General features: G+C 64.4%; 50 protein-coding genes, 1 tRNA gene and 2 pseudogenes. 41 read left to right on the top strand and 12 right to left on the bottom strand.

Going from position 1 to position 56,392, the window contains the following annotated elements:
- The first annotated feature begins 15 nt into the window (after positions 1 to 15).
- Positions 16 to 1,305, top strand: coding sequence for a cytochrome P450 (locus tag AC1VNY_RS23310; RefSeq protein WP_482406930.1), 1,290 nt, complete (start codon positions 16 to 18; stop codon positions 1,303 to 1,305).
- A gap of 15 nt (positions 1,306 to 1,320) precedes the next feature.
- On the opposite strand, the gene AC1VNY_RS23305 is transcribed toward AC1VNY_RS23310, so the two are convergent.
- Both AC1VNY_RS23305 and AC1VNY_RS23300 read right to left on the bottom strand, forming a co-directional pair.
- Positions 1,321 to 2,901, bottom strand: coding sequence for an AMP-binding protein (locus AC1VNY_RS23305; protein ID WP_482406929.1), 1,581 nt, complete (start codon positions 2,899 to 2,901; stop codon positions 1,321 to 1,323).
- Between the two features lie 209 nt (positions 2,902 to 3,110).
- Positions 3,111 to 3,530 (bottom strand): VOC family protein, encoded by a 420-nt coding sequence (locus AC1VNY_RS23300; protein WP_038382552.1) that lies wholly within the window; start codon positions 3,528 to 3,530, stop codon positions 3,111 to 3,113.
- Positions 3,531 to 3,734: 204 nt separating this feature from the next.
- Here AC1VNY_RS23300 and AC1VNY_RS23295 point away from each other — a divergent pair, with 204 nt between their 5' ends.
- The 13 genes and pseudogenes from AC1VNY_RS23295 to AC1VNY_RS23235 all read left to right on the top strand — a co-directional run bounded on the left by AC1VNY_RS23295 (position 3,735) and on the right by AC1VNY_RS23235 (position 13,333).
- Positions 3,735 to 4,706 (top strand): Bug family tripartite tricarboxylate transporter substrate binding protein, encoded by a 972-nt coding sequence (locus AC1VNY_RS23295; RefSeq protein ID WP_016843619.1) that lies wholly within the window; start codon positions 3,735 to 3,737, stop codon positions 4,704 to 4,706.
- Between the two features lie 171 nt (positions 4,707 to 4,877).
- Positions 4,878 to 5,165, top strand: a complete 288-nt coding sequence (locus tag AC1VNY_RS23290) for a DUF3551 domain-containing protein (RefSeq protein WP_028341408.1) — start codon at positions 4,878 to 4,880, stop codon at positions 5,163 to 5,165.
- A 130-nt stretch (positions 5,166 to 5,295) separates the two neighbouring features.
- On the top strand, positions 5,296 to 5,751 hold the full coding sequence (locus AC1VNY_RS23285; protein ID WP_212057892.1) for an ArsR/SmtB family transcription factor: 456 nt from the start codon (positions 5,296 to 5,298) through the stop codon (positions 5,749 to 5,751).
- Positions 5,736 to 6,098: pseudogene (locus AC1VNY_RS23280) on the top strand (SRPBCC family protein); the annotation flags it as partial. The gene AC1VNY_RS23285 and the pseudogene AC1VNY_RS23280, both read left to right, overlap by 16 nt.
- Before the next feature lie 19 nt (positions 6,099 to 6,117).
- Positions 6,118 to 6,855, top strand: a complete 738-nt coding sequence (locus AC1VNY_RS23275; RefSeq protein ID WP_482406928.1) for a DUF899 domain-containing protein — start codon at positions 6,118 to 6,120, stop codon at positions 6,853 to 6,855.
- A 113-nt stretch (positions 6,856 to 6,968) separates the two neighbouring features.
- A complete protein-coding gene (locus AC1VNY_RS23270) occupies positions 6,969 to 7,325 on the top strand; it encodes a DUF1428 domain-containing protein (protein WP_028341411.1) in 357 nt (118 codons plus the stop codon).
- Between the two features lie 128 nt (positions 7,326 to 7,453).
- Entirely contained in the window at positions 7,454 to 8,071 is a 618-nt protein-coding gene (locus AC1VNY_RS23265) for a hypothetical protein (protein WP_028341412.1), read from the top strand.
- Positions 8,058 to 8,480, top strand: coding sequence for a transcriptional regulator (locus AC1VNY_RS23260; RefSeq protein WP_304497838.1), 423 nt, complete (start codon positions 8,058 to 8,060; stop codon positions 8,478 to 8,480). The genes AC1VNY_RS23265 and AC1VNY_RS23260 overlap by 14 nt, the downstream gene beginning before the upstream one ends.
- Before the next feature lie 30 nt (positions 8,481 to 8,510).
- Positions 8,511 to 9,251, top strand: coding sequence for a di-trans,poly-cis-decaprenylcistransferase (locus AC1VNY_RS23255; protein ID WP_018269238.1), 741 nt, complete (start codon positions 8,511 to 8,513; stop codon positions 9,249 to 9,251).
- A 115-nt stretch (positions 9,252 to 9,366) separates the two neighbouring features.
- Positions 9,367 to 10,893: a magnesium-protoporphyrin IX monomethyl ester anaerobic oxidative cyclase gene (gene bchE / locus AC1VNY_RS23250; protein ID WP_482406927.1), complete on the top strand. Its 1,527-nt coding sequence runs from the start codon at positions 9,367 to 9,369 to the stop codon at positions 10,891 to 10,893.
- A gap of 124 nt (positions 10,894 to 11,017) precedes the next feature.
- Complete coding sequence (locus AC1VNY_RS23245) at positions 11,018 to 11,428, top strand: aminoacyl-tRNA deacylase (RefSeq protein ID WP_482406926.1); 411 nt, start codon at positions 11,018 to 11,020, stop codon at positions 11,426 to 11,428.
- Positions 11,429 to 11,482: 54 nt separating this feature from the next.
- Entirely contained in the window at positions 11,483 to 11,638 is a 156-nt protein-coding gene (locus tag AC1VNY_RS23240) for a response regulator (RefSeq protein WP_482406925.1), read from the top strand.
- A 471-nt stretch (positions 11,639 to 12,109) separates the two neighbouring features.
- Positions 12,110 to 13,333 (top strand): threonine ammonia-lyase, encoded by a 1,224-nt coding sequence (locus AC1VNY_RS23235; RefSeq protein ID WP_482406924.1) that lies wholly within the window; start codon positions 12,110 to 12,112, stop codon positions 13,331 to 13,333.
- 136 nt (positions 13,334 to 13,469) lie between these two features.
- Here the strand turns inward: AC1VNY_RS23235 and AC1VNY_RS23230 are convergent, their stop codons facing one another.
- Positions 13,470 to 13,991 carry a DUF1697 domain-containing protein gene (locus tag AC1VNY_RS23230; RefSeq protein WP_482406923.1) on the bottom strand — a complete coding sequence of 174 codons (522 nt, stop codon included), beginning with the start codon at positions 13,989 to 13,991 and terminating at the stop codon, positions 13,470 to 13,472.
- 3 nt (positions 13,992 to 13,994) lie between these two features.
- Entirely contained in the window at positions 13,995 to 14,300 is a 306-nt protein-coding gene (locus AC1VNY_RS23225) for a hypothetical protein (RefSeq protein ID WP_482406922.1), read from the bottom strand.
- Between the two features lie 249 nt (positions 14,301 to 14,549).
- On the opposite strand from AC1VNY_RS23225, the gene AC1VNY_RS23220 reads away from it, so the two are divergent.
- A complete protein-coding gene (locus AC1VNY_RS23220) occupies positions 14,550 to 15,317 on the top strand; it encodes a dienelactone hydrolase family protein (RefSeq protein WP_482406921.1) in 768 nt (255 codons plus the stop codon).
- A gap of 25 nt (positions 15,318 to 15,342) precedes the next feature.
- Here AC1VNY_RS23220 and AC1VNY_RS23215 read toward each other — a convergent pair whose 3' ends face one another.
- The gene (locus tag AC1VNY_RS23215) at positions 15,343 to 16,455 is read right to left on the bottom strand and encodes a helix-turn-helix transcriptional regulator (protein ID WP_038382539.1); all 1,113 of its coding nucleotides are present in this window, start codon (positions 16,453 to 16,455) and stop codon (positions 15,343 to 15,345) included.
- A gap of 657 nt (positions 16,456 to 17,112) precedes the next feature.
- On the opposite strand from AC1VNY_RS23215, the gene AC1VNY_RS23210 reads away from it, so the two are divergent.
- The 4 genes from AC1VNY_RS23210 to greA all read left to right on the top strand — a co-directional run bounded on the left by AC1VNY_RS23210 (position 17,113) and on the right by greA (position 23,505).
- The gene (locus AC1VNY_RS23210) at positions 17,113 to 18,249 is read left to right on the top strand and encodes a hypothetical protein (RefSeq protein WP_482406920.1); all 1,137 of its coding nucleotides are present in this window, start codon (positions 17,113 to 17,115) and stop codon (positions 18,247 to 18,249) included.
- A gap of 315 nt (positions 18,250 to 18,564) precedes the next feature.
- Entirely contained in the window at positions 18,565 to 19,800 is a 1,236-nt protein-coding gene (locus tag AC1VNY_RS23205; RefSeq protein ID WP_482406919.1) for an efflux RND transporter periplasmic adaptor subunit, read from the top strand.
- On the top strand, positions 19,797 to 22,943 hold the full coding sequence (locus AC1VNY_RS23200; protein WP_482406918.1) for an efflux RND transporter permease subunit: 3,147 nt from the start codon (positions 19,797 to 19,799) through the stop codon (positions 22,941 to 22,943). The genes AC1VNY_RS23205 and AC1VNY_RS23200 overlap by 4 nt, the downstream gene beginning before the upstream one ends.
- A 79-nt stretch (positions 22,944 to 23,022) precedes the next feature.
- Complete coding sequence (gene greA / locus AC1VNY_RS23195; RefSeq protein WP_028341424.1) at positions 23,023 to 23,505, top strand: transcription elongation factor GreA; 483 nt, start codon at positions 23,023 to 23,025, stop codon at positions 23,503 to 23,505.
- 260 nt (positions 23,506 to 23,765) lie between these two features.
- On the opposite strand, the gene AC1VNY_RS23190 is transcribed toward greA, so the two are convergent.
- Positions 23,766 to 24,404, bottom strand: coding sequence for a GntR family transcriptional regulator (locus tag AC1VNY_RS23190; RefSeq protein WP_028341425.1), 639 nt, complete (start codon positions 24,402 to 24,404; stop codon positions 23,766 to 23,768).
- 124 nt (positions 24,405 to 24,528) lie between these two features.
- On the opposite strand from AC1VNY_RS23190, the gene bioB reads away from it, so the two are divergent.
- The 4 genes from bioB (at position 24,529) to AC1VNY_RS23170 (ending at position 28,632) form a co-directional block, all read left to right on the top strand.
- A complete protein-coding gene (gene bioB / locus AC1VNY_RS23185; RefSeq protein WP_482406917.1) occupies positions 24,529 to 25,524 on the top strand; it encodes a biotin synthase BioB in 996 nt (331 codons plus the stop codon).
- 65 nt (positions 25,525 to 25,589) lie between these two features.
- On the top strand, positions 25,590 to 26,744 hold the full coding sequence (locus AC1VNY_RS23180; RefSeq protein ID WP_482406916.1) for an 8-amino-7-oxononanoate synthase: 1,155 nt from the start codon (positions 25,590 to 25,592) through the stop codon (positions 26,742 to 26,744).
- Positions 26,741 to 27,373 (top strand): dethiobiotin synthase, encoded by a 633-nt coding sequence (gene bioD / locus AC1VNY_RS23175; protein ID WP_482406915.1) that lies wholly within the window; start codon positions 26,741 to 26,743, stop codon positions 27,371 to 27,373. The genes AC1VNY_RS23180 and bioD overlap by 4 nt, the downstream gene beginning before the upstream one ends.
- Complete coding sequence (locus tag AC1VNY_RS23170) at positions 27,370 to 28,632, top strand: adenosylmethionine--8-amino-7-oxononanoate transaminase (RefSeq protein ID WP_482406914.1); 1,263 nt, start codon at positions 27,370 to 27,372, stop codon at positions 28,630 to 28,632. Before bioD ends, AC1VNY_RS23170 begins: the two co-directional genes overlap by 4 nt.
- Positions 28,633 to 28,750: 118 nt before the next feature.
- Here the strand turns inward: AC1VNY_RS23170 and AC1VNY_RS23165 are convergent, their stop codons facing one another.
- On the bottom strand, positions 28,751 to 30,001 hold the full coding sequence (locus AC1VNY_RS23165; RefSeq protein WP_482406913.1) for a hypothetical protein: 1,251 nt from the start codon (positions 29,999 to 30,001) through the stop codon (positions 28,751 to 28,753).
- A gap of 298 nt (positions 30,002 to 30,299) precedes the next feature.
- Here AC1VNY_RS23165 and AC1VNY_RS23160 point away from each other — a divergent pair, with 298 nt between their 5' ends.
- Positions 30,300 to 31,709 (top strand): MFS transporter, encoded by a 1,410-nt coding sequence (locus AC1VNY_RS23160; protein WP_482406912.1) that lies wholly within the window; start codon positions 30,300 to 30,302, stop codon positions 31,707 to 31,709.
- On the opposite strand, the gene AC1VNY_RS23155 is transcribed toward AC1VNY_RS23160, so the two are convergent.
- Entirely contained in the window at positions 31,706 to 32,608 is a 903-nt protein-coding gene (locus AC1VNY_RS23155; protein WP_482406911.1) for a LysR family transcriptional regulator, read from the bottom strand. The two genes, AC1VNY_RS23160 and AC1VNY_RS23155, sit on opposite strands and share 4 nt — an antisense overlap.
- Positions 32,609 to 32,701: 93 nt before the next feature.
- On the opposite strand from AC1VNY_RS23155, the gene AC1VNY_RS23150 reads away from it, so the two are divergent.
- The 5 genes from AC1VNY_RS23150 to AC1VNY_RS23130 all read left to right on the top strand — a co-directional run bounded on the left by AC1VNY_RS23150 (position 32,702) and on the right by AC1VNY_RS23130 (position 37,031).
- Positions 32,702 to 33,403 carry a haloacid dehalogenase type II gene (locus tag AC1VNY_RS23150; protein ID WP_482406910.1) on the top strand — a complete coding sequence of 234 codons (702 nt, stop codon included), beginning with the start codon at positions 32,702 to 32,704 and terminating at the stop codon, positions 33,401 to 33,403.
- On the top strand, positions 33,390 to 34,628 hold the full coding sequence (locus tag AC1VNY_RS23145; RefSeq protein ID WP_482406909.1) for a CaiB/BaiF CoA transferase family protein: 1,239 nt from the start codon (positions 33,390 to 33,392) through the stop codon (positions 34,626 to 34,628). The genes AC1VNY_RS23150 and AC1VNY_RS23145 overlap by 14 nt, the downstream gene beginning before the upstream one ends.
- A 325-nt stretch (positions 34,629 to 34,953) precedes the next feature.
- Positions 34,954 to 35,766 (top strand): pentapeptide repeat-containing protein, encoded by an 813-nt coding sequence (locus AC1VNY_RS23140; RefSeq protein ID WP_482406908.1) that lies wholly within the window; start codon positions 34,954 to 34,956, stop codon positions 35,764 to 35,766.
- Positions 35,767 to 35,886: 120 nt separating this feature from the next.
- A complete protein-coding gene (locus tag AC1VNY_RS23135; RefSeq protein ID WP_482406907.1) occupies positions 35,887 to 36,357 on the top strand; it encodes an aminoacyl-tRNA deacylase in 471 nt (156 codons plus the stop codon).
- Between the two features lie 254 nt (positions 36,358 to 36,611).
- Positions 36,612 to 37,031: a CBS domain-containing protein gene (locus tag AC1VNY_RS23130; RefSeq protein WP_304497816.1), complete on the top strand. Its 420-nt coding sequence runs from the start codon at positions 36,612 to 36,614 to the stop codon at positions 37,029 to 37,031.
- Positions 37,032 to 37,223: 192 nt separating this feature from the next.
- Here the strand turns inward: AC1VNY_RS23130 and AC1VNY_RS23125 are convergent, their stop codons facing one another.
- Positions 37,224 to 39,032, bottom strand: coding sequence for an NAD(P)/FAD-dependent oxidoreductase (locus AC1VNY_RS23125; protein ID WP_482406906.1), 1,809 nt, complete (start codon positions 39,030 to 39,032; stop codon positions 37,224 to 37,226).
- 283 nt (positions 39,033 to 39,315) lie between these two features.
- Here AC1VNY_RS23125 and AC1VNY_RS23120 point away from each other — a divergent pair, with 283 nt between their 5' ends.
- From AC1VNY_RS23120 to AC1VNY_RS23105, 4 genes and pseudogenes are all read left to right on the top strand, one after another.
- Positions 39,316 to 41,259 (top strand): sigma-54-dependent Fis family transcriptional regulator, encoded by a 1,944-nt coding sequence (locus AC1VNY_RS23120; protein WP_482406905.1) that lies wholly within the window; start codon positions 39,316 to 39,318, stop codon positions 41,257 to 41,259.
- Between the two features lie 374 nt (positions 41,260 to 41,633).
- On the top strand, positions 41,634 to 46,457 hold the full coding sequence (locus tag AC1VNY_RS23115; RefSeq protein WP_482406904.1) for an NAD-glutamate dehydrogenase: 4,824 nt from the start codon (positions 41,634 to 41,636) through the stop codon (positions 46,455 to 46,457).
- 71 nt (positions 46,458 to 46,528) lie between these two features.
- Positions 46,529 to 46,849 (top strand): hypothetical protein, encoded by a 321-nt coding sequence (locus AC1VNY_RS23110; RefSeq protein WP_411784192.1) that lies wholly within the window; start codon positions 46,529 to 46,531, stop codon positions 46,847 to 46,849.
- 126 nt (positions 46,850 to 46,975) lie between these two features.
- A pseudogene (locus AC1VNY_RS23105) lies at positions 46,976 to 47,245 on the top strand (integrase); the annotation flags it as partial.
- A gap of 29 nt (positions 47,246 to 47,274) precedes the next feature.
- On the opposite strand, the gene AC1VNY_RS23100 reads toward AC1VNY_RS23105, so the two are convergent.
- Positions 47,275 to 47,796, bottom strand: coding sequence for an ArsR/SmtB family transcription factor (locus AC1VNY_RS23100; RefSeq protein ID WP_482406953.1), 522 nt, complete (start codon positions 47,794 to 47,796; stop codon positions 47,275 to 47,277).
- Positions 47,797 to 47,928: 132 nt separating this feature from the next.
- Between AC1VNY_RS23100 and AC1VNY_RS23095 the strand changes: the two genes are divergently transcribed.
- Genes AC1VNY_RS23095 through AC1VNY_RS23080 form a run of 4 tightly spaced genes read left to right on the top strand, consistent with a single transcriptional unit; the run spans position 47,929 to position 52,039 of the window.
- Entirely contained in the window at positions 47,929 to 48,246 is a 318-nt protein-coding gene (locus tag AC1VNY_RS23095; RefSeq protein WP_028341441.1) for an ArsR/SmtB family transcription factor, read from the top strand.
- Positions 48,247 to 48,296: 50 nt separating this feature from the next.
- Positions 48,297 to 49,658, top strand: a complete 1,362-nt coding sequence (locus tag AC1VNY_RS23090) for an NAD(P)-binding domain-containing protein (RefSeq protein ID WP_482406903.1) — start codon at positions 48,297 to 48,299, stop codon at positions 49,656 to 49,658.
- A 51-nt stretch (positions 49,659 to 49,709) separates the two neighbouring features.
- Positions 49,710 to 50,879, top strand: coding sequence for an MFS transporter (locus AC1VNY_RS23085; RefSeq protein WP_482406952.1), 1,170 nt, complete (start codon positions 49,710 to 49,712; stop codon positions 50,877 to 50,879).
- Positions 50,876 to 52,039: an MFS transporter gene (locus AC1VNY_RS23080; protein WP_482406902.1), complete on the top strand. Its 1,164-nt coding sequence runs from the start codon at positions 50,876 to 50,878 to the stop codon at positions 52,037 to 52,039. Before AC1VNY_RS23085 ends, AC1VNY_RS23080 begins: the two co-directional genes overlap by 4 nt.
- Positions 52,040 to 52,203: 164 nt before the next feature.
- On the opposite strand, the gene AC1VNY_RS23075 is transcribed toward AC1VNY_RS23080, so the two are convergent.
- Positions 52,204 to 52,280, bottom strand: a tRNA-Arg gene (locus AC1VNY_RS23075).
- A gap of 130 nt (positions 52,281 to 52,410) precedes the next feature.
- Between AC1VNY_RS23075 and AC1VNY_RS23070 the strand changes: the two genes are divergently transcribed.
- The 3 genes from AC1VNY_RS23070 to AC1VNY_RS23060 all read left to right on the top strand — a co-directional run bounded on the left by AC1VNY_RS23070 (position 52,411) and on the right by AC1VNY_RS23060 (position 54,993).
- Entirely contained in the window at positions 52,411 to 53,490 is a 1,080-nt protein-coding gene (locus AC1VNY_RS23070) for an LLM class flavin-dependent oxidoreductase (protein WP_482406901.1), read from the top strand.
- A 94-nt stretch (positions 53,491 to 53,584) separates the two neighbouring features.
- Complete coding sequence (locus tag AC1VNY_RS23065; protein ID WP_482406900.1) at positions 53,585 to 54,625, top strand: alpha/beta hydrolase; 1,041 nt, start codon at positions 53,585 to 53,587, stop codon at positions 54,623 to 54,625.
- 110 nt (positions 54,626 to 54,735) lie between these two features.
- A complete protein-coding gene (locus AC1VNY_RS23060) occupies positions 54,736 to 54,993 on the top strand; it encodes a GCG_CRPN prefix-to-repeats domain-containing protein (RefSeq protein WP_304497808.1) in 258 nt (85 codons plus the stop codon).
- Between the two features lie 21 nt (positions 54,994 to 55,014).
- On the opposite strand, the gene AC1VNY_RS23055 is transcribed toward AC1VNY_RS23060, so the two are convergent.
- Positions 55,015 to 55,419 carry a YccF domain-containing protein gene (locus tag AC1VNY_RS23055; protein WP_304497807.1) on the bottom strand — a complete coding sequence of 135 codons (405 nt, stop codon included), beginning with the start codon at positions 55,417 to 55,419 and terminating at the stop codon, positions 55,015 to 55,017.
- 218 nt (positions 55,420 to 55,637) lie between these two features.
- On the opposite strand from AC1VNY_RS23055, the gene AC1VNY_RS23050 reads away from it, so the two are divergent.
- Positions 55,638 to 56,276, top strand: coding sequence for a carboxymuconolactone decarboxylase family protein (locus AC1VNY_RS23050; RefSeq protein ID WP_482406899.1), 639 nt, complete (start codon positions 55,638 to 55,640; stop codon positions 56,274 to 56,276).
- Positions 56,277 to 56,392 lie beyond the last annotated feature (116 nt).

Raw genomic sequence — 56,392 nt, 5'->3', positions numbered from 1 at the left:
CGGGTGAGGACGATCATGGATACGGCAACGACCGGGGATTTCGACATCCCCGCCGACATCGCGGCAACCCTTGTCGATCCCGTCGCTTATGCGGATGACCGCATCCACGACAGCTATCGTTGGCTGCGCGCCAACAACCCGCTCGGCATCGCGCGACCCGAGAAGTTCGATCCGTTCTGGGTGGTGACCAAGCACGCCCATATCCAGGCGATCAGCCGGCAGAACGAGCTGTTCCACAACGCCGACCGGCCGACCACGCTGACGACGCAGGCGCTCGAGGAGCGCGTTCGCAAGATCACCGGCGGGCCCAATCTGGTGCGCTCGCTGGTGCAGATGGACGCGCCCGATCACCCGAAATATCGCGCGCTGACGCAAGGCTGGTTCATGCCGGCCAATCTCGGCAAGTTCGAGGCCCGCGTCCGCGAGATCGCGCGCGCCACGGTGCAGCGCATGCTCGCGAGGGGCGGCGCCTGCGACTTCGTCGAGGACGTCGCGCTCGGCTATCCCCTGCACGTCATCATGGAGATCCTTGGCGTGCCCGAGGCGGACGAGCCGCGCATGCTCAAGCTGACGCAGGAACTGTTCGGCCCGCAGGATCCCGACACCGCGCGCGTCCGCGACGCGCTGAGCGCGGAGCAGGTCTCCGCGATGCTGCAGGCGATCATCGCCGACTTCTCCGCCTACTTCCGCAAGATCACCGAGGATCGCCGTCAGCACCCGCGCGACGATCTCGCCACCGTCATCGCCAATGCGAAGATCGGCGGCGACTACATGCCGGAGCACGATCAGACCAGCTACTACATGATCGTCGCGACCGCGGGCCACGACACCACCTCATCATCGACCGCCGGCGCGATCTGGGCGCTGGCCAGGGACCCCGCGGAATTCGCCAAGGTGAAGGCCAACCCGGAACTGATCCCGGGCCTGGTCGACGAGTCGATCCGCTGGATGACGCCGGTCAAGCATTTCATGCGCTCGGCCACCGCGGATACCGAGCTCGGCGGCCGCAAGATCGCCAAGGGCGACTGGCTGATGCTGTGCTACGCCTCGGGCAATCGCGACGAGGAGGTGTTCGAGGACCCCGATCGCTTCCGCAGCGATCGCAAGCCCAATCGCCATGTCGCGTTCGGCTATGGCGCGCATCTCTGTCTCGGTCAGTACCTCGCCAAGCTCGAGATGCGCATCCTGTTCGAGGAGCTGCTGCCGCGCCTGAAGTCGCTGTCGCTCGATGGCGAGGTGAAGATGACGCAGGCCTATTTTGTCAACGGCCCGAAGAAGCTGCCGATCCGCTTCGAGGTGAATTGACGCGGCCAGGCCACGTCACTCCAGCATCTTCCTGAGCTCCGCCTTCGCGACCTTCTCCAGCGTCGAGCGCGGCATGTCGTCGACGAAGCGGATCTCGCGGGGCACCTTGAAGTCCGCGAGCCCGGAGCGGCAGGCGGTCATGACGTTGTCGTGCAAATCGGCCGGCAGGGCGGCGACGCCGGTTTGCGGGATGATGAAGACGACCGGCACTTCGTCCAGCATCGGATGCTTCTTCGCCACGACAGCGGCCTCGCGCACGCCCGGCACCACCGCGATCACCTGCTCGATCTCGGATGCTGCGACATTCTCGCCGCCGACCTTCAGCATGTCCTTGGAGCGATCGCCGAACTTGATGTAGCCGCGCTCCAGCATCGTGACGCGGTCGCCGGTGATGAAATAGCCGTGCTCGTCGAAGCTCTCGCGCGTGGCCGTCTCGTTGTGCAGATATTCGGCGAACAGCGACAGGCCTGGAATGCCCTTGATCAGGAGGTTGCCGGTCTCGCCGACGCCGGTCGGCGTGCCGTCGTCATTGGTGATGCGGATTTCGTATTCGGGCGCGGCACGGCCGATCGACATCGGCGTGTTGGGTTGATCGACCTCGCCGATGATGCCGTGGGTGATGGTCTCGGTCATGCCCCACCAGCCGATGATCTTGATGCCGAACACGTTGAACGCCGGCGGCTCGTTCACGGCGGTGCCCCAGAGCCGGAACTTGTGATTCTTCGGCACCTCGTGCTCCAGCAGCGCCTTCATGCAGAACGGGATCGTCGAGGTCCAGGTCGAGCCGTGCTCGAGCGCCACCGGCCAGAAGCGGCTCGCCGAGAAGCGCGGCTGGATCACACAGGTCGCCCCGACCCACAGGCTCGCCAGCATCGAATAGGCCAGCGCGTTGGTGTGGAACAGCGGCAGATAGGTCTGGTGCACGTCAAAGGCGTGCAGATCCTGATGCGCGGCGTTGACCTTGGCTCCCCACAGCGCGTTGGTGTGGGTCCACAGCACCGCCTTCGGCCGCGACGTGGTGCCGGAGGTATATTGCACGCTGCAGGGCGCAAGCGGATCGGTCGGGCGACGCGGCCGGTCGGCGCTGTCGGCAAACAGCACGTCGAAACTGTCGCCGCGCGCGGGCGGCTGTGCCGGCGCTTGCCCGGCGTCGTGCGCGGTTACCGCGATCCAGCGCAGGCCCTTGCAGTTGGCTGATATCAGCTCGGCATAGGCCGGCTGGGTGATCGCGGCGACCGCGCCGCAATGGCCCGCAAAATATTCGATCTCGGCGGCGGCGGAACGGGTGTTGGTGGTGACGGCGATGGCACCGAGCTCGACGCAGGCGAACCACGACATGATCGCCTCGATGCAATTGTCGAGATGGATCAGGACATAGTCACCCCGCCGGATTCCGCGCTTCGCAAGACCCGCAGCGAGCGCGCCGACGCGCTCATGGAATTCGCCGTAGCTCCAGCGCCGTGCCGGCGCGTCGAACGGCGCCCAGATCAGGAACGGATGATCGCGGCGCACCTCGGCGCGCATCCGCAGCAGCCATGGCACGTCGAGCCCCGCAAACGGTCCGACGACGCCCGGCACTGCTTTTGAATTGCTCATATGTCCTCCCGCGTGGCCTTGCCGGCCGCCATTGGTCTTGGTTGGGAGCAGTTCTGCCATCGGTGTGCGCCGAGAGCAAATCGGGATTTGCAAAGCGGTTTTGCGTTGAAGCAATCTGTTCCGCCGCGCGGAAGAGATCGATATATTCGCGGCATCCGTCATCGGGCGCGCACTCGCACGCCACGCCGGCTCGCAATGACGAGCGAAAGCTAGGTCGCGCCCTTCTCGTACGACGAGATCTCGATCAGGCTGCCGTCGGGGTCGCGGCAATAGACCGAGCGCAGCGTGCCGCGCGCGCCTTGCTTGGCCACCGGGCCTTCCTCGATCCTGACGCCATTGGCTTTCAGATGCGCGACCACTTCCTCGGGCGTGCTCGAAGTGAGGAAGCAGAGATCGTCGCTGCCGGCCGCCTCGTGATCGGCGGTGAACCAGTCCACCTTGTCGGCATCGCGCGGCCGCACATTGATCTTCTGGTTGCCGAACACCAGCGAGGTGCGCGGTGTCTTGCCCTTGCCGGGGTCGAACACCTTCACCTCCATGCCGAGGATCCTGCTGTACCAGGCAACCGAGCGCACGACATCGGTGACGTTGATCACGAGATGGTCGAGCCCATTCACCTTGACGGACATGATCGATCCTCTTCGGTCCAGAGTGCTTTCGAGCGATGTGGTCGCCGGTTCTGGTGCGATCAGAGCCGAAGCTTAGTCTTTCGTCGCGGTCGGCGGCGCACGTGTCGCACTGGCCGCTTCAGGCATTGTTTGTTAAAACCGCGCCGCACGCAACGCAACAGAAACGGGCAGGGCGCCAAACCCTGCTGAATTGGGAGAAACTTCATGATTTCACGCCGTACCGCGCTGGGCCTGATCGGGTCGGGGATTTCGACATTCGCGATCGGCCGCGCTTCCGCTGCCGACTATCCGGCGCGGCCGGTGCGCTGGATCGTGGGTTATCCGCCGGGCGGCGCCACCGACATCATCGCGCGCCTGGTCGGGCAGCGGCTGTCGGAGAGGCTCGGGCAGCAATTCGTGATCGAGAACAAGCCGGGCGCCGGCAACAATATCGGCACCGAGGCGGCGATCAACGCCGAGCCGGACGGCTACACCGTGCTGCTGGTCAATCCGGCCAACTACATCAACGCCTCGCTTTACGCCAATCTGAAGTTCAACTTCGTGCGCGACGTCGCGCCGGTTGCTTCCTTCAATCGCGTGCCGAACGTGATGACCGTCAACAAGGACGTGCCGGCCAAGACCGTTGCCGAGTTCATCGAATATGTGAAGGCCAATCCCGGCAAGGTGAACATGGCCTCTTCCGGCAACGGCACCTCGGTGCATCTCTCCGGCGAGATGTTCATGGCGATGACCGGCTGCAAGATGCAGCACGTGCCGTATCGCGGCGCCGCGCCCGCGATCACCGACATGCTCGGCGGCCAGGTGCAGGTGATCTTCGACAACATGCCTTCGATCATCCAGCACATCCGCTCCGGCGCGTTGCGCGCGCTGGCGGTGACGTCAACGGAGCGATCCTCGCAGCTGCCCGATGTTCCGTCGGTCGCCGAAACCGTGAAAGGCTACGAGGCGAGCGCGCTGTTCGGCATGGGCGCGCCGAAGAATATGCCGAAGGAAGTTATCGCCAAGCTCAACACCGAGATCAACGCCGTGCTCGCCGAACCCGACATGAAGAAGCGCCTGGTCGAGCTCGGCGGCGATCCGCTGATCCAGACGCCGGAAGCCTTCGGCAACGACATCAAGGCCGAGACCGACAAGTGGAAGAAGGTGGTCGAGTTCGCCGGCCTCAAGGTCGAGTAGGCCTCGCAAGAGGTGCGATGCTGGATCGCGCGAGACCAATGTGGCCCGCGCGGTACGGCCGGTCCCTGGCCGAAGCCAAATTCGTCGGCCTTGACGCGGAATAAAATGACGTTCAGGAACCTTACAAAGGATGCCGTATCTTGCTAACTGCGGCATCCGAGGAGCCGGATCATGCGCGCATCGGGATTGGCAATGCTTGTTCTGGGAACGGTGACGCTCGCAGGCGCGGCGAGTATCACGCCCGCTTCCGCCGATCCTTATGACTACCCATGGTGTGCGCAGGGCCCGAGCCTGGGCTATCCCGGCGAATGCGCCTATCGAACCTACGAGCAATGTCTCGCGAGCGTGTCCGGCCGCTATCTCTATTGCGGCGAGAATCCGCGCTTCCTGTTCAGCGAACCGCCGCCGCCACCACCGGGCCGCTATCAGCGCCGGCACCGGACCGTTTATCCCGACTAGCGTTGCGGCATCGCCGCAAGGCAGTCTGTCGCCACCGTTCCTGACGTTCGTCCCCGCGCCGGGCCACATCCTGACGCGATCGTGAAGTCGCGCGCTTGACGTCGCGCCGTTTGCGCCTATACTAAACCACATGGTTAAGTATCAGGACGAGACGCTGGACCGCACCTTTGCCGCGCTTTCCGATCCCACCCGCCGCGCGCTGCTGGCGCGGCTCGGCGACCAGGAAAGCCTGTCGGTGAGCGAGCTGGCGCAGCCGTTCGCGATGTCGTTGCCCGCGATCATGAAGCATCTCGACGTGCTCACCGATGCGGGTCTCGTCGCGCGCGAAAAGACCGGACGCACGGTGGCGTGCCGGCTCACCGCGCGGCCGATGGAGCAGGCGATGAACTGGCTCAATCGCTATGCGCAATTCTGGTCCGACAACCTCGACCGCCTTGCCGCTTTTGTGGAGGAAGATCCATGGCAAACAAATCCGCAGTCGCCGCCGACGCCGGCCTCGCCGCGCGCCCAAGCCTCACCCTCACGCGGCGGCTCCGCGCGCGGCCGGAAAAAGTCTACGCCGCGTGGACCGAACCGGAAAATCTAGCGCAGTGGTTCGGACCGGGTGGGGTCAAGCCGGCCACGACGCGCGCGGAGCTCGATGTCCGCGTCGGCGGACGCTATCGCATCGGATTCATCGGCACCAACGGCGAGTATCACGAGGTCGGCGGCGTCTATCGTGAGGTGGTGCCGAACGAGAAGCTGGTGTTCAGCTGGGCCTGGCATTCGACGCCCGAACGCGAATCCGAGGTGACGATATCGATCAAGCCCGATGCCGGCGGTACGCTGCTCACCTTCCATCACGCGCAGTTCGTCGATGAGACCGCCCGCGACAACCACCAGCGCGGCTGGACCGCATTCCTCGGCAATCTGGAAAGCTTTGTCGACGCCTGATCTGCAAAGGAGCATCCCCATGCAACAGCACAAGATCGTCTCGCGCGAGGAATGGATCGCAGCCCGCAAGGCGCTGATGGTCGGTGAGAAGGAGTTGACCCAAGCCCGCGAAGCGCTGAGCCGGCAGCGCCGCGAACTGCCCTGGGTCAAGGTCGACAAGGACTATGTGTTCGACGGGTCGGGCGGCAAAATGACGCTCGGCGATCTCTTCAGGGGCAGGCCGCAACTCGTGGTGCAGCACGTGATGTTCGCGCCGGAATGGGACGCAGCGTGCAAGAGCTGCTCGTTCTGGGCCGACGGCTTCGAGCGCATGGTCCCGCATCTGGCCGCGCGCGACACCACGATGCTCGCGATCTCGCGGGCGCCGCTCGCCAAGCTCGACGCATTCAAGGCACGGATGGGCTGGACCTTCGACTGGGTCTCCTCGGGAGGGAACGACTTCAACTACGATTACGGCGTCTCGTTCACGCAAGCGCAGATCGATGCGGGGACCGCGAAGTACAATTATGGAACGACCCCGCTCTACGGTCCCGAACTGCCCGGCATCAGCGTGTTCTGTCGCGACGAGCAGGGAAGCGTGTTCCACACCTACTCGACCTTCGCGCGCGGCCTCGACATGATGAATGCCGCCTACCACTATCTCGACCTGACGCCGCTCGGCCGCCACGAGGAAGGATTGCCCTATCCGATGGATTGGGTGCGGCTACGTGACCAGTACCAACCGGCGCCGGTTCAGGCATCCTGCTGTCACTCCTGATCGTCATTACGAGCGCAGCGAAGCAATCCATCGCGCCGCAAGTGTCGAGATGGATTGCTTCATAGCTTCGCTCCTCGCAATGACGGGGAACCAAACAGCAGGAAGTCATCCGCATGCCTTACGTCGATGGATTCATCGTCGCCGTGCCGAAGAAGAAACTCAAAGCCTATGCGCAGCTCTCGAAGAAGGCCGGCAAGGTCTGGCGCGAGTATGGCGCGCTGGATTATCGCGAATGGGTCGCCGACGACGTCAAGCCGGGCAAGCTGACGTCGTTTCCGCAGAGCGTGAAACTGAAGGCCGGCGAAACCGTCGTGTTCGCCTGGATCACCTACAAGTCGCGCGCCCAGCGCGACAGGATCAACGCCAAGGTGATGGCCGATCCGCGCCTGGCGTCGATGGGCACGGGCGACGTTCCGTTCGACGCCAAACGGATGATCTATGGCGGCTTTGCCAGCCTCGTGAAGGTCTGACGCGGCACGGTTTCGCCGCAATCCGCGCAGTAACCGGCTGTTAAACATCACGCTCAGCGAGCCGCGCGATGCCGCTTGCGTTTACTTGGTGATCCCGTATACTTTGCAATACAAAGTTCGGGCGAATCATGCGTGACCTCGACAAGGCGTTGGCCGATATCCTCGCGATCCGCAGCCAGATTGCGGCCGGAACGGCGTTTCGCGGCTATGGTCCGGCGACCGTCGCCGCCACCAGCGGCATCGCGCTCATCACGGCGCTTGCGCAATATCTCTGGCTTGCCGATCCCACCGCTCATCCGATCGCGTTCCTCGCAGGCTGGGCGGCGGCCGCGTTGGTCTCCGCCGTGCTGATCTGGATCGAGATGCAGGCGCGCTCGCGCCGGCATCATTCCGGCCTTGCGGACGCGATGGTCCAGCAGGCGATCGAGCAATTCGTCCCGGCTGTTATCGCCGGCGTGCTGCTCGCTGTCCTGCAATGGAAGTTCGCGCCCGAGACGCTGTGGATGCTGCCGGGCCTGTGGCAGGTGCTGGTCAGCCTCGGCGTGTTCGCCTCGGTCCGCCTGCTGCCGCGCACGATCGCGCTCGGCGGCGCCTGGTATTTCCTGTCGGGCTTCACGGTGCTCTTGATCGCAAGCCAGAGCCACGCGCTATCGCCCTGGACCATGGGACTGCCATTCGCGATCGGCCAGTTGCTGCTCGCAGCGCTGCTTTATTTCGCTTCCGGAGGCCACGATGCCGAAGACTGACCTGACCACCGCGCCGTTCGCCTATGATGGCCTCGACCGCGTCATCCACGAGAAGGCGCGGCTCGGCCTGTTGACCTCGCTGATGGCGCATCCGAAGGGGCTCGCCTTTGCCGATCTCAAGCAGCTCTGCGGCCTGACCGACGGCAACCTCAGCCGGCACCTGCAGGTGCTGCAGGAGGCCGGTCTCGTCGACGTCATCAAGGGCTATGAAGGCAATCGTCCGCATACCACCTGCCGCCTGACCAAGAGCGGCCGCCGCCGTTTCCTCGACTATCTCGCCGTGCTCGAGCAGCTGGTGCGTGACGCGGCCAAGGCCGCCGGCACGGCCGAGAGGGCCGCCGGCACGGCAGAAAAGGCCGCCGGCAAGGACGACCGCGCAGCTAGCCGCCTCGGTATCCAGCCGGTTTGAACCATCCCATTTTTGTCCGGAGACTTTGTGATGCAAAGTAACGTCGCGCTCAAGCCGGAGGCCGCCATCAGGCTCCATGTCGGCATCATCATGGATGGCAATGGCCGCTGGGCGACGCGGCGCGGCCTGTCGCGCCTGCGCGGACACGAGGCCGGCGTCGAGGCGATCCGCCGCATCGTCGAGGCCGCACCGGACCAGGGCGTCGGCACGCTGACGCTCTACGCCTTCTCGAGCGACAATTGGCGCCGTCCGAAGGCCGAGGTCGCGGCGCTGATGGGGCTGCTGCGGTTCTATCTCGCCAACGAGATCGCCGCGCTCGTGCGCAACGGCGTTCGCCTCACCGTGATCGGCCGCCGCGACCGGCTGCCCGACGGCATCGCCGCAGCGATCACGCGCGCGGAGGCCGAGACCGCCGGAGGTACCACGCTGCATCTGCGCATCGCGATCGATTATTCGGCGCGCGACGCCATCCTGAACGCCGCCGCACGCGCGGCCGGCGCCGGCGAGCTGAGCCGCGAGACTTTCGCCGATCTTATCACCGGCGAGGCCGGCCTGCGCGACGTCGACCTGATCATCCGCACCTCGGGCGAGAAACGGCTGTCGGACTTCCTGCTCTGGGAGGGCGCTTATGCCGAGCTGCATTTCACCGAGCGGATGTGGCCCGAATTCGATGCCGACGATCTCGCCGACGCGCTCGGCTCCTTCCATCGCCGCGAGCGCCGCTTCGGCGGACTGACCGCGATTGCGCCGGCGGAGGTGCCGAACCTCTAGCGCGTCAAGCCGCGCCAACTGCTCTCTTCCTAAAGCCCGGCCGGGGGGTTGGGCTCCTTCTCTCACAAGATGCGGGGACGAACGATCACGCCAATCATAGCGGGAGCGATCATCCATGCGCATTCTTCTCATCAACGTGCCGCATCCGGCGATCGGCAGCCGGATCCCCGACGACCATCTGCCGCCACTCGGCCTGCTGTCGATCGGCGGGCCGCTGATCGATGACGGCCACGACGTCGGTCTTATCGATGCCGAGTTCGGGCCGATGCCGGTCGAAGCCATCGTGGCGGAGGCATCGAGATTTGCACCGGATGCGGTGCTGTTCGGCCATTCCGGCTCGACGTCGGGCCATCCTGTCATCACCGAGGTGGCGCAGGCGATCGTCACGGCCGTGCCCGGTGTCCGGATCGTCTATGGCGGCGTGTTTCCGACCTATCACTGGCGCGACATCCTGCGCGAGGAGCGCTACGTCACCGCGATCGTGCGCGGCGAGGGCGAAGAGACCGCGCGGCGCCTGATGCGGGCGCTGGAGGCCGGCGAGGATCTCCGCATCATCAACGGCATCGCATTCCGCGACGATTATGGGCCACGCGTGACGCCGCCTGCGCCTGTTATCCGTGATCTCGATGCCTATCGCGTCGGCTGGGAATTGATCGATCACGCGCGCTACAGCTATTGGGGCGGGCTGCGCGCCGTCGTTGTGCAATTCTCGCGCGGCTGTCCGCATCTGTGCAATTACTGCGGCCAGCGCGGTTTCTGGACGCGATGGCGGCACCGCGATCCCGTGCGGTTTGCGAAGGAGCTGGCCCGGCTCCATCGCGAGCACGGCGTCAAGGTGATCAATTTCGCCGACGAGAATCCGACCGTCTCGAAGAAGGCGTGGCGGGCCTTTCTCGAGGCCTTGATCGCGGAGGATGTCGATCTGATCCTGGTCGGCTCGACCCGCGCCGACGACATCGTGCGCGATGCCGACATCCTGCATCTCTACAAGAAAGCGGGGTGGCAGCGCTTCCTGCTCGGCATGGAAAACACGGACGAGAAGACGCTGGAGTTGATCCGCAAGGGTGCGACCACCACAATCGATCGCGAGGCCATCCGTCTGATGCGCCGGCACGGCATCCTGTCGATGGCGACCTGGGTGGTCGGCTTCGAGGAGGAGACCGATCGCGATCATTGGCGCGGTCTCAGGCAGCTGTTGTCCTATGATCCCGATCAGATCCAGATGCTCTACGTCACGCCGCATCGCTGGACGCCCTATTTCCGTCTCGCGGCGGGGCGGCGCGTCATCCAGACCGATCGTAGGCTCTGGGACTACAAGCATCAGGTGCTGGCGACCCGGCACATGCCGCCGTGGCGCGTGCTGCTCTGGTTCAAGTTCACCGAGATGGTGCTGCAATGCCGCCCGAAGGCGCTGCTCCGCGTACTGCTTCACCGAGACGCCGGACTTCGTCACGCGATGCGCTGGTACACGCAGATGGGCCGCCGGGTCTGGCCGCACGAAATTCTCGGCTTCCTGCGCGACAAAAGACTGAAGCACGGACCGACGGTGCAGGAATTTTGGGGCGCGCCGCAGGATATGGAGGAGGAATCGATGTCGTCGCACCGGCCCGAGCGCCGCGTCGGCACATCACGCGCAGCGTAAGTCGATACCGTCTTGCCGTCTTCTGGATAACTGGCGCTGATGACTGGACGCCCGAGTCATCAGCGCGATAATTTCCAGATCGGCTGCGCAGAACAAAAAGAACCGTGGCGGTCGAGGCGTCGAGTTGAGCATACAGGTTGCGATCTTAAAAATATTGGCCAGTCACGTCGGCAGCAGAGCCACCCTCAATTCACTTAAGCACGACCTTGCAATCCTCTCATCGAGCGGCGACGATTGGCATGCACGGATCAAACGTCTGGCATCGCGGGTCCCCGAACTCGACATCTTTAGCCATAGCTATGTGCTCCGTGACGTCGAAGGCTGGGAGATCACATCGTCCGGTCGTGAGTTCCTGCGCGCGCTGGAAGCGGTCACGCAAGACAATCTGCCGTCCGCGCCAGCGGCCGAGGCCGCGATCCGCGCCGAGGGCAAGCTGATCGTGGTCGGTCACCGCTTCAAAAGCCGGGTGCGGCCACAGCGTGATCCCGAACAGAGCACGTTGGCGCGCCGCCGGCCGATCCGCGAGCCGCATTGAACCTCACTGCGCTGCACGCGACCTACCTTCGGGACGTGGCTCCGGAGGTCGCAGATGGCTGCTTTGGCTCAATCGATCGCACGCGCGTTTCCGGCCAATTCGCTTCGAAGCAGCATCGCCTGGCATGTCCTGCTGTTTGCCGCCGCGGCCCTGTTCGTCGCGGCGCTCAGGGCGAGCTACGGCCTCGATCTCAGCGCCGGCTTCTTCTGAAGCATGATCCGGAAAAGTGCGAAGCGGTTTTCCGAAGAGATCTTGCTCAAAAAAGACCGCGCGACAAATTCTCCTGCGGCAGGTCATACTGGGTTAACCGGACCGAGGTAGCTAGGCGCACGCTTTCCTTGCATCTCGACCCCTGGCCGGTTTTCCATGGATAAGCCGATGCGCTGCCAGTGCGGCAGGACGCGAACCATTGTGCTCGACAAGCATTTCCGCACCGCGCTGATATGCCCAAAATGCGATGAGGTTCAGCTGGCCAGCCCGGCGAGGCCAGAAGAACGGCTGTTGACCGCACGCTGAAGCGCGATGAGATCGGGTTGAATCGTCATCGCGTCTAGCTCGTTGTTTAAGCATGATCTTTCCGGAAAGCCGCTTCGCACTGTTCCGGATCATGCTCTGCGCGGTCGTTTTCGGCGCCGAAACCCGCTAGGTTCCGTCTGACGAAACGGACCGAAGCGAAACCCGATGCCGCAGCCTGCCCATACCGCCGCCATCACCCTTGCCGACATACGCCGTGCCGCGGATGTGATCCGGGATGCGGTCATGGTCACGGCCTGCAATGAGAGCCGCACGCTGGGCGAGATCTGCGGCTGCCGCCTGTTCCTCAAATTCGAAAACCTGCAATTCACGGCGACCTTCAAGGAGCGCGGTGCGCTGAATCGCCTACAGGCGCTGTCGCCCGAGGAACGCAAGCGCGGCGTGATCGCGATGTCGGCCGGCAATCACGCCCAGGGCGTGGCCTATCACGCCAAGCGGCTCGGCATCCCCGCCACCATCGTGATGCCGATCGGTACGCCAATGGTGAAGATCGAGAACACCAGGCGGCACGGCGCCGAGGTCATCATCACCGGGCAGACGCTGGAAGAATGCTTCGCGTTCGTCGGCTCGCATGCCGCGCAGAAGGGCCTGATCCTGATCCATCCCTATGACGATCCGCTGATCATCGCCGGCCAGGGCACGATCGGACTTGAAATGCTCGCGGCGGTGCCGGAGCTCGATATCCTGGTGGTGCCGATCGGCGGCGGCGGGCTGATCTCGGGCATCGCCACCGCTGCGAAGGCGCTGAAGCCGTCGATCCAGGTCGTCGGCGTGCAGGCCCAGCTCTATCCGTCAATGTACAATACGGTCAAAGGCGAGCAGCTGCCGATGCGCGGCGACACGCTCGCCGAGGGCATCGCGGTCAAGGCGCCCGGGCAGATCACCACGAAAATCGTCCGCGAGCTCGTCGACGACATCATCCTGGTCAGCGAGGACCAGATCGAGCGCGCGGTCGCGACCCTGATCTCGATCGAGAAGACGGTGGTCGAGGGTGCCGGAGCCGCCGGCCTCGCCGCCGTGCTCGCGGCACCGACGCGCTTTGCCGGCCGCAATGTCGGCCTGGTGCTGACAGGCGGCAATATCGACACCAGGCTGATCGCCTCGGTCCTGACCCGCGAGCTCGCGCGCGAGGGACGGCTGACGCAGCTGGCGCTCGACATCGTCGACCGGCCTGGACAGCTCGCGGCGGTGTCGATCCTGCTTGCCGACGCCGGCGCCAATATCATCGAGGTCTCGCATCAGCGCACCTTCTCCGACCTTCCGGCGAAGGCGACGCTGCTCGAGCTCGTGATCGAAACGCGCGACCGCGCGCATCTGGAGGAGGTGCTGGCAAGGCTCGGCGCCGCCGGATTTGCGGTGCGGGAGAGTTAGCTGTCAGACTGCTTGACCGTCATCCTGAGGCGCGAGCGGAGCGAGCCTCGAAGGATGAATCGGCCACCAGCCGGGCCGTCGATCCTTCGAGACGCGCGTTCCGCGCTCCTCAGGATGACGGATTTCAATGGGCGAACTAACCTTCGTCATCACCCGCCGCGAGCTCGGCGAGCTTCGCGATGGTGTTGATGTTGCGCGCGGTGCCCTTGGCGGCGGCGGGGATCTTCAGCTTCGAGCGGCCCATGCCGCTGCCATAGGCGACATAGATCTCGCGCTTGCCGAGCCGCACCTCTTCGTCCTGCCGGCCCTTGATGTCCTTCAAGGCGTCCTTCGGCGGTGGCTCGTCGAGGAAAATCGCGACAGTATAGTTCGGCGGCGCTTTCGGAAACGGATTGGCCTTCAGCACCGCGGCGATCTCGTCCGCGCTGCGGACGACGACGCCGACCGGCTTGCCGGCATAGGCCTGCAGCCGCCGCTCCAGCGCGGCCTTGACCTTGGCCGCGCCGAGCTTCGAGGAGAACACGACATTGCCGCTGGCGATATACGTCTGCGCGTCGGCAAATCCCTCGTCGACGCACATCGCCTTCAACTCGGTCATCGGCAGCTTGCCGGTGCCGCCGACATTGACCGCGCGCAACAGGGCGACGTAACGCGGCATCGACTAGCCGTCGGCTTTCTTCTTCGCGGGCTTCTTGGCCGGCGGCAGCTCTTCCATCGCCTTCTTCATGGCGCGGGCATAGGCGTCGGCGGCGTTCTCCGCCGAATTCTGCAACCGCTTGGCGGTCGCGGTTGCGTTCAGCATCGTGCTCTTGGCCAGGAAGCGGAAGCGCGCCTTGGCCTCCTTGTCCTTGGCCTTGGCCGCGCGCGCGACCCAGACGGCCTGACGTTTCCTGGCAGCCGCCATCACGGCCTTGGTCTGCGCTTTTGCGGTTTGCCGGATGACGGCGTCGAGGTCGGCTTCGGCCATTCAGATGCACTCATTGACTGGACATGCGCCGGAGCGGGCGCGGAGGGAGGGGAGCTACCCTAGCGTAACCGGTACCGTTTGAACATGCGATCGTTTTGCGATGTCCCCGCGGCTGCCGCCACGATCGGCGGCAGGCGTGCCGCTGGGCTGGCCGCCGGCGGCCGATGACATGCTCTACCGGGCGTGCGGTCCGGCATGATATAGCGGCGCAGCCCGGCCCAAGAGCCGCGCAGCCCGAACGAGGTTTCGATGCGAGCAATCAGCCGACGGAGCCTGCTTGGCGGCCTTGCCCTGCTGGCGGCATCGCCTTCGCTTGCGGCGGCCGCCGCGGAGACGCTGAGCGTCGATGCCGGCGAAGGCCGCGTCACGCTCAATCGTTTTGCCTGCGGGCGTACCGGCAAGCGGCCGGCGGTGCTTGTCCTGCACGGCTCGCGCGGCTTCGACCTCAGGCCGCGGGCCTATGAGCGTTATGCCAACGCGCTGACCGCAGACGGCATCGACGCCTATTTCGTTCGCTACTACACGCCGGCCGACGAGCAGGCGCTCGAGACGATGCACACCAGCGATCGCCGCGAGGCCTACGAGAGCGGGCGTTTTGACGCCTGGGCTGCGCGCGTCTCGGCTGTGCTATCAGCGGTGCTATCGGGCGCGGACAGTTCCGGCCGGATCGGACTGCTCGGCTTCTCGCTCGGCGGCTACGTTGCCGCTGCTGCGGCGGCCCGCGACGCGCGGGTGTCCGCGCTGGCCGTGCTGTATGGCGGCATGCCCGACAAGATTGCGCCTGAGGTCAAGCACCTGCCGCCGATGATCGAGCTGCACGGCGAGGCGGACCGCAACGTCCCGCTCGCCAAGGGTGAGGCGCTTGTCGGGCTCGGCAAGTCGGTCGGCGCCGAAGCGGAGATCGTCCGATATCCGGGCAAGGCGCACGGTTTCGATTTCGCGGACAATGATCCGATGACCGCTGATGCGGTCAGCCGTGTTGCCGACTTCTTCCAGGCCCGCCTGAGCGCGGCTTGAGGCCGAGGGCCGTGCGCGGGGTGCGCTAGTCTCCTGACGACCCCGGCGGAACCTTCGCGCCGGCCAGCAGTCCGGCCAGCTCCACCTGCCGGCCGAGTCCGGTCTTGGCCAGCACCGCCTTGAGCTGGTTGCGCACCGTTTCGCGGGAGATGCCGAATGCGCCGGCGATTGCCTCGACGGTGCGTCCTTCGCCAATGCCGCGCGCAACGCGCGCCTCCGCCGGCGTCAGGTCGAACAGACCCTGCAGCACTTCCGCGGTCGGCACCTCGGCCGGTACCACCGGCGTCACGATCACGATCGCCGCCGCGCGGTCGAACAGGTCACGCGCCGCGCCGTGGATCGGGACCAGATGCACGATCAGCGGCGGCCGATCCTCCTGCGCCGCGATCGGCACCGAGCGCACCTCCACGCCGATCAGTCCCTGATCAAGCGCGGCCAGGGCCTGGGCGAACAGCGTGTCGGCAGTGGTCGCCGCCAGCGTCAGGCGCTCGCCGCGATCCTGCATCACGTCGGGCACGAGGCGGTCGAACAGCGTGTTGGCCGCCATCAGGCGGCCGCCGCGCCGCAGCACTGCCGCGGGCAGGCCGAGCATCGCCAGCGATTCGGTTGCCGCCCTGGCGCGCTCCATCCCGAGCCGCGCCGACAGCAGCGCGGCACGCGCCAGATGCGGCCGCAGCGCGTCGAGCTGCTCGATTGCTTCCCGCTCGATCGGTCCGTGCTGGTATTCGCGCTCGACGCTGTAGATCAGCACGTCGCCGCTCGGCACCGGGATCGCCGTACCGGCGCCCCATCCGAGCCCGCGCGGGCGGAAGAATTCGCGGATCTGGAAATCCTGCTGCACCTCCTCGGGCGTATCGAATACGTCGATGTCGCGCAGGAAGCCGGCATGGTTGGCCGCGAGCAGGCGCGGCAATCGCCCGTTGCGCTCGTGCCAGCCGCCTTCGACATAGGCCACCGTGTCGTCGTGCATGTCGGGGGACGCGACCCAGCGGACGTCGTGTGGGGCCGCCGTCAGCAGCACGATACCGCGCGCACGCGCGATCGCACCGACCTGATGCAGGACATTCGGCCACAATTCGGGGACGACCGCGGCCTCATAGGCCAGTTCAATCAGATGCTCGTGCAGGTCGTTCGCCATCGGTCATCCCAAAAACCGTTGTTGCCCAATAGATAAACCCGGCGACCCCGGAAATATTGCGTAAAGCAATTCAGCCCGAGCCACGAGTCCGGATTATTCCGGTGCGCGTTCACGCGCATCAGGGCAAAATACGACGTTTCCGCCGCTCTTCTTCTCGATTTTCGGGCGGGCGCGTGGGGCCTCGCTCCGTCGGCTGCGCCCCGGCGCACGGCCGCCGGCGCCCGGACGACGAATTCGAAGGCCGATGCCAGGTCGGCGGGTCAAGCCCAAGGCTTGATAGAGGCTTGATGAAGACTCGATAATCAAGGCCTGACGATCATCGCCGTGTGTGGCGAAATCGAAGCTGCGTGACAGGCGGAAATATTCCGAAGCATCCCGAAACCTGATTGGCGTGGATCGACGCTGCGCCAGGCCTGCCGGCGTCACACATTTGCAACGCTGCACACGATCGTTCGAGCATGAACATCCTTTAATTTGTATCCGCGCAATCCGTAGCGCCAGCTACGGCATGATCCGGAAAGTGCGAAGCGGTTTTCCGGAAAAGATCATGCCTAGGGAGCGGCCTCAAGCGTGATGACGATTCAAACCTGGTCTCATCGCGCTTTGGGCAACCACCTCTGACATTCATGCGAGCCATCGTCGGCTCGGGGAGAGCCGATGATCAGCCGCAGGGCGCTTTCCGGATTGTTGATGACGCTGGTCGGCCCCTCGTCGCGGGCCGGCAACGACGGGCTGGCGCTGGGCCATTGCCGGGGATCATGCGCGAATGTCGACTTGTCGACCCTTGGCTACGATCAGTTCTGCCGGTCGTTGTTCGAGATCGCGGCAAGCGGCAGGCTGCATGCGGTCGCAACCGGTTCGGAGATTCGCGGAGAGATGCGATCTCTGTTCCGGGCGCGGCGGCTTTATCGGCCGTCGCGTGACGAGATCCGGGTTCTCTGGCGCGCGCCCGCGGATGGATTCTCGGTCGTGAAGGTCGAGTTCGATCTGGAATGCGGCGTGCCGGTGCGCGGATGTCTTGGAATTCCCGACGGAGAATTCAAGGGATTGATCCTGCTCGGCCACGGCATGGCGAGCACGCCGGAGCGCTGCTTCGACGATGCCGATAAGGACTACATGAACGCGCTCGGCAAACGGCTATGTCGGGACGGCTATGTCGTCTGGTGTCCTTACATCGTCCAGATCGGAAATCAGGAGAGCCAGAACAACATCGCCGCGATGCTGGCATCCCACGGTGTCTCCGCTCACAACGTGTCATGCGCATCGCTCGATGCCGGCGAAATCGTCTGCCGAAAGCTCACCGGCGCGTCGGGTTTGAACGTCGGCGTATACGGGGTGTCCTGGGGCGCCTTTCTCGCGCTCCATCTGGAAGCCGCTACGGGGCGGATGCGGCCGACCGTCGTCTCCGGATATATGCGCGACGAGAAGAGGTTTCTGACGTCGCCCGTGATCAGCAAGAATCTCGGCGTCGAACTTGCGGCTTACATTCATTTCAGCAACGGCCGCGCCAAGTACACCGGCGCGGAGCTGGCGTGCCTGCTCTGCCCGTGCCCGCTGTTCGTCGAGATCGGGAGCCGCGACGGTGCAAACGCCGTGGAACTTGGGCGGGATGAGAAGTTTACGCAAATGCAATCTGTCTACGCATCGTCAGGTCATCCACACTTGATCGACATGGACGTCTTCGATGGCGCGCACGAGGTCAGCGGCAAGCGCGCGCGGCCATGGCTATCCGAACATCTGGCGTCGCCAGCCTATCAAGACACCGCTCGCTTGAAGAACGCCATCGCGCTGTGAGCGCAGCCTGACCTCGACCGTACCGAGGGTGCGCTCGCGTGGATCACATTGACGGGAGCTTTCGGCGCCGGCGGCATGCACTGAGCCGGTCCGCGCGGCCGCAATGGCTGTGTCATGGTGGCATTGCAGCGCACCTCAAAGCTGGCTGTAGTCGGGATCGGCGCGCAACTATCGCGGTCGAGTTGCAGGATTGTCGGATTGGCCGCGTTATGATCTGCTGCAACGCACCTGCCCATCCTGACCTTCGGGTCTGAGGGAACTCGACGTCATATATCCGTCTCGTAGCGTCTGTTGGTAGCCGAAGGGTTGGACTGCATGAGTGATACGGAACGCATGCGCGGTCGTTTGGCAGGGCTTCTCGTATCGGCGGGATTGGTGGCGGCGGGAGTATCAGCGGCCCATGCCCAGGCGGGGCCGCCCGGGCCTCCTGCCGTGGGCGTGTTCGAGGCGGTGAAGCGGCCGATCACCGAAACCAATGAATTTCTCGGACGCATCGAGGCGCCCAACCGCGTCAACGTGGTGGCGCGCGTCACGGCGTTCCTGGACAAGCGGAACTTCGTCGAAGGCTCCGAGGTCAAGGCCGGCGACCTGCTGTACCAACTCGAGCGCGGCCCGTTCGAGGCCGATCTTGCATCGAAGAGAGCGCAGGTCGCCCAATTGCAGGCGACGCTGGTCAACGCCAAGCTGACCACCGATCGCGCCAAGGCCCTGATGGGCGGGCCGGCCGGCCAGCAGTCGAACGTCGACGCCGCAGTCGCCAACCAGCAGAGCCTCGAGGCACAGGTGCAGGCCGCCCAGGCGCAGGTCGACCTGTCCCAGATCAATCTCGACTACACCATGATCCACTCGCCGATCGACGGCAGGATCGGACGCACGGCGGTCACCGAAGGCAACGTCGTGACGCCGAGCTCGGGAACCTTGACGACCATCGTCAGCCAGGACCCGATGTATGTCACTTTCCCGGTGCCGGTGCGCGAGGCGCTCGATCTGCGCGACCGTTATGCGACGCGCGGCGGCTTCAAGGCCGTCATCATCCGTTTGCGCCTGACGGACGGCCGGCTCTACGAGAAGACCGGTGAGCTGAATTTCGTCAACAACACGATCGCGCAGAATACCGACACCATCTCCCTGCGCGGCGTCATCCCCAACCCGGCGACGTACACATCCGTCGCGGCCGGCGGCGCGATCCGCGAACTGACCGACAATGAGTTCGTGACCGTTCTCCTCGAAGGCGTGCAGCCGGTCGAGGTGCTGGCGATCCCGCGTTCGGCGGTGCTGTCGGACCAGCAGGGTGAATATGTCTATGTCGTCGGCGCGGACAACAAGGCCGAGCAACGGCGGATCCAGCTTGGGCAATCGACCGCAACGATTGCGGCGGTGACGAGCGGCATCGCGCTCGGCGACAAGGTGGTCGTCGAGGGATTGCAGAAGGTCAAGCCGGGCGAGGTGGTGGCGCCGGGGCCTGTTAGCGCGCTGATCCAGTCGAGCATGAAGGTTTCGGCGGACGGCGGCGCCAGCAGCACGCCGAAATCGACGGGCAATAACCCATGATTTCCGCTGTCTTCGTCGATCGTCCGCGGCTTGCGATCGTCATCGCGTTCGTGATCACGATCGCGGGCGCACTGGCGCTGATGCAGATTCCGGTCGCCCAGTTCCCGGACATCGTGCCGCCGCAGGTCACGGTCTCCGCCGTGTTCCCCGGCGCATCGGCTGAAGTGGTGGAATCGAGCGTCGCCCAGCCGCTGGAAGCGCAGGTCGTGGGCGTCGACAAGATGCTCTACATGAAGTCGACCAGCGGCAATGACGGCAGCTACACACTGACGGTTTCCTTCGCGCTCGGCACCGATCCCGATATCAACACCGTCAACGTCAACAACCGCGTGCAGAGCGCGCTTGCGCAATTGCCGACCGAGGTGCAGGCGCAGGGCCTGACCGTGCAGAAGAAATCTTCGGCGGTGCTGCAATTCATCGTACTGTACAGCAAGAGCGGCGAGCAGGACCCGCTGTTCATTACCAACTACGCCATCATCAACGTGCTGGACGCGATCTCGCGCACGCCGGGTGTCGGACAGGCCTCGCTGTTCGCGAAGCTGAACTACTCGATGCGGATCTGGTTCGACACCCAGCGCCTGACCAGCCTCAATCTGGCGCCGTCGGACGTGATCGCCGCGATCCGGGCCCAAAGCGTGCAGGCGCCGGTCGGCCGCATCGGCGCACGTCCGATCAGCAATGACCAGCAGTTCCAGTTCAATGTGCAGACGCAGGGCCGCCTGACGACATCCAAGCAGTTCGGCGACATCGTGTTGCGGGCCAATCCGGATGGATCGGTGCTGCGGATCAGGGACGTTGCTCGCGTCGAGATCGGCGCGCAGAACATGGATTCGGAGTCGCGGATCGACGGCAATCCCGGCGTGCCGATGGGCATCTATCTCGCGCCCGGCGCCAATGCCGTGACCACGGCCAAGGCGGTGCAGGCCGCGCTTGCGCGGCTGTCGGAGCGGTTTCCGCCGGGGCTGACCTATCTCGTGCAGTACGACTCCACCACCTTCGTGTCCGATACGATCAAGGAAGTGATGAAGACGCTCGGCGAGGCCTTCGTGCTCGTCGTGATCGTGGTGTTCCTGTTCCTCGGCAATCTGCGCGCCACGGTGATCCCGGCGGTCGCGGTTCCGGTCAGCCTGATCGGCGCCTTCGCGGTGCTGCTGGCGCTCGGCTATTCCGCCAACACGGTCTCGCTGCTGGCGATGGTGCTTGCGATCGGCATCGTGGTCGACGACGCCATCGTCGTGGTCGAGAACGTCGAGCGCGTCATGGAGGAGGAGCCGGAGCTGTCGCCGGCCGACGCCACCAAGAAGGCGATGGCGCAGATCACCGCGCCGATCATCGCGATCTCGCTGGTGCTGCTCTCGGTGTTCGTGCCGATCGCGTTCATCCCGGGCATTTCCGGCACGCTGTTTCGCCAGTTCGCGGTGACGATCAGCGCCGCGATGGTGATCTCGGCATTGAATGCGCTGACCTTGTCGCCGGCACTGTGCGCCGTGTTCCTGCGCCATGGCGGACCGCGCCGCGGCATCATGGGGCGGGTGCTCGGCAGCATCGACTGGGTACGCGACCGCTACGCCGGCGTGGTGCAACGGCTGGTTCGTGTGGCGGTGCTGTCGCTGGTCGCGGTGCTGGTGTTTGCCGGCGCGGTGTTCGGCGTGTCGAAGATCACACCGACCGGCTTCCTGCCGGAGGAGGATCAGGGCGCCTTCTTCATCGCGGTGCAATTGCCCGACGGCGCGTCGGTGGCGCGCACCAGCGAGGTCACCAAGCAGGTCGAGGCGCTGTTGAAGAAGAATCCGGCGATCGACCATGTGCTGTCGATCATCGGCTTCTCGCTGCTCGACGGCGCCAGCGAGCCGAATTCGGCCTTCATGGTGGCGCGCATGAAGGCGTTCGCCGATCGCAAGGCCGTCACCGACTCGGTGCAGGCCGCGATCGGGCAGACCTTCGTCGGGGGATCGCAGATCCGTCAGGCCTCGGTGCTGCCGTTCAACCTGCCGCCGATCATCGGGCTTTCGACCTCCGGCGGCTTCGAATATCAGCTCGAGGCGCTGGAAGGGCAGGATCCGGCTTCGCTCAGCAGCGTGATGGGCGGGCTGATCGGCGCGGCGAACCGAAATCCAAATCTGGCCCGCGTGTTCTCGACCTTCACCGCGACCAACCCGTCGGTTTTTCTCGATATCGATCGCGCCAAGGCGCAGGCGCTCGGCCTCAACATGGCCGACGTCTTCACCGCGCTCCAGGCCACGCTCGGCGGCATCTACGTCAACAACTTCAACCTGTTTGGCCGCACCTGGCAGGTCAATGTGCAGGGCGACGCGGCCAACCGCCGCGACATCCCCGACATCTGGCAGATCTATGTGCGCAACAGCGGCGGCGAGATGGTGCCGATCCGCTCGATCGCGTCCTTGCGGATCGTGACCGGTCCGCAGGTGATCACCCGCTACAACAATTATCGTTCGGTCACCGTGAACGGCAGCCCGGCGGCAGGCGTGTCCTCGGGCACCGCGATCGCGACGATGGCCGATCTCTCCAAGTCGACGCTGCCTTCGGGCTACTCCTATGAATGGACCGGCACCGCCTATCAGGAGCAGGCCGCCTCCGGCCAGACCGGCATCATCCTTGGGCTCGCGGTGCTGTTCGCCTATCTGTTCCTGGTGGCGCTGTATGAGAGCTGGACGATCCCGATTCCCGTGCTGCTGTCGGTCACGGTCGGCGTGTTCGGTTCCTATCTTGCGATCAAGCTCGCGGGTCTGAATCTCGATCTCTACGGCCAGATCGGCCTCGTGGTGCTGATCGCGCTCGCCGCCAAGAACGGCATCCTGATCGTCGAGTTCGCCAAGGAGCAGCGCGAGGCCGGCAGGCCGATCGTGGAAGCCGCGACGATGGGCGCGCAAATGCGTTTCCGCGCGGTCATGATGACCTCGATCGCCTTCATCCTCGGTTTGGTGCCGCTGGTGGTCGCGACGGGCGCTGCGGAAATCAGCCGCCGCGCGGTCGGCACCGCGGTGTTCGGCGGCATGCTCGCCGCAAGCTCGATCGGCATCTTCCTGGTGCCGATGCTGTTCGTCACCTTCCAGGGCTGGCGCGAGGGTGTAAAGAACCGCTTTGGCAGACGGAGCAAAGCCGAGCAGCCTGCCTCGCATTAGATTCCGCCTAATCCCTTCGCGCATTAGCGGGGCGCGTGGGGCGGGGCTATGCTGCTGGCCTCATCGATGGAGTTCCGGATTGAGCGTTGCCTTCACCAAGGAAGAAAGTGCCGAGACGGCGGCCGAAACGCTGTTGCCGGACCGTCCCATTTCGCCGCATCCCAACCTGGTGACCGAAGCCGGACGCAAGGCGCTGGAGCGTGAGCTCCAGGCGGCGCGCGAGGCCTTTGAGGCCGCGCAACAGCTGGACGACGTCAACGAACGGCGGCGGCAGTCGGCGGTTCCGCTACGCGACGTGCGCTATCTCACGGAGCGGCTCCGCACCGCGCAGGTCGTGCCTGACCCTGCTTCCACCGAAACCGTCGCCTTCGGCAGCACGGTGACGTTCAGCCGCGCCGATGGGCGGGTGCAGACCTATCGCATCGTCGGCGAGGACGAAGCCGATCCCAAGGCAGGCTCGATTTCCTTTGTCTCGCCGGTGGCGAGGTCGCTGATGGGCAAGGCCGTGGGCGACGTCGCAGGCGCCGGCGATCAGGAACTGGAGATCGTCGCGATCGCTTAGCGAGTGATGGGATTAGATTGAATGGCGGTCGCAAAGGCGGCCTGCTCCCTCTCCCGCTTGCGGGGGAGGGCCGGGGTGGGGGTTCTCTCCACGAGTCACATTGTGGAAAGAGCCCCCACCCGCATCGCATTTTCAATGCGATGCGACCTCCCCCGCAAGCGGGAGAGGTGCAGGCAGTCTGCGGCATCATCGATTCAACCTGACTCCGTCGCGCTCGCGCAAATGCGACGTGAGTGGATACGGCTGCCTGCGAAGTCCGATCACGCCGCCGGCAGGGCAAGCCGCTCGATGGTTTGAATATGCCGCGCCAGCAGGCTGCAGGCCTGTTCGATGTTGCGCGCGCGCAGCGCCTGCAGGATCACGCGGTGATCCTGGCTCGGCCGCGGCCGCCAGCCGGCATTGCGCGCCATCGCGAACACCAGTCGTGAATTCGCAAGCTGCAGGCCGTCGAGGCTGGCAAGCAGTCGCGGCATCGCGCACGGCGCCACCAGTGCGTGATGAAAGGCGCGATTGGCCATCTCGAAATCCTGCACCGTCTCGGCATTGTCGCCTTCGATCATGGCGAGTTCGATCCGTGCCAGATGGGCCGATGTGAGCCTGGGGGCGGCATTGCGCAACGCGACCACTTCGAGCGCGGCGCGCATCTCGGCGATCTCCTTCACCGATCTGGTGTCGAGCGGCGCGACCCGCACCCCGCGACGGGGCACCGCAACGACGAGGTGCTGCGCCTCCAATTGCCTGAAGGCCTCGCGCACCGGGACGTGGCTCGAGTGGAATTCGCGCGCGACATGGTCCTGCCGCAGCGGCGCGTCCGGCAGCAACTCGCCGCTGATGATGCGCTCGCCGATCGCCTCGGCGATGCGCCCCGCGGTGGTCGTGTTCTCACCTTCGTTCGTCATAGATTATCTATCGTAAAAACGGGTGCGCGTTCGTCCGAGCTCGGCTAGCATCGTTCTAAGTCCAAATATCATAGATAATATACCATATTATCTATGATCTATAGCAAACGAGAAGGCAAGCTCTATGGTTGATGTCGTGGAGATCGAACGGACCGACAGCCGCAGCAGTGCAGCGCCCCGCAAGACCTGGGAGCGTGCCGAGGCTGAAGCACTCTATAACCTGCCGTTCGCGGACCTGATGTTTCAGGCGCAAGGCGTGCATCGCGCCAACTTCAATCCGAACCACGTCGAAACCGCGAGCCTGCTCAGCATCAAGACCGGCGGCTGCCCGGAAGACTGCGGCTACTGCTCACAGAGCGCGCATTACGACACCGGCCTGAAGGCCACTCGCCTGATGCCTCGGGAGGAAGTGGTCGCGGTCGCGCAGCGCGCCAAGGACGCCGGCGCAACCCGCTTCTGCATGGCCGCGGCCTGGCGCAGCCCGAAGGACCGCGATCTTGACCAGGTCTGCGACATGGTCAGCGCGGTGAAGGGCCTCGGCATGGAAACCTGCGTCACGCTCGGCATGCTGACGCCAAACCAGGCCGAGCGTCTCTCCGACGCCGGGCTCGATTTCTACAACCACAACGTCGACACCTCGCCCGAGTTCTACGACAAGATCATCACCACCCGCACCCTGCAGGACCGCATCGACACGCTCGCGCATGTGCGCGACGCCGGCATCAAGGTCTGCTGCGGCGGCATCATCGGCATGGGCGAACAGGTCGATGATCGGCTCGGCATGCTGATGCTACTTGCCAATCTCCCCAGCCATCCGGAGAGCGTGCCGATCAATCTGTGGAACGAGGTCAAGGGCGTGCCGGTCAACGACACCGCGGAACGGCCCGATCCGATCGCGCTGGTGCGTCTGGTCGCCACCGCGCGGATCATGATGCCGAAGAGCGTGGTGCGGCTGTCGGCCGGACGACAATACATGACCGACGAGCTGCAGGCGATGTGCTTCCTTGCCGGCGCGAATTCGATCTTCATCGGGGATGTGCTGCTGACCACCAGGAACCCGCAGCGCGATCGCGACGCCAATCTGCTGGACCGGCTCGGCATCAACTCCGCCCTCGACTGAGCGTACTTCCGGCACGCGTGCGGCGGGATTCGCCGCGCGACCAACGACAAATCTCAGAGAGAAGCATGAGCGCAATCCATGCGGCCAAGGTCGCTGATTACGCCGCGGCCTTGCACGCCCTGAGCAAGGACGATCGGCTGCGCGGTCTCAAGCCGCGCGCGGGCACCGATTTCGTCTCGAACGACTATCTGGCGCTCGCGAGCGCGCCGCGCATCAAGCAGGCGGTCGCGGCCGCGCTCGAGGCCGGCACACCGATCGGCGCCGGTGGGTCGCGGCTGCTGCGCGGCAATTGCGAGGAGCACGAACGGCTGGAGGCCGAAGCCGCTGCGTTCTTTGGAGCCGAGACGGCGCTGTTCTTTGGCGGCGGCTACGTCGCCAATTTCGCCGTGCTGACGACGCTGCCGCAGCGCGGCGACCTCCTGGTGCTCGATTCTCTCGTGCACGCCAGCATCCATGAAGGCGCGCGGGCCGGCCGGGCCGAATTCCGGATCAGCGCGCACAATGATCCCGGGTCGGTCGAAGCCACCATTCGCGGCTGGCGCGCCGAGGGTGGCACGGGCCGCGTCTGGATCGTGGTCGAAAGCGTCTACAGCATGGATGGCGACGTCGCGCCGCTCGACGACCTGGTCGCCATCGCCGACCGGCACGACGCGTTCCTGATGGTGGACGAGGCGCATGGCACCGGCGTCTATGGCGAGCAGGGGCGCGGGCTGACGGCGACCTATGAGGGGCGCGAGAACCTCGTGATCGTTCATACCTGCGGCAAGGCGCTGGGCGCCGCCGGCGCGCTGGTCACGGCCTCGACGGTGCTGCGCGACTTCATGGTCAATCGCTGCCGCCCGTTCATCTTCGCTACCGCGCCGTCGCCGCTTGTGGCCGTTGCCGTGCGTGAGGCACTGCTGATCCTGCAGCAGGAGCCCGAGCATCAGCAGCGCCTGGCAAAACTGGTCGCGTTCACGCATCGCGAGCTCGACCTGCGCGGCTGGCGCAGCCCGTCGCGCTCGCAGATCGTGCCCTACATCGTCGGCGACAATGCGCGCGCGATGCAGCTGGCATCAGCGCTGCAGGCGCGCGGCTTCGACATTCGCGGCATCAGGCCGCCGACCGTGCCGGCGGGCACTGCGCGGTTGCGGATTGCGCTGACGCTCAATGTCGGCGAGGACGACGTGCGCGCGCTGCTCGATGCGCTGGTCGAGGAGACGAAGGGCTGGTCGCGATGAACTGCCCAATCGTGGTGACCGGCACCGATACCGGGATCGGGAAGACGGTTTTCTCAGCGGGCCTCGCCAGTTTCCTCGGCGCGCGCTACTGGAAGCCGGTTCAGGCCGGCATCGAGGAGGAAACCGATGCGCAACTGGTCGCACGGCTTGGCGGGCTCCCGGCGGATCGCATCGTACCGGAGCGTTATCGGCTTCGAACGCCTGCTTCGCCGCATCAGTCCGCCGCACTCGACGGCGTGCGCATCGATCCTGCCGCGCTCGACGTGCCCGATGTCGGGGACCGGCCGCTGGTGATCGAGGGCGCCGGCGGGCTGATGGTGCCGCTCGACGGCAGCACGCTCTATATCGACGTCTTCGCGCGATGGCACCTTCCGGTCGTGCTCTGCGCCCGCACAGCGCTCGGCACCATCAATCACTCACTGTTGTCGGTCGAGGCATTGCGCAAGCGCGGGATCGACATTCTCGGGATCGCATTCATCGGCGAGAGCAATCCCGAGAGCGAGCGCGCGATTTGCGAGATCGGGCAGGTGCGCCGGCTGGGCCGGTTGCCCTGGCTTGCTCCGCTTGCGGCAGACACGCTGCAGGCAGCGTTCAAGGCGTCGTTCCGGCGGGAAGATTTCAATCCATGACATCCGCTCGGAAGTCGCCGATCTGGCACCCGTTCACCCAGCACGCGCTACACGGCGAGATGACGAGAATCGTGCGTGGCGAGGGAGCCTATCTCTACACCGCGGATGATCGCCGCATCATCGATGCGATCGCATCCTGGTGGGTCGTGACCCACGGTCATTGCCATCCGCACATCGTGCGCGCGATCCAGGACCAGGCGGAGCAGCTCAACCAGATCATCTTCGCGGGCCATACCCACGATCCGGCCGAACAGGTCGCCGCGCAACTCCTGAAGCTGGCGCCTGATGGGCTCGATTACGTGTTCTTCTCCGACTCTGGCTCGACCAGCGTGGAAGTGGCGCTGAAGATGGCGCTCGGCTACTGGCACAATATCGGCGCGACGCGCACGCAGATCATCGTCATGGAGCATTCCTACCATGGCGACACGATCGGGACGATGTCGGTCGGCGCGCGCGGCGTCTTCAACAGGGCTTACGAGCCGCTGCTGTTCGACGTCGCGTCGATCCCGTTTCCGGCGCCCGGCCGTGAACAGGCGACGCTCGACGCGCTCGAAGCCGCATGCAGGACGGAATCCGCGGCAGCGTTCATTGTCGAACCGCTGATCCTGGGCGCCGGCGGGATGCTGATGTATCCGCCCTGGGTGCTGAAGGAAATGAGACGCATCTGCGCAGCCTCAAACGTGCTCTTCATCGCCGACGAGGTCATGACCGGCTGGGGCCGCACCGGCACATTGTTCGCGTGCGAGCAGGCCGACATCGCGCCGGATATCGCCTGCTACTCTAAGGGCCTCACCGGCGGTTCGCTGCCGCTCGCGGTGACGCTCTGCCGGGCCGAGATCTACGATGCGCATTATTCCAGCGATCGTTCCCACACCTTCTTCCATTCCAGTTCCTACACGGCGAATCCGATCGCCTGCGCCGCCGCAAAAGCAAACCTCGAACTCTGGCAACACGGCGCGGGCGCGCGCGTCGCTGCGGTGGCTGCGATGCAGGAGCGCCTGATCGCACCGTTCCGCGCCGACGCGCGCTTCGAGAACGTCCGTCGCACCGGGACCATCACCGCGCTTGATCTGAATGCAGTAGATGCGGGCTATCTCGCCGGCATCGGCCCAAAGCTTCAGGCCTTCTTCGCGCGCCGCAACCTGCTGCTGCGGCCGCTCGGCAACACGATCTACGTCATGCCGCCGTACTGTGTCACCGAGGCGGACCTCGTGGAGATTTATGCCGCGATCGCGGATGCAGCCCACGAGCTGGCCTGACAGGGCGCTTTGCGCGCCTGAAATCCCGTGACTGACGATTTGCATCGCGTGCCGTTCTGCACGCGATTGGTTCTCATACCTAATCGGCGTGCCGTTGCAGGCACGCCGATAGGCTGGATCACGCGTGCCTGTGCGGCGCTGGCCTCGCAGCGGGATGCTGCGGTCGTGGCGCAGGATGGGGCCGCGGTGCCGGCCGTGACACATGCGGTGGCGGCGGACGCCGGGGCGGCGGCGGAGCACGATGCACAGCCGCTTGCGCGACGCGCGGCGCCGGTGGATGCGCGGCCGGGCGTGGCGCAGGCGGCGCGCGCTGTGCGATCTGCGGTCTCGGCGCATGCACGGCTGGCGCCGCGACGTGCGGCGCCGGAGCGGGATGGTTGACGGCGACAGGCGGAGCGTGTCCCGTCGGCGGTGCATGTGCAGCCGGCAAAGCGTTGCCTGCAGGCAAGGCGTGCCCCGTTGTCGTTGTCTGTGCTTGCGGCAGCGCGTTTCCGGAAGGCAGGGCATGCCCAGTCGGCGACGCATGTGTTGGCGGCAGAGCGTTTCCGCTCGGCAGAGCGTGTCCTGGCGGCACGGCACTTCCTGTCGGCAGAGCATGCCCGGCCGTGGGTTGCGCATGTCGGGGCGGCGGCGCCGCGATCGGCTTGCCTGGGCGCGCGGCCACCACGCCGGCGCCGCTGAACCGTGCTGCGTGCGCGGTCGCGGCGACCGCCGGATGACCATGGTTGTTGGCGAGCGTCAGCGCCGGATTCTTCATCGCCGCCTCCGCGTGTCGCGTCTGCTCGCCGGTCGCAGACACGTGGTGCTCGCCCTGGGCAGCAAGCTGCTGCGGCGTCGGCTTCACCGCGGTGCCGCCGGTGCCGCCGTTGTAGCTGACGTTGGTCGTGTTGTTGACGACTGTCCTGTTGTAGACGTTGGTGACCGAGACATTCGAGATGTTGTTGACAGAGCTGTTGTAGAAGAAGCTGCCGCCGCGCCAGTAGCCACCCTCATAGCCGACGCCGGTGTAGCCGAAGCCATAAGAGATGCCGCCGTAGAAGCCGACCGTCGCGCCCCAATATCCGGCGTGGAAGGCGTAGGCGCCGTCGGTCCAGCCCCAATAGCCGGGTGTCCACAGCAATTGAGGCGCCGGCGGAAGCACCCATGTGCCGGGCACCCAGTAGTAACCGGTGTCGTCGTTCCATGCCCAATAGCCCGGAGTCCAGATGTAGCCGGGCGCGGGGATCGGCGGCTGAACATAGACCGGCAATGGCGGCGGCGCCGCATTGACGGTGATGCCGATGGCAAGCTGCGCGCGCGCTGGCGCGGGCGGTGAGAGACAGCAGAGGCTGAGAGCCAAGGCGAAAGGCAGTCCGGCGATGCGGCGCATGGCACATACTCCAATCTTCTTCCCCCAGCGTTGGAGTCGAATAGTGGCGGCGACATGAACCCGTTGTGAATGTTTGTGCTGACACCGTGATTTCGAGATCGCGCGACGGCGGGATCGTTAACGACGGCGAATGCAAGTCAGCTCGGTGTCAGGATGGAACGCGACGGTGCGGTCGCGTCAGCTTCATCACTGCGCCAAATAGTCGAATTTTCGATTTGAATTGGACGACGACCCCCTGCGCGTCATCAATCGGTGCCCGGAGCATCCGGCTGCCAAAGGCCGGGCAGGGAGGTTTGGCATGGCGCGATCCGCCGACATCGACATCAACGCGGGCGCGCGCCTCGACAGGCTGCCGATCTGCGGATTCCACTGGCGCATCCTGGCCCTGATCGGCGCCGGCATGTTCCTCGATGCGTTCGATATCTATCTGGCCGGCGGCGTGCTGGGTGCCGTGCTCAAGGAAGGCTGGTCGACGCTCGAACTCAACGCCGCGTTCGTCTCAGCGACCTTCGTCGGGATGACGATCGGCGCGTGGTGCTCCGGCATCCTTGGCGACCGCTTCGGTCGTCGCTTCTCCTACCAGATGAACCTCGCGATCTTTGGCCTCGCGTCGATCGCCGCGGCCTTTGCGCCGAACATGATCGTCCTGATCGGCCTGCGTTTCATCATCGGCATTGGCCTCGGCGCGGAGATCGTGGTCGGCTATGCGACCTTGACGGAATTCGTGCCGGCTTCCTCGCGTGGGCGCTGGATCGGGCTGCTCGCCGTGATCACCAATTTCTCGCTGTTCGTATCCTCCATGGTCGGCCTGTGGGTGATCCCGACGCTTGGATGGCGCTACATGTTCGGCCTTGTCGGTTGCCTTGCGATAGTCGTCTGGTTTCTGCGCAAGTCGATGCCGGAATCGCCGCGCTGGCTCGCCGCCAACGGACGTGCCGATGAGGCCGAGAAGATCCTGTCGACGATCGAAGCCGAGGCCGCGCGCAAGGCGGTACTTCCTGCCGTCGCTGCCCGCGCGCCGGCGCAGGAGTCTCCCGGCGCGGTCTGGCGTCTGTTCCAGCCTCCGTATCTCGCGCGCACGCTGCTCGGCAGCCTGTTGCACATCGTCGTCGGCTTCAGCCTCTACGGGTTCATCGGCTGGCTGCCGACCTTCATGGTCAAGGGCGGCCACAGCGTGGTTTCCTCACTTGGCTACACCACGGTGATGGCGCTGGGCGGCCCGGTCGGATCGCTGATCGGGCTCGTGCTGGCGGACCGGCTCGGACGCAGGCTCTCGATCGTCTGGTCGTCGATTGCAGCAGCGGTGCTCGGTATCGCCTATCCATACATGCCGGATGGTGTTGCGCTCGCAGCCGTGGGCTTCCTGCTGATCACGGCGATCTACGTGATGCTGGCGACCGGGTTCGCGATGCACGTCCCCGAATTGTTTCCGACGCGGTATCGGCTTCGCGGCACGGCGATCTGCGCCACGTCCGGACGCATCGCGACCGCGCTGGTCCAGTACGTCGTGGTCGCGATCTTTGCCTGGCAGGGGCTGACCGGTGTGCTGACGGCCCTGGCCGGCATCCTCGTCTTCCAGGCCGTGGTCTTCCTCGTGTTCGGTTTCGAGACCAAGGGACGATCTCTGGAGGACGCGTCGGCGGTCACGGACGCCGAGGCGGGAGAGCGGTCGTCGATGGCGCGGAGGCCGGCCGACCTCGGCGCCTAGTTCAGGTCGGAGCACGCCGCCCTGATCCGGTCGCGGAGCCAGCCATTGGCATTGCTCTGATCGTATCGGCGGTGCCAGTACAACATCCAGTCGAATGGCGCGGACTCGAACGGTAGTTCCTCCATCCTCAGATCGTCGTCCATCAGCACGGTTGCGAGGTGTCCCGGCATCACCGCGAGCAGATCGGTCTTCTTCAAGACATGGGGCACGACCAGCCAATGCGGCACGTTCAGGGCGATGCGTCTTCGATGGCCGCGTTCGGCGAGCACGTCGTCGACGAAGCGAAGATCGGTCGGGCTCATCGAGACCTTCATGTGTTCCTGCGCGATGAAGCGCTCGAAGGTCAGCCGGGCGCGCCTGATCTGGTGCCCGCGTCGCATCAGGCAGACCATGCGGTCGCGGAGCAGCGTCTCGGAACGGATCGATGCGGAGTGCTCGAGCCCCATGCTCACCGCGACGTCGATCTCGTCCCGCTCCAGCGCATCGATCGTCAGGGCCGGCGGCAGATGGATCGTGTTGTAGGAGATCCGCCCCTCCGGCGGCCGTGCTGCAGCGAGTCGCGGCAGCAGCAGGCACGCGAGAATGTCCGACATCCTGATGGTGAAGGTGCGTTCCGTCCGGTCTGGATCGAAGCCGGCGTCGCTCGCCATCACGCGCTCGACCTGGCGCAGGACCTGGCGCAGCGGCTCCGCCAGTTCGGTGGCGCGGGGCGTCGGCTGCATCCCGGTCGTGGTCCGCACCAGGAGTTCGTCCTTGAACATCCCGCGCAACCGGTTGAGCGCATTGCTCATCGCCGGTTGACTGAGGCCGACGCGATCCGCCGCCTTGGTGACGTGACGCTCGGTCAGCAGTGCGTCCAGCGCGACGAGCAGATTGAGGTCGATGGATCGAAGGTTCATCCATCATTCATATCGTGAATGACGAAAGATGACAAATCCATTTCATCCATGATGATGCAAGGCGTATCAATCGATCCGACCAAGGAGGCATCAATGAGCTTTGAGACGATCAAGCACGACGTGAAGATCTGCATGTTCGACCAGTACGGCACGGTCGTCGACATGCAGGGCGGCCTGGCCAGGATCGCCGCGCCGTTCCTCGAGAAGAAGGGCTGGAAGGGCGACCCGAATTCCTTCGTCACGTGGTGGCGTCGCACACATTTCGAGAACTCGATGATCGATGCGCTGCTGCATCGCGAGCACACGCCCTATCGCGAGATCGGGCACCGCGCGGTTGCTCACGTCATGGACCGCGCGAAGATCGACTACACAATGGACGATGTGCGCACCCTCGTGGGCGAGATCGAAAAGCTGGTGCCGTTTCCGGAGGTGCCGGACGCACTGGCGCGGCTGCAACGCAAGTATAAGCTCGTCGTGCTCTCGAACGGCGATCCGGACATGCTCGAGACCGCGAAGCAGTACCACAAGGTCCCGTTCGATCGCGTGATCTCGGTGGCCGAGGCCAATTCGTTCAAGCCGCATGTCGCGACCTATACGAAAGCGGCCGAGATCATGGGCGTGAAGCCCGAGCAGGTGCTTTTCGTGGCCAATCATGCCTTCGACTGCATCGGCGCCAAGTCCGCCGGCATGCGGACGGCCTTCATCGATCGGCGCAGCCGCCCGTTCGGCATCACGCCGCATCAGCCCGACATCCTGGTGCCGTCGATGAAGGACCTCGCCGATGCGATCGTCTGATCGCGAGCCGCTGTCGGGCATCAGGGTCCTCGACCTCTGCCGGGTGGTCTCCGGTCCGTTTGCCACGATGCAGCTCGGTGATCTCGGCGCCGACATCGTCAAGATCGAGGATCCCAGGCACGGCGACGAAAGCCGCCGCTACGGCCCGCCCTTCATCGGCGGCGAGAGTGCGTATTTCCTGTCGGTGAACCGCAACAAGCGAAGCTGCGCCATCGATCTGAAGTCGCCGGCGGGGCGCGACGCGGCGCTCGATCTTGCATCCGTCGCAGATGTCGTAATCGAGAACTTCCGTCCCGGTACCCTGGACAAATGGGGGCTCGGCTTCGACGCGCTGCGCGCCCGCAAGGCCGACATCATCCTGTGCAGCATCTCAGGATTCGGTCGCACCGGCGCCGACGCCGCGCGCCCCGGCTACGATTTGATCCTACAGGGCGAATCCGGCGTGATGGATATCACCGGCGATCCGGATGGACCGCCGACCAAGGTCGGCACGTCGATCGCCGACCTCGTCACGGGCCTCTATGCGTCGCATTCGGTGCTGGCTGCCCTGATGCGGAAGAGCCGCACCGGCGTGGGCGGCCGGGTCGACGTCTCCATGCTCGACGCCATGGCATCGCTGCTGACGTTCAACGCCGGCATGTACTTCGCCTCGGGAGAAAGCCCGAAGCGCCGCGGCAATGTCCATCCGACCATCAGCCCGTATGAACCGTTCGAAACCAGCGATGGCTGGATCAATGTCGGGGTCGCGAACGACAAGTTCTGGGCGGCCTTCTGCGACGTCATCGGCCGTCCGGAGCTGCGCGAGGACATCCGCTTCGTAACCGCTCCGAAGCGCGCGGCGAGCCGCAACGAACTCGTCGCGATCCTTTCGCCGATCTTCGCCCGGCGAAGCCGCGCCGACTGGCTGCAGGCGCTCGGCGCGGCTGGCATTCCGTGCGGCGCGATCAAGTCGGTCGGCGAGGTCTGCGAAACGCCGCAGCTCACGCAGCGGGGAATGGTCCAGACCATCAGCCATCCGGCCGCGGGAGATGTGAAGTTCATCGCGAGGCCGACGCGATTCGGCGATGTCCCGCCGCCGCCTTCCACGCCGCCGCCGATGCTCGGCGAGCACACGAGCGAGGTGTTTGCGGAATGGCTCGGCTGGAGCGACGATCGGCTCGGGAGAATTGCCGACGAGGGCGCGTTCGGCGACCTCGGACGGACGTTCGTGCGATCGTCCGTGTGAGTATCGTTATGCAGACATCGTCATGAGAGCTATCGCCGGGCAGATGCCGCGTCGCGCCATCGGCGACGAGCGGCAGGCGTCCGGATCGTTCTTCCTGTCTCTTCGGGCTTGAGATCGCCTACCGGGACGAGACGTGCATCGGGCCGCAATCTGGCACTTTGCGCTTGCTGCCAGCGTTCCCTCGGACGGGTCACTGGCATTGCCAGGATCGATCTCCGGTTTCATACTCTGGCATAGGCCGGAGCCGGCCAGCTAACCTGACGGCGCGGCCGACCCGGAGAATGCAAGAGACGATACCGGGTAACTGAGCGGCGGAGAGACGGCGATGTCGTTTCGTCTCGCATTTGCCTTTGTGTCGATAGCGGCGCTGCTGGCTGATCCGACTGACGCCGTGTCGCTGGACATGCTGCGGAGTGTCGACCTCAACAGTCCGGAGATGACGACGTCGGAGATGACGCGCGCCGAGGTCGACGCGCTCCTCAAGTCGGTCCCTCAAGGGGACGGACGCACTGCGGATTTGGATGGAAAGCGACTGTCGCACCTCGATCTCTCGGGCCTCGACTTCACCGGCGGCAACCTTCATCTCGTAAAGCTCAACCGGGCCAATCTGAAAGGCGCCCGCTTCGATCGGGCCATCTTGAACCAGGGCTGGCTGATCGACGCGGACTTGACGGGGGCGTCCCTCGTCAAGGCATCGCTGCTCGGCACGCAGATGCAACGCGCCAGGCTTGGCGGCGCCGATTTGAGCGGCGCCCGGATAACCGCCGATCTCTCCGGCGCCAGCCTGATCGGGGCCAGGCTTGCGGGCGCCGATCTGAGCGCTGATATGCGCAACCAATCGATGGGTCTGATGCGCGGCGTGCTCAAATCCGCCGACCTGCGGAATGCGGATCTCAGCGGCGCCAACCTCGCGCGCGCCGATCTCGAATTCGCGCAACTGCAGAACGCCAATCTGGCGAACTGCAGCCTCTACAGAGCTGACCTTGCGGGAGCCGACCTGTCCGACGCCAATGTCGCCGGCGCAGATTTCACCGAGACTGACCTTGCGTCGGCCCTCTTGCCGGGCGCGGCCGCGCTGGCCGAGGCCCGCAATCTGGACAAGGCCCGGAACTTGAACCTGGCGCGGCGCTCCCGTTAGGAGTCGAATTGCAGTGTGCAGCGACAAGACCTATGTTCTGTCTTGAGAACCACGCAGCCGCTCATCGTGCGGCGGGGAGGACCACGGTGGATGGTTGCATGTCGCACCGGAGGTGACGCCATGACCATTTCTCCCAAACTGCACAACTATCTCGCCGCAGAAAACATCGAGTACGACGAAATCCCGCACGTACTGACGATGTCGTCCGCCCTTACCGCCCAGGCTTGTCACGTCTCGGGCGATCGCTTGGCCAAGGCCATTGTGCTGCGCCGCAACGACGGGTACCTGCTCGCCGTGCTGCCGGCATCGCATCACCTCAGGCTGGCGGATCTCAAGGCGAGATTCGGTGACGATATCGCTATGGCCGCCGAAAGCGAGATCGATCGGCTGTTCGCGGACTGTGCGCACGGGGCGGTTCCCGCCGCCGGCAGCTGCTACGGGCTCGACGTTATCGTTGATGACAGCATCCGGATGCAGCCCGAGATCTATATCGAAGCCGGCGATCACGAGACGTTGCTTCATCTCGGTCGCGCGCAATTCGCACGCCTGACCGCCGGTTCCCTGCATGGCTGCTTCAGTACGCACGACTGAGGCGGCATGACAGCGGACCATCCATCGGTGCGCCCGGACCAAAGCATGATCCGGAAGGGTGCGAAGCGGCTCTCTCGCGCGGCAAAGGCGGAACGCGCTTGCGCGGAGATCATCCTCGAGCGAGGGGCTCATGCGCTTTGACGATTCGACCCGGTTTCATCATTGCGCCTCAAGGCGCGGCACGCATGCAGTCGCGCCAGCTCTGTTGTATAATTGCGAGCGAGGGGGCTGCTGCCTTGGACGGGAGGTCCTCCATGAAAGTCAAGGACGTGATGCACAAGGGCGTCGATTGGGTAAGCCCCGACACTCCAATCACCGAAATCGCGAAATTGATGCAAGGCCACGACATCGGCTGCATTCCGATCGGGCAAGACGATCGTCTGATCGGGATGGTGACGGATCGCGACCTCGTCTGCAAAGGTCTTGCGAGCAAGGACTTCAACTCTGCGCGTACCACGGCGCGGGATGTGATGACCGAAGGCATCCACTGCTGCCGGGAAGACGACGATCTGACGAAAGCGGTGCACCACATGGAAACGCTGAAGATCCGCAGGCTGCCTGTGATCAACAAGAGCAAACGGATGGTCGGCATGGTCAGCCTGGGGGATATAGGCCAGTTTGCCGGTGCCGATCTTGTGTCCCAATGCATGAAGAGCGTGTCTGCTCATCATTGAAGCGAGGCCGGTCTGCGGGAAATTTGGCAGACCGGCCAGTATCATGATCAACCGGGAAGGCAAGCGGTGCCGGCTGTCTTGCAGGCATCGGCCCGAAGCTGGACGGCGATCGGCCCCGTTCGATCTCCATCCGATCTGTCGAGGGGCGGATCGCACGACGATCCGCCCGGCGTCGCGTTATCGCCCGGGCAATCAACCCAGGTGATGAACTTTCTGCAAGCCGTAGACCGGCGTCGCGATGCCCTCCATCCGCGCTTTCAGTTGCAGCGCCAGATATTGGGAGTAATGCCGCGACTGGTGCAGGTTGCCGCCGTGGAACCAAAGCGCTTGCTGCTGGGTCGGCTTCCACATGTTGCGCTGCTCGCCCTCCCACGGGCCGGGGTCCTTGGTGGTCTCGGATCCAAGACCCCAGACCTTGCCGACCTTGTCGGCGACGTCCTTCGAGATCAGGTCGGCGGCCCAGCCGTTCATCGAGCCATAGCCGGTAGCATAGACGACGAGATCGGCGGGGAGTTCGCTACTGTCCACGAACCTGACGCCGGTTTCGGTCAGCTCCTGCACCGCGGCGCCCTTGCCGCTCTTGAGCCTGATCGAACCATCGATCACGAGATCGCAGGCGCCGACGTCGATGTAATAGCCCGAGCCGCGGCGCAGGTACTTCATGAACAGGCCGGAGCCGTCGTCGCCCCAGTCATGCATGAAGCCGACTTTCTCCAGCGCGGCGTAGAAATCCTTGTCGCGCTCGCGCATCTGTTCATAGAGCGGGATCTGGAATTCGTGCATGATCTTGTAGGGTAGCGAGGCGAAGATCAGGTCGGCCTTGCGCGTGGTCACGCCGCTCGCGACCGCCTGCTCCGAATAGAGCGCGCCGAGCCCGATATCCATCAGCGTGTCGGACTTCACGATGTGCGTGGATGAGCGCTGCACCATGGTGACGTCGGCACCACCTTCCCACAGCGCCGCGCAAATGTCGTGGGCGGAGTTGTTGGAGCCGATCACCACCACCTTCTTGCCGCGATACTTCTCCGGCCCCGGGTGGGTCGAGGAATGCTGCTGCTCACCCTTGAAGATGTCCTGCCCCTTGTAGGTGGGCCAGTTCGCCTTGCCCGACATGCCGGTCGCCAGCACGAGCTGCTTCGGCTTGAGCGTGATCTCCTTGCCGTCGCGCTCGACCACGACGGTCCATTCCCCGGCCTTCTCGTCATACTTGGCCGACTTCGCCGTGGTCGAGCTCCAGTAGTTGAGCTCCATCACCTTCGTATACATCTCCAGCCAGTCGCCGATCTTGTCCTTGGGCGCGAACACCGGCCAGTTTTTCGGGAAGTCGATATAGGGCAGATGGTCGTACCAGACCGGATCGTGCAGGCAGAGCGACTTGTATCGCTTGCGCCAGGAATCGCCGGCGCGTTCGTTCTTCTCGATGATGATGGTCGGCACGTTCAATTGCCGCAGCCGCGCGCCAAGCGCGATGCCGCCCTGCCCACCGCCGATGATCAGCGCATAGGGTTGTTTTGCATGACCCAGTTCGGTGATTTCCTGGTCACGTTCCTCGCGCCAGCTCTTACGGTCCTTGCCATGGCCATGCTTGGCGCCGAGCGGACGGGTGAAGCCGGATTTCTCCTCATGTCCCTTGAGCTCGGCCATGGTGGTGAGCAAGGTCCAAATGCGTCCATCCTTCATGCGCAGGTGACCATAGCCGCGCGCGACATCGGTCTCGAACTCGATCCAGCTCTCGATGATGCCGCCGGCCTCGCTCGCAGCGTCGCCATCGGCAATGCGCCATCCCGACGGTTTGCTGTCCGCAAGCCGCGCCTTCAGCATGTCGCGGATCTGATCCTTGCCTTCCATGGTTTTGATGTTCCAGGTGAAGGTGACCAGATCGCGCCAGTAGCAATCGGTCTGGAACAGCGCGATCGCGCGTTCGATGTCACCCGACGACAATGCGGCGTTGAACTCGTCGAGCAGCGCGGTGATCTTTCCGTCCGGGGCCTTCGTGAGCATGTTTCATTCTCCCATATGCCGGCGTCGATCGCCTTTGCGTCGTGGTTCCGGCGCGTTCGTTAGCGAGGTCGAATCTTGCCTCGACCACCATGTCAGCAAGCCTCATGCCATCGCGGCGCATCTCGAAAAACGCTCGGCATTTCCTCGCGTTAACTGCCGGCGCCAGGCCGCCTCACTTGTTGCGCCATGCAACAGGTGTTGCACGCAACAAACTTGATCGGCGGCACAATCCGAGTGACACTCGAAGCAACAACGTGCGGGGAAACATCCAGGAGCATCAGCCGTGACGACGGAGCGGGCTGCGCACATCGACGAGCTGGTTCGCGTTGCGGTCGGCCAGACCAGCGCGCGTGATGCAATCATCCATCAGTCGTGGGTACGATGCGTCTCCGAACACAAGCTCGATCCGTTGGTGCTGCGCGACGCTCATATCGTGACACCCGGGCGGCTGCGCGAGCACCGCGACGCCATGGACGAATTCCTCCACACGGCGCGCTTCGGCGTCGAGATGCTGTATCGCCAGATCGCCGGACTCGGCTACGTCCTGCTGCTCACCGATGCCAGGGGCATCACGGTGGATTTCATCGGCGACCCGACATTCAACAACACGCTTCGCAAGGCCGGCCTCTATCTCGGCGCCGACTGGAACGAGCCGCATGCCGGCACTTGCGCAGTCGGCACCTGCATCGCCACCGAAGAAGCCCTGACGGTGCATCAATCCGACCATTTCGACGCCACCCATATTCCGCTGACCTGCACGGCGGCGCCGGTCTTCGACCCCAGCGGCAAGCTCGCTGCGGTCCTGGATATCTCCGCGCTGCGCTCGCCGGAACCGAAGGCCAGCCAGTTCCTGGCGCTGCAACTCGTTAAGTCGTTCGCTCACAAGATCGAGAATGCGAACCTGCTGAACCGTTTCCGGCAGGAATGGATCATCAAGCTGTCCGGCTCCGCGGAATTCGCCGATGTCGATCCGGATTATGTGATGGCCGTCGACAGCAGCGGCCGCATCATCGGCTTCAACAATCGCGCAAGGCAGCTGCTCGCCCGCGAACTGGCCAAGCGTCCGGACCTTCGCCTGCGGGCCGACGGCTTCGGCGTGTCCGACATCTTCGAATGCACCATCGACGATCTGCCGCGCTTCGCCCATTCGCGCCCCACCGGCCAGCGCACCCTGCGGCTTGCCAACAGCGGCGCGACGCTGTTCGCGCAGACCCTGCCGCCCCCGAACAAGCTGGCGGCGCCGGCCTCCTCCCGAAGCGAGTCGGCGCTTCCGGCGCCGTTGCGCAACCTGTTCCGCGGCGATCCCGCCATGCATCATGTGGTGACGCGCGCCGCCAAGCTCATCAATACCCAGATGGGCCTGCTGATCACCGGCGAAACCGGCACCGGCAAGGAGCACCTGACGAAGGCGCTGCATTCGGTCAGTGCGCGGGCAGGCAGACCTTTCGTCGCGGTCAACTGTGCCGCGCTGCCGGAAAGCCTGATCGAGAGCGAGCTGTTTGGCCACGAGGCGGGCGCCTTCACCGGTGCGGCGGCCAAGGGCAAGAAGGGTCTCGTGCTCGAAGCCGACGGCGGCACCCTGTTTCTTGACGAGATCGGCGACATGCCGATCTCGTCGCAGACGCGCCTGTTGCGCGTGCTCGCCGAACGCGAGGTGACACCGGTCGGTCGCACCCGGCCGGTCCCGCTCAATGTCCGCGTCATCGCTGCCACCCATCGCGACCTCGTCGCGCTGGTGAAGGCGGGGCAATTCCGCGAGGATCTCTATTTCCGCCTCAACGGTGCGGTGCTTGCGCTGCCTCCGCTGCGTCAGCGCACCGATATCGAGTGGCTGGTCGATCAATCCCTGCATCGGCTTTCGACGGAGCACAAGGCCAACTATGCGCTGACGGCAAGCGCGCGCAGCGCGCTGCTCAAGTACCAATGGCCTGGCAATATCCGCGAGTTGATCAACGCGCTCGATCATGGCTGCGCGCTGTCGACCGACGGCACGATCGATCTTGCCGATCTGCCGGACCGGATCGCTCAGCCCTTGCGTGAGGACAGCTCCGGAAAGCCGGTACGAGGCGGAGCGGCAACGTCACGGCAAGCCGATGCGCTATTGACGGCGTTGCGCAACAATCGCTGGAACGTCTCGCGGGTGGCACGCGAACGCGGCGTCGATCGCTCGACCATCCATCGCCAGATTCTCCGCTTCGGCATCACGATGCCGAAAGACCTGACCTGACCGCAGGCGCTGCCCGCCGTCGCTGACCGCCCTGGTCAGATACGATGTCCCTGCCGAACGGTGGCTGGCTGAATGGTGGAAAATCGGCGCACCATTCAGAACAAAACCACGAACCCGTACATAATTGAAATTGCACGTGATTTTTCCTGCCCCCGAGGCGGTCGACCGCCGTCGCCGCCGACTTCGGCCCAGCCGCTGTCGCAAGCGAAATTCAGCACGCCTCACGACAGCGTGCGCCGTTCGCTGCGGGATCGTAGTATTGTCGTCGGCAGCCGTCGAAGCTAGGATTTCGCGTAGCATTCGATCGCGACGCACGAAGAGATGCACTCCAGAATCAAGCGGATGGTCGCGGCTGCGATCGGACGGCACGGCAAATGGAGGACATTATGGCGTGGCGTGACGACAAGGCCCGGGCAGCCCTGATCCGCGATGCAGCGGGCAGCGTGCCAGCGGGCAAGAGCCCCCGGGCCTTTGCCGAGCCCTTGTTCGGCTACACCAATATCGAGGATCTCGCCAATTACGATGCCGCCTCGCTTGCCCAACTGGCGGAGCAAGCCTGGGAGCACGTGCAGCGGCGCACGGCCGGCAGCGCCGATATCCGCGTCGTCAATCCGACGTTGCCGAACGGGCGCGAGATTTCCGTGCTCGAAATTCTCAACGACAACATGCCTTTCCTGTTCGATTCCACCATGGCGGAGCTCGCCGAGCAGGGCCTTGAGGTCACCCTGGTCGCTCACCCGATCATCGCCGTGGAGCGCGATGAAGGGGGCAAGCTGCTGCGATTCTACGGGGAAGCACTGCCGGACGGAGCAAAGGGCGCGCGCGAAAGCCTGATTCATCTCCACATCACCCGCCTGGATGCGGATTCCGATCGCCAAAAGCTGATCGACGGCCTGACCAGGACGTTGAACAATGTCCGCGCCTGCGTTGCCGACTGGCGCGTCATGCGTGACAGTGTCGAGGAAGCGATCAAGACGTTCTCTTCCAATCCGCCGCCGCTGCCGATCGACGAACTCGCCGAAGCCAATCAGTTCCTGCAATGGCTCTGCGCGGACAATTTCACTTTCCTCGGCGTACGCAAATATCGCTTCTCGCCCGACAGCGACGCGTCGGACGACATTACAACCGGCGAAGGCCTCGGCATCCTGCGCGATCCGGACGTGAAGGTCCTGCGCCGCGGCAGCGAAATGGTGGTGATGACGCCGGAAATCCGCGAGTTCATGCACGAGCCGACCCTGCTGATCGTCATCAAGGCCAATGTCTCCAGCCGCGTCCATCGCCGCACCCGGATGGATTATGTGGGCATCAAACTCTACTCGCCCGACGGCCGGCTCGAAGGCGAGTTGCGCGTCGTCGGCCTTTTCACCTCGGGCGCCTATACTCGCTCGGTACGGCAGATCCCTTATGTCCGCCACAAGGTTTCGCGGGTGCTGCAGCGCGCGGGCTTCGACCCGAACGGCCATTCCGGCAAGGCGCTGATGCATATTCTCGAAGATTATCCGCGCGACGAGCTGTTCCAGATCGACGTCGACACGCTCTACAATTTCGTCATCGAGATCCTGATCCTCTACGAGCGTCCGCGCGTCCGGGCGCTGCCGCGGGTCGACAAGTTCGATCGCTTTGTCTCCATCCTCACCTTCATTCCGCGCGACAAATACGACACCGACGTCCGCACGCGCGTCGGAGCCTTTTTGGCACAGGTCTACAAAGGGAAGCTGTCCGCTTCCTACGTATCGTTCCCTGAAGGGGCGCTTGCGCGCGTCCACTTCATCATCGGACGCTATGAAGGTAAAACGCCTGTCGTCGACCGCGCCCTGCTCGAAGCCGGGATCAGCGCCATTGCCGCGACCTGGGCCGACAAGCTGAAGGCCGCGCTCACCGCGTCGACCGACGGCATGCGGGCGCGCATGCTCACCAACCGATATGCCCAGGCCTTCAGCGGCGGCTATACCGAGGTGTTCAGCGCGGAACAGGCGATCGCCGATATCACGACCGTCGAAAAGCTGACGCCGGCCCGCCCGGTAACGATTTCGGTTTACCGCATCGAAGGCGACGATCCGAGGCGCTTCGGCCTTAAGGTGTTTTCGAACGCCGTACCGCTGTCGTTGTCCTACCGCGTGCCGGTGATCGAAAATCACGGCCTGCGCGTGGTCAACGAACGCACCTATCAGATCGTGCCCGGCACCAGGCCTGCGCCGGTCTGGCTGCACGACATGACGATCGAGACCAGCGACGGGCAGCCCATCGAGATCAACCCGGAATTCAGCCATCGCCTGGAAGCCTCGATCATGGCCGTGGTGACCGATCGCGCCGAATCCGACGGATATAACGGCCTGATCCTGCGCACCGCCCTAAGCTGGCGGGAAGTCTCGACCATCCGGGCGCTGTCGCGTTATTTGCACCAGATCCGCGCTCCGTTCACCCAGGATTACATGTGGGAGACCTTGCGCAAGAACGCTGCGATCACGGCCAGCCTGGTCGCGATGTTCCAGACCCGCCTCGATCCGCGCCTCGCCTTGACGGACGCCGAGCGCGCGGCGCGCGAGGCGGCTTTGCTTGCCGAGATCGAGGAACAGCTCAAATTCGTCGCCTCGCTCGATGAAGACCGCATCCTGCGCCGCTTCACCAATCTGGTGCAGGCTACCGTTCGAACCAATCTGTGGCAGATCGGCGAGGATGGACATCCGCGTCCGGTGATCTCCTTCAAGTTCGAGGCGCGCCGGATCGACGACTTACCCGCTCCACGACCGCTCTACGAGATCTTCGTCTATTCCCCTCGCGTCGAAGGTATTCACCTGCGCTTCGGCAAGGTTGCGCGCGGTGGCTTGCGCTGGTCCGACCGGCCGCAGGATTTCCGCACCGAGATCCTCGGCCTCGTGAAAGCGCAGCAGGTCAAGAACGCCGTGATCGTGCCGGTCGGTGCCAAGGGCGGCTTCGTGCCCAAGCGCCTGCCGCCGCCTTCCAAGCGCGACGCCTGGCTCGCGGAGGGTACCGAAAGCTATCGCATCTTCGTTCGCTCGCTGCTCGAACTCACCGACAATCTCGACGGCGACATCGTCGTGCCGCCCGAATCCACCGTGCGTCACGACGGAGACGACCCCTACCTCGTCGTTGCCGCCGACAAGGGCACCGCCACCTTCTCCGACGTCGCCAACGCGATTTCGGCCGAGAAGAACCATTGGCTCGGCGATGCCTTCGCATCCGGCGGCAGCCAGGGTTACGACCACAAGAAGATGGGGATCACGGCGCGCGGCGCCTGGGCGGCGGTCAAGCGCCACTTCCGCGAGCTGGGCACCGACATTCAGACCATGCCGTTCACCGCGGTCGGCGTGGGCGACATGTCGGGCGACGTTTTCGGCAATGGCATGCTGCTCTCGCCGGCGACAAGGCTTGTGGCGGCTTTCGATCATCGCGACATCTTCATCGATCCTTCGCCCGATCCATCGACCAGCTTCGCCGAGCGCAAGCGCCTGTTCGATCTGCCGCGATCGAGCTGGCAGGACTACGACAAGTCGCTGATCTCGCAGGGCGGCGGCGTGTTCTCGCGCTCGCTCAAGGCGATCCCGCTTGCGCCGGAAGTGCGTACGCTGCTCGATCTCGACAAGCCGCAAGCCACGCCTTTCGAGGTGATGACGGCGATCCTGAAGGCTCGCGCGGACCTGTTGTGGTTTGGCGGCATCGGCACCTATGTCCGCTCCTCCGGGGAAAGCGACGATCAGGTCGGGGACCGCGCCAACGATCCGATCCGCATCGCGGGTGGCGACGTGCGCGCCCGGGTGATCGGCGAAGGGGCCAACCTCGGCGTTACCCAGCGCGGCCGCATCGAAGCGGCGCAGAAGGGCGTCAAGCTCAACACCGACGCCATCGACAATTCGGCCGGCGTGAACACGTCCGACGTCGAGGTCAACATCAAGATCGCGCTGGCGCGCCCCGAGCGCGAGGGGCGGCTCAGTCCCACCGACCGCAACAGCCTGCTTGCCGCGATGACCGACGAGGTCGGCGCGCTGGTGCTGCGCAACAACTATCTGCAGACGCTGGCGCTCTCGCTGGCCGAACGCAAGGGTGTGGCCGAGACCGGCTTCCTCACCCGCCTGATGCAGTCGCTCGAACAGCGCGGCCTGCTCAGCCGTGCTGTCGAGTTCCTGCCCGACGATGCCGCGCTCACCGAGCGCACACGGCGCGGCCAGTCCCTGGCGCGGCCCGAGCTTGCCGTGCTGCTCGCCTACGCCAAGCTGACCCTCTACGATGACCTGCTCGTCACCAGCGTGCCCGATGACCCCTATCTTGCCCGCGAACTATCCCAGTATTTTCCGCGCGAGGTTCAGGACAAATTCCCGACCGCGGCCGGATTGCATCGCCTGCGGCGGGAGATCATCGCGACCAGTCTCGCCAATGCGGTGATCAATCGCGGCGGACCGGCCTGCGTCGTGCGCCTGATCGACGAGACCGACGCCGATATCCCGACCATCGTCATGGCCTATGTGGCGGTCGATGAATGCTTCGGCCTGAAGTGGCTCAATGACGCGATCGACGCGCTCGACGCCTGCATCGACGGGCAGCTGCAACTGTCCCTCTACGCTTCGGTGCAGGACCTCCTGCTCTCCCGCATGGTCTGGTACGTGCGCAATGTCGATTTCAAGGACGGGCTGGAGGCCGTCGTCGCGCGCTTCGGCCCGGCGATCCGCCAGATCGTCGCCGGCCTCGACACTGCCTTGCCGCCGGACTTGCAAGCCGCGCGCGTCAAGCGGCGGCAGGAACTCGCCGACGCCGGTGTCCCGGCCGGCCTCGCCGGCGAGCTCGCCGATCTTGACGCTTTGGTCTCGGCTCCCGACATCGTGACGGTTGCCGAGCGCACCGCGCGTCCCATCGGCGATGCCGCCGCGACCTTCTACGCCGCCGAGGCGAATTTCCGTCTCGACCGCATCATCGCCGCCGCACGCAATGTGCCGGCCAACGATTATTTCGAACGCATGGCCATCGATCGTGCCGTCGAGCAGATCGCCGGCGCCGAAAGGAGACTGGCCGCCGATATGCTGGCGACCGGCCAGTCTGGCCAGCAGGCCGTCGAGACCTGGCTCGCGGCTCACCCCGAGGCGACGCGTATCCGCCGCTCGGTCGAGGAGATCGCTGCCAGCGGCCTGACCCTCGCCAAGCTGACGGTGGCGGCGAACCTGCTGGGGGACCTGGTCAAGGCCTGAGGGCGTGCGAGGCAGCGATGTGAGAAGCGCAATGCTGGCGCAGGTAGTTAGCCGGCAAACGGAGGAATCCAATGATCCACGCCACCTGTCATACCGCCGACAATGTTCGCTGCATCGAGTTCGATGCCACGCCGTGGTTCAGCGAGGCTGACGCTCCGAGCATTATCGATTTGGCCCAACGAGGATGGACCAGCACTGCGATTGCAGATTCCCTCGAGCGCAGACAAGGATACGAACGTCTGCACGACCTCGTTGAGTACGCGGCGAAGCGACTGCAACTGGAATCTCTGGAGGACCCAACCTGGGAAACCTTCGAGTGTGTCGTCGATGGACCCGAGGCCGTCGCCTGGCTCGAGAAAAACCGGCCTAATGTCGTGGCAAGAATCCCCTAAGCCGCGGGAAGCGCAGCAAGGGCTACAATTGATCCGCGGCAAACGACGAGGAAATGGCGCACCCGACACGATTCGAACGTGTGACCTTTGCCTTCGGAGCAAGATAACGTACTCATCCGAAAAGTAATCGCGGCTTTGGTCGGTCATGCCAAAGGTTCGGTGACGAGCAAGTACATCCATACGCTTGACACCGCGCTCATAATGGCTGCGGATATGATCCCAGGCTACATTCAAGGACTTCTCGACGGCATTGAGTTCAGGCAGACCGCCTACGAGCTCGACCGTGATTCACGAAAAGCGGCCTTGGCGCGCTTCCTGAAGGTCGCGCCGCCTCAATCGCCGCAATCAATTGCTACACCCGCTGCGGCAACGTCGCCAGCGTGTTCCGCGAGGTGAAGCAATCTTGGTAGTCGTAACGGTCACGCTCACAACTTGGTCTCGGGATTCAGCGATGTCGCGTTGGGGCTCGACCGCAGTAACCGGGTCGTTGCCAGCAAGCCGATGACAGCGCCGCAGAGTTCAGCGACGATGAAGCCCGGAAGGTCGATGGGGCGAATGCCCGAGAATGTGTTGGTAAACGAGCGCGCAATTGCAACAGCTGGATTGGCGAAAGACGTTGAGGCGGTGAACCAGTACGCGGCCGTGATATAAAGGCCGACGAGCCAGAGAACCGCGCTCCATTGAAAGCGAATGCCAGCAAGAATGGTTGCTACCAGCCCAAAAACTGCGACCTCGAGTTCGGCGCGGTATGCGATCGAGCGGCCGAAACGCTTAGCCGCCACCAATCCCGCGCGCGACAGGATCGCCAGATGCGATGACATGGTGTTTTGCGGGACCGGCAGGGCCTTGGCGATATCGCCAGCCGCCAGTCCTTCCGGCTCGTTCTTCACCAGCAGGCGAAAAGCATCGAGCCGGGTCGGCTGGGCCAATGCGGCGAGTGCCAAGATGGCTTGCTCTGGTTCTTATATCGAGAATTAATGATATATCAGAAAACCGTTTAGGCGATCATTCGTCGTCTTTATTTCGATAATACTAGAAATACAGTTGACATTCTGAAGCTGTTGCGACAGATTATGGACATGAAACTGGATGACGCAGCCATGCACCTTGAAGCTTTGGGCAATCCGACCCGGCTCAAGATCTATCGTGCCCTTGTTCGCGCTGGGCAGGCTGGTCTGGCCGTCGGCCGACTGCAGGATAAACTAAAAATCGCGCCATCAACCCTGTCGCACCACGTCAAGACGCTCGTGACCGCCGGCCTCATCACCCAGGTGCGGGAGGCAACGACTCTGACGTGTCACGCCAACTATGACGTGATGCAGGGGCTGGTCGACTTTCTAGTTGCTGAATGCTGCGCCGATGCGACCGAATGCAAGGATACAAGCACTGCGGCCTGATCTTTTCAGGTCGAAAATTTCGATATTTCTAGTATGATAGGAGAAGCAAAATGGAACAGTCGAAGTCGGTTGCGATCATTGGCGCAGGTCCTGTCGGACTTGCCGCCGCTGCTCATGTTCTTGAACGCGGAATGACGCCGGCCGTTTTGGAAGCAGGTCCGGAAATTGGTCATGCGATGCGGCAGTGGGGCCACGTGCAGTTGTTCTCGCCGTGGGAATACAACGTCGACAAAGCGGCTGAGCGCTTGCTGGCGCCAACCGGTTGGAATTCGCCGGATCCAAAGCAATATCCGACCGGCGGTGAGTTGCTGTCGCAGTATCTCGAACCGCTGGCTCACCGCACGGTGCTCAAGGATCACATTCATACATCAAGCCGCGTGATCGACATCAGTCGCGTTGGTTTCGACAAGCTCAAGACAAAAGGCCGCGGCGACGCGTCTTTCGAGCTTCGCTACCAAAACGGGCAGGGCCTGAAAAGCATTCGCGCCGATGCGGTGATCGATACGTCAGGTACTTGGTTCTCGCCGAACCCTGGTGGCGCAAACGGTCTTCCGGCCCTCGGCGAGCGGGAGAACGCTACCAAGATCGCGTACGGGATGCCCGACGTGCTCGGCAAGGATCGCGCCCGGTATGCTGGAAAGGCCATCGCCGTGCTCGGGGCTGGGCATTCTGCGGTTGGCACGCTAATCGAACTCACGAACCTGAAATCTCAGGCTGCGAGCACCGAAGTCATTTGGGTCTTGCGCGGTGACAATCCTGCCAAAGCTTTTGGCGGGGGCGTCAATGACAAACTCGCGGCGCGTGGCGAACTGGGAATGGCTCTGGCAGGGCTGGTAACCTCTGGGCAAATCCGAGTGGAAGCCAGCTTCCCTGTGACTCGCATCGACCGTGACGGCGAGCGCCTGAAGCTTGCCACTGCCGGATGCTGCGACCGGAGCATTGTGGCTGACGAACTAATCGTCGCGACGGGGTTCCGTTCCGACCTCGAATTCTTGCGTGAACTTCGGATTCAGCTCGATCCGGCCATCGAATGCCCGATCGCGCTGGCGCCGCTGATCGACCCCAATGAACATAGCTGCGGCACAGTACGCCCACATGGCGCGGCCGAACTCGCCCAGGACGAGCCGGGATTCTACTTCGCCGGCATGAAGTCATATGGGCGTGCGCCAACGTTCCTGATGCTCACCGGCTATGAGCAGGTGCGGTCAATTGCGGCCAAAATTGCCGGTGACAATGAAGCGGCAGCGCGGGTTGAACTCGTATTGCCCGAGACAGGCGTGTGCAGCCGCAGCGCGACACCGGGACAGGTCGAATGCTGTGGCGGGCCGGCCACCGAACGGGCGGACGCCTGTTGCGTCGATGATGCTAGGGCGAAGGGTGCAGGAAAAGCTGGCTGTGGCTGCGCAGCTTAGCGCGGAAAGGTGCGAATGCTGACGCTAGAGGGGCGATCCGTCATCGCGGCGATGTGTGTGGGGCAGCTCGGTAGCTTGCTCCCGCATGTCGTCGTGCCGTCGATACTTGCCGCATTCCTGATTCCGGAATGGCACCTGAGCGGTGCGCAGGCTGGCCTTCTCGCCGGCTCGGGCGCAGCTGGCTACATGTTGACGGTGCCGGTGTTGGCCACGCTGACTGACCGGATCGACGCGCGCAAGATCCTGATTGCGGGCTCGGCGGTCAGTGCACTCGGTACATTGCTGTTCGGCCTGTTTGCGACCGGCCTCTGGTCCGGAGCATTGTTCAACGCCATTGCGGGCATCGGCTTCGCGGGCGCTTATATGCCCGGTCTCAAGGCGCTGACTGACCGGCTGGCACCCGGCGATTCATCCCGCGCGGTCACGCTGTATACGTCGAGCTTTTCGTTCGGCGTCGGGCTGTCGTTCCTGGTCTCGCAGCTCGTTGCGGAAGCTTTGGGCTGGCGCTCAGCCTTCCTCGTGACAGCGCTGGGCCCGCTGATGATGCTTTCGGTCTGCTTCCTGCTGCGGCCGGTGGCGCCAAAACCCGCGCAGGGCCGCCTCTTGGACTTCGTGCCGGTGTTCCGCAACACCAACGCCATGGGCTTTGTTCTCGGCTATGGCGCCCACTGCTTTGAGCTTTACGGCATCCGCACCTGGCTGGTTGGATTCTGGACTTTCGTGGCGGTGAGGAACTCGGAAGGCTCACTCCTGACGCCCGTCGTCGTCAGCGTGCTTTTCTCCTTGCTCGCGATGCCGGCTAGCATCCTCGGCAACGAATGCGCGATCCGGTTCGGCCGACATCGCGCCATCACCGCCGTGATGTTGAGTTCTGCTTGCGTGGCGCTGCTGATCGGCGCGTTCGCCGACAAATCGCCATGGCTGTTGCTGCCACTGGTGTTGGTCTACGCCATCACGGTGCCTGCCGATTCCGGTGCGTTGACCTCGGGAATGACGATGGCCGCCGATCCCAACTACCGCGGCGCAACGATGGCCGTGCATTCGACCGTTGGCTTTAGTCTGTCGGCTTTGGGCGCGTGGGCCCTTGGCGTCGCGCTGGATGCGGCGGGCGGACCATCGAGTGCCACCGCCTGGGCGGCAGCGTTTGCCGTACTCGCGGCAGGCATTCTGCTCGGCCCCGTCGCGCTCTATTGGTCGAGGGCGAGGGCGCCACAGGGATGAGTCAACGTCAGCTTCCAATCATACTGGCGCTTGGCACCAGCCAGACGCTGGCGTGGGCCTCCACCTATTATCTGCCGGCGATTCTTGCCAATCCGATCGCCCGCGACCTTGGGATCTCGTCGACTCTCGTTTTCGGCGCGCTTTCGGTCGGCCTGATCATGGCGGGCCTCCTGGGACCGCGTGTTGGGCATTTCATCGATACGTTCGGCGGCCGGGGGCTGCTTGCCGTTTCGAACGTCGTGTTTGCGGGGGGGCTGGTCCTTCTTTCTTTCGCGTCCGGAAGCGTTGTGTTGATCGCGTCGTGGCTCATCCTCGGCGTTGGCATGGGGATGGGGCTCTATGAGGCCGCCTTTGCGACACTGACGCGCATGTATGGATACGCCGCCCGCAGGCCGATCACCGGCATCACCCTGATTGTAGGCTTCGCAAGCACGATAGGTTGGCCGATCACCACGTATCTCGATGCGCACTTTGGCTGGCGGATTGCGTGCCAGGTTTGGGCGCTTATTCACATTGCGTTGGCGCTGCCGCTGAACCTGTCGCTGCCGCGCGCTAAACCATTCCAGGCGGCTTTGCCCGATGAGGCAAGCCCCGCAGAGTCGGCGCAGCAAAGCGAGACAGTCGCCATGATCCTCGTGGCTTATGTCTTTGCAGCGACCGGGTTTGTGAGTTCGGGACTTTCTGCCTTGATGCCTTCCCTGCTCTTGCAATTCGGTGCAACACCGGCGGCAGCGCTGCTCGCGGGAACCCTGATCGGCCCGGCACAGGTGGCAGCGCGGATTATCGAAGCGGGCTGGCTTAGCCGCTACCATCCTCTTGCGTCGACTCGGCTTGCGACGGTCATGAATCCACTCGGCATAATAGTCCTTGCGGCTGGAGGACCGGTGCTCGCCCCCGCCTTCGCCATCTTCTACGGCGCGGGCAATGGCATCTTGACCATAGCGCGCGGCACGCTACCGCTCGCACTGTTTGGGCCGCACGGCTTTGGCCGTCGCGTTGGCGTGCTATCGCTTCCGGCCCGTGCGACGGGTGCCGTCGCACCGCTCGCCGTTGGCCTGTTTGCTGAATATCTCGGTGCAGGAGCGTTATGGATCACGGCGCTAGCGTCGGTTTCCGCATTCATCGCGCTTTTTTTCCTGCGAGCGAGACAAGCGCCATAACGGAGTGGCAACACTTTAGGCGAGGCGAACTTCTGACCGACACTGTCAGTTAGCAACCTATCGGCTCTCGGCGACGATTTTATCCAGATTGCTTACTCGCTCGAATGAGACAGAACTGGAATTTCGGTTCGGACGCTCATATCGCGTTGTAAACAAAGAAATACTGGCGCACCCGACACGATTCGAACGTGTGACCTTTGCCTTCGGAGGGCAACGCTCTATCCAGCTGAGCTACGGGTGCGTGCAGGGGTTCATTTAGCTGATTGGCTCCCTGTCGGCAACGGCGTTGTCCGGCCGGTTAAGCGCTGTAAACTGGCTCCCGACAATATGACAGGCCGCGGAAAAAGGCCGTCTTTCGAGGGAGTTTGCCCATGCGTCCGCTGGAATTCGGCTGGTATCTGCCCACGCATGGCGACACCACAGCCTATGGGCTGATGGAGGCGCAGATCGCCGGCTCGCCGGAACTCTGCGAGCGGGTGGTCCAGGCCGCCGAGGACGCCGGCTTCGAATATCTGCTGATCCCGGTCGGCTCGGTGTGCTGGGAGGCTTGGATCACGGGCGCCTTCATGGCGGCGCGCTCCCGCCGGATCAAGCCGCTGATCGCAGCAAGGCCCGGCTATATCAACCCGGTGCTGATGGCAAAGATGATCTCGACCTTCGACCAGATGTCGGGCGGGCGAATCTGCATCAATTTGATCGCCGGCCAGAACGAGAGCGAGGTCGAGGCCGAGGGCGTGCGTCAGCCCAAGGAAGAGCGCTACGCGCTGATGGAGGAGGAGGTCTCGATCCTCAAGGCGCTGTGGACGACGCGCGGCCCGGTGCATTTCCAGGGCAAGTTTCACACCATCTCCGGCGCGCATATCAGGCCGCGGCCGCTGCAGCAGCCGTTTCCAAAATTCTATCTCGGCGGCGGCTCGCGGCAGGCCTGGGAGGTGTCGGCGAAGCATTCCGACGTCCATCTGTTCTGGGGCGACCTGCCGGAGCGCATCGCGGAGAATATCGCCGAGATCCGGCGGATGGCGCGGGCGCATGACCGCGAGGATGCGATCGGCTTCGGGATGCGGCTGCAGGTGATCTGCCGCGAGAACGAGGCGGATGCCTGGGAGGCGGCCGACCAGTTGGTGCGCCACGCCACCGACCGGCAGAAGCAGGAGATGAAGACGCTCTACAATCGTTCCGAGGCCAACCAGCGCGTGCAGCAGCTCGCGCGCGACTACGGCGATCTGTTGATGCCGCATCTGTGGACCGGCATCACCAAGGTGCGGCCCGGCGCCGGCATCGCGGTGGTCGGCGATCCCGCGCAATGCGCCGCGACCTTGCAGCAGTTCATCGACGCCGGTTGCCACTCTTTCTGTCTGTCCGGCTATCTGCATGACGAGGAGGCCGAGCGGTTCGGTCGCCTGATCCGCCCGATCCTCGCCGCCAACAATCGCGGGCGGCTCGTCGCCTGAGGCGCGATCCGGAAGCTTTCCGAAAGTTCACGGGTGAATCTGCGCCTGACGCGCCATGATCCAGCCGAGCTCGCGGCAGCAACGGAGTCGAACCATGCATCACCGGGCCTGGCTTGCGGCCGCGGCATTGCTCGTCGTGGCGGCGGCGCACGTACCCACAGCGTCCGCGACGCAGGCACAGACCGAGCGCGACCTGAAGCCGGTCAAGGAGATCGCCAATGCGCGGATTGCCATCGGCCATGCGAGCTTTCCGCTCTACCTCTCGGCCGACTGGTCCAATCCGCTGCCCGATGTCACGCGCGCCGTGCTTGTGCTGCACGGCGTGCTACGCAATGCCGACGATTATTTTCGCGCGGCGCTGAGCGCGCAGGCCGCGGCCGGCGACGCCGGCGAGCATGCGCTGATGATCGCGCCGCAATTCTTGATCGAGTCCGACGTCGAGGCATTCAAGCTGCCGCCGGAGACCTTGCGCTGGAGCCTCTATGGCTGGCAGGGCGGCGAGCCCGCGGTCGCACCGAGCCCGGCGAGCTCATTCGAGGCGCTCGACGCCATCCTGGCGAAGCTCGGCGACCGCAAGCTGTTTCCGAACCTGCAGCAGGTCGTCGTGTTCGGTCATTCCGGCGGCGGCCAGGTGGTACAGCGCTATGCGATCGCGGTGAAGGGCGACCAGGTGCTGCTGCGCGAGGGTATCGGCGTGCGCTATGTGGTCGCCAATCCGTCCTCCTACGCCTATTTCACCAACGAGCGGCCGGAGGCCGCGATCGCGGCGAACTGCCATGGCTATAACAGCTGGAAGTTCGGCATGGACAACCGCCCGCCCTATCTTGCCGAGCCTTCGCCGGCTGCGCTGGAGCAGGCCTATGTCTCGCGCCGCGTGATCTATCTGCTCGGAACGCTCGACACCAACCCCAATCATCCCGCGCTCGACAAATCCTGCATGGCGGAGGCCGAGGGGCCGTACCGTTACGCGCGCGGGCATTCCTATGCCGCCGTGATGCAGGCCCGCGACGGCGGCGCGCCAAACCACAGCGTGTGGGATGTGCCCGGCGTCGGTCATGCGGGCGGCAAGATGCTCAACTCGCCCTGCGGCCTGACCGCGGTGTTCGACATCCCCGGCTGCGAAGCGGCGCGCTGAGCCCCCCGACACCAGAATTTGTGCGCGGATTCGGTGGCAAGCGGCACTGAGATCGCCTACGCTCGTGTCGCGAATGGAGCATCACGACCGACAGCTCGATGGAGAACATCATGAGAGCAGGCTTGATCACGCTTCTGACAGCCGGTGCCTTTCTCGGCTTGACCCCGGCCAACGCCGCAGAGGGATGCGGCGACGGCTGCCACAGGACCTCACGAGGTGCCTGCGTGATCGACGGCTGGGGCACCAGCGCGCGGGTCAGGAACGAGTGCCCCGCCACCTCGCGGGCTCGCCCCCCGTGTGGCGGCGGTGGCTTCATCTGGCGGCGCGACCTTCAGGCCTGTTCGCAGACGACGAAGGATTGGCTCTAGCCGTCGCCGGCCAGGCCAGCGTCACGCCGGCACGATCACCTTGCCGATCGGCCACAGCGCGATGCCGGCAAGCTTGAGATGCGCCCAGGCGAACGGGATGCCGATGATGGTCACCGCGAGCAGGACCGCGGTGATCACATGGCCGATCGCGAGCCACCAGCCGGCCAGGATGAACCAGATCAGGTTGCCGATCACCCCGAGCGGTCCGGTGCCGATGTCGGACGTGCCGGTCACTTCATCGCGGCGCACCGCACGCGAGCCGAACGGCAGCAGCGTGTAGACGGCGATGTTGAAGGCGGCGCGCGCCCAGGGCAGCCCGATAATGGTCACAGCCATGATCACGGCGGCGACCAGCCAGCCGAACGCCATCCACGCGCCGCCGATCAGGATCCAGAGGATGTTCAGGAGGATAGACACAGGCTGCATGGCTGACACCTTCGCGCCGCTTGGGACTATTCTTATATACGCCGCTGCCCGGCGCTGCGGTAGGTGTGGCCTAAGCGCGCGCCTGCCGTGACGAGGCGCTTCACCGGCGGCCGGCGCCGAACGACAGCGGGCACCTCATTGCATCCATCGCGACGGCCACTAATCTCGCGCGACCGGGCAGGGCGCAACGACGCCTGCACCGAAAAGGGAGAACAACAATGAGAACAATATTCGGAGCAGGGATTTTGGCGGCGCTGGCATTGTCGGTGTCGGCCGTGCGGGCCGAGGACGCCGTGCGCTTCGCGCCGCTGAAGGCGGAGGAGCTGTCGCCGGCGCAAAAGGCCTGGGCCGACATGATCAGCGCGCCGCCGCGCAATGCCAAATTCACCGCGCCGCCCTACCGCGCCTATATCCGCAATCCCGATCTGGCGCCGAAGCTGTCGAACCTGTCGGAGTATCTGCGCTGGAATACCTCGCTGCCGGCGCGGCTCAGCGAAATGGCGATCCTGATCACGGCGCGGCATTGGACCGCGCAATATGAATGGTCCGCGCACTATCCTCTGGCGATGAAGGGCGGGCTCGATCCGAAGATCGCGGATGCGATCGCCAAGGGCACGCGGCCCGAGAGCATGAAGGACGACGAGGCCGCGCTGTACGATCTCGGCGTCGCGCTCTATCGCGACAGGAAGGTCAGCGACGCCGTCTACAAGGCCGCGCTGGAGAAATTCGGCGAGCGCGGCATCATGGATATCATCGGCATCATGGGCTACTACGACATGGTCTCGATGACGCTGATCACAATGCAGGCCGGCCCCGCCAACAACGGCGTGCAGCCGTTGGCGGTGCTGGAGAAGTAGCCGCATCTGCAGCCGTCTCGCTCTCCTACCTCTCCCGCTTGCGGGGGAGGTCGCATCGCATCGAAGATGCGATGCGGGTGGGGGCTTTCTCTACAGAACGATTCGCGGTTAGACCC

The sequence above is a fragment of the Bradyrhizobium ferriligni genome, from assembly GCF_056837965.1.
The sequence above is the reverse complement of the archived record's forward strand: the minus strand, read 5'-3'. Positions and strand labels throughout refer to the sequence as shown.

Bases quoted from the DNA above. Each gene is read 5' to 3' on its own strand.
- AC1VNY_RS23310 (WP_482406930.1), top strand. From the start codon at position 16: ATGGATACGGCAACGACCGGGGATTTCGACATCCCCGCCGACATCGCG.
- AC1VNY_RS23305 (WP_482406929.1), bottom strand. From the start codon at position 2,901: ATGAGCAATTCAAAAGCAGTGCCGGGCGTCGTCGGACCGTTTGCGGGG.
- AC1VNY_RS23300 (WP_038382552.1), bottom strand. From the start codon at position 3,530: ATGTCCGTCAAGGTGAATGGGCTCGACCATCTCGTGATCAACGTCACC.
- AC1VNY_RS23295 (WP_016843619.1), top strand. From the start codon at position 3,735: ATGATTTCACGCCGTACCGCGCTGGGCCTGATCGGGTCGGGGATTTCG.
- AC1VNY_RS23290 (WP_028341408.1), top strand. From the start codon at position 4,878: ATGCGCGCATCGGGATTGGCAATGCTTGTTCTGGGAACGGTGACGCTC.
- AC1VNY_RS23285 (WP_212057892.1), top strand. From the start codon at position 5,296: ATGGTTAAGTATCAGGACGAGACGCTGGACCGCACCTTTGCCGCGCTT.
- AC1VNY_RS23275 (WP_482406928.1), top strand. From the start codon at position 6,118: ATGCAACAGCACAAGATCGTCTCGCGCGAGGAATGGATCGCAGCCCGC.
- AC1VNY_RS23270 (WP_028341411.1), top strand. From the start codon at position 6,969: ATGCCTTACGTCGATGGATTCATCGTCGCCGTGCCGAAGAAGAAACTC.
- AC1VNY_RS23265 (WP_028341412.1), top strand. From the start codon at position 7,454: ATGCGTGACCTCGACAAGGCGTTGGCCGATATCCTCGCGATCCGCAGC.
- AC1VNY_RS23260 (WP_304497838.1), top strand. From the start codon at position 8,058: ATGCCGAAGACTGACCTGACCACCGCGCCGTTCGCCTATGATGGCCTC.
- AC1VNY_RS23255 (WP_018269238.1), top strand. From the start codon at position 8,511: ATGCAAAGTAACGTCGCGCTCAAGCCGGAGGCCGCCATCAGGCTCCAT.
- bchE (WP_482406927.1), top strand. From the start codon at position 9,367: ATGCGCATTCTTCTCATCAACGTGCCGCATCCGGCGATCGGCAGCCGG.
- AC1VNY_RS23240 (WP_482406925.1), top strand. From the start codon at position 11,483: ATGGCTGCTTTGGCTCAATCGATCGCACGCGCGTTTCCGGCCAATTCG.
- AC1VNY_RS23235 (WP_482406924.1), top strand. From the start codon at position 12,110: ATGCCGCAGCCTGCCCATACCGCCGCCATCACCCTTGCCGACATACGC.
- AC1VNY_RS23230 (WP_482406923.1), bottom strand. From the start codon at position 13,991: ATGCCGCGTTACGTCGCCCTGTTGCGCGCGGTCAATGTCGGCGGCACC.
- AC1VNY_RS23225 (WP_482406922.1), bottom strand. From the start codon at position 14,300: ATGGCCGAAGCCGACCTCGACGCCGTCATCCGGCAAACCGCAAAAGCG.
- AC1VNY_RS23220 (WP_482406921.1), top strand. From the start codon at position 14,550: ATGCGAGCAATCAGCCGACGGAGCCTGCTTGGCGGCCTTGCCCTGCTG.
- AC1VNY_RS23215 (WP_038382539.1), bottom strand. From the start codon at position 16,455: ATGGCGAACGACCTGCACGAGCATCTGATTGAACTGGCCTATGAGGCC.
- AC1VNY_RS23210 (WP_482406920.1), top strand. From the start codon at position 17,113: ATGATCAGCCGCAGGGCGCTTTCCGGATTGTTGATGACGCTGGTCGGC.
- AC1VNY_RS23205 (WP_482406919.1), top strand. From the start codon at position 18,565: ATGAGTGATACGGAACGCATGCGCGGTCGTTTGGCAGGGCTTCTCGTA.
- AC1VNY_RS23200 (WP_482406918.1), top strand. From the start codon at position 19,797: ATGATTTCCGCTGTCTTCGTCGATCGTCCGCGGCTTGCGATCGTCATC.
- AC1VNY_RS23190 (WP_028341425.1), bottom strand. From the start codon at position 24,404: ATGACGAACGAAGGTGAGAACACGACCACCGCGGGGCGCATCGCCGAG.
- bioB (WP_482406917.1), top strand. From the start codon at position 24,529: ATGGTTGATGTCGTGGAGATCGAACGGACCGACAGCCGCAGCAGTGCA.
- AC1VNY_RS23180 (WP_482406916.1), top strand. From the start codon at position 25,590: ATGAGCGCAATCCATGCGGCCAAGGTCGCTGATTACGCCGCGGCCTTG.
- bioD (WP_482406915.1), top strand. From the start codon at position 26,741: ATGAACTGCCCAATCGTGGTGACCGGCACCGATACCGGGATCGGGAAG.
- AC1VNY_RS23170 (WP_482406914.1), top strand. From the start codon at position 27,370: ATGACATCCGCTCGGAAGTCGCCGATCTGGCACCCGTTCACCCAGCAC.
- AC1VNY_RS23165 (WP_482406913.1), bottom strand. From the start codon at position 30,001: ATGCGCCGCATCGCCGGACTGCCTTTCGCCTTGGCTCTCAGCCTCTGC.
- AC1VNY_RS23160 (WP_482406912.1), top strand. From the start codon at position 30,300: ATGGCGCGATCCGCCGACATCGACATCAACGCGGGCGCGCGCCTCGAC.
- AC1VNY_RS23155 (WP_482406911.1), bottom strand. From the start codon at position 32,608: ATGAACCTTCGATCCATCGACCTCAATCTGCTCGTCGCGCTGGACGCA.
- AC1VNY_RS23150 (WP_482406910.1), top strand. From the start codon at position 32,702: ATGAGCTTTGAGACGATCAAGCACGACGTGAAGATCTGCATGTTCGAC.
- AC1VNY_RS23145 (WP_482406909.1), top strand. From the start codon at position 33,390: ATGCGATCGTCTGATCGCGAGCCGCTGTCGGGCATCAGGGTCCTCGAC.
- AC1VNY_RS23140 (WP_482406908.1), top strand. From the start codon at position 34,954: ATGTCGTTTCGTCTCGCATTTGCCTTTGTGTCGATAGCGGCGCTGCTG.
- AC1VNY_RS23135 (WP_482406907.1), top strand. From the start codon at position 35,887: ATGACCATTTCTCCCAAACTGCACAACTATCTCGCCGCAGAAAACATC.
- AC1VNY_RS23130 (WP_304497816.1), top strand. From the start codon at position 36,612: ATGAAAGTCAAGGACGTGATGCACAAGGGCGTCGATTGGGTAAGCCCC.
- AC1VNY_RS23125 (WP_482406906.1), bottom strand. From the start codon at position 39,032: ATGCTCACGAAGGCCCCGGACGGAAAGATCACCGCGCTGCTCGACGAG.
- AC1VNY_RS23115 (WP_482406904.1), top strand. From the start codon at position 41,634: ATGGAGGACATTATGGCGTGGCGTGACGACAAGGCCCGGGCAGCCCTG.
- AC1VNY_RS23110 (WP_411784192.1), top strand. From the start codon at position 46,529: ATGATCCACGCCACCTGTCATACCGCCGACAATGTTCGCTGCATCGAG.
- AC1VNY_RS23095 (WP_028341441.1), top strand. From the start codon at position 47,929: ATGAAACTGGATGACGCAGCCATGCACCTTGAAGCTTTGGGCAATCCG.
- AC1VNY_RS23090 (WP_482406903.1), top strand. From the start codon at position 48,297: ATGGAACAGTCGAAGTCGGTTGCGATCATTGGCGCAGGTCCTGTCGGA.
- AC1VNY_RS23085 (WP_482406952.1), top strand. From the start codon at position 49,710: ATGTGTGTGGGGCAGCTCGGTAGCTTGCTCCCGCATGTCGTCGTGCCG.
- AC1VNY_RS23080 (WP_482406902.1), top strand. From the start codon at position 50,876: ATGAGTCAACGTCAGCTTCCAATCATACTGGCGCTTGGCACCAGCCAG.
- AC1VNY_RS23070 (WP_482406901.1), top strand. From the start codon at position 52,411: ATGCGTCCGCTGGAATTCGGCTGGTATCTGCCCACGCATGGCGACACC.
- AC1VNY_RS23065 (WP_482406900.1), top strand. From the start codon at position 53,585: ATGCATCACCGGGCCTGGCTTGCGGCCGCGGCATTGCTCGTCGTGGCG.
- AC1VNY_RS23060 (WP_304497808.1), top strand. From the start codon at position 54,736: ATGAGAGCAGGCTTGATCACGCTTCTGACAGCCGGTGCCTTTCTCGGC.
- AC1VNY_RS23055 (WP_304497807.1), bottom strand. From the start codon at position 55,419: ATGCAGCCTGTGTCTATCCTCCTGAACATCCTCTGGATCCTGATCGGC.
- AC1VNY_RS23050 (WP_482406899.1), top strand. From the start codon at position 55,638: ATGAGAACAATATTCGGAGCAGGGATTTTGGCGGCGCTGGCATTGTCG.